This is a genomic window from Cupriavidus consociatus (assembly GCF_017814975.1).
In the GTDB taxonomy this organism is placed as follows: domain Bacteria; phylum Pseudomonadota; class Gammaproteobacteria; order Burkholderiales; family Burkholderiaceae; genus Cupriavidus; species Cupriavidus consociatus.
In genome coordinates, this window is the sequence record NZ_JAGIQA010000020.1 from 1 (window position 1) to 57,671 (window position 57,671).

The following is a 57,671-nucleotide window of genomic DNA, read 5'->3' on the forward strand; positions in this document are numbered from 1 at the left end:
TATTCCAGCTTCCTGCGCCACAGCGAAGCGGCCGCGGCGCGCTATGGCCTCAAGACCGTCGACGTGCTGGTCGAACTGGGACGCCGCCGGATGGTGGGCGGGCAGGAGGATATGATTGTCGACGTGGCGCTGGACCTCGTGCGCACGGGCGGCGCAGCGGGTGCGCAGCAAGACAGCGAGGCCGCCCATGCGCAGGCCTAACTTCGTCTTCATTTTCGCCGACGGCTAAGCGGACCTGGGCTGCACTGGCGCACGCGCGCCTTTGCCCACCCCAATCTGGACCGCATGGCGGCCGAGGGCAAACAATTCCGGTATGGCTACACATGATTGCCAGCCTGTAGTCGACAAGCTGGCCGCTGCCATCCAGAAGGTGCTGCGGGACCCTGCATTTGCATTGCGCATGTCTTTGGCTGACCAGGGTCGCAGTGCCATTGCCTGCCGCGCCGTAGCTGATGGCGCCTATCTTCTTCTGCACGTGGTCGATGAACTCCGGCAGAGTCTTGGCCGGAACGCTGTTATTCACTACGAGCACGTTCGGAATCAAGACCACTTGGGAAATGGGGGTGAGGTCCTTGCGCAGATCGAACCCCGTGTTCCTATACAGCGTAACATTGGTAACCCCCCAATCAGTTGTTTCCCCGAGATTGCTTTTGACATTCATTTCGCTACCTCAGCCACCATCACGCACGATGCAGAAAGGTCTCGTTGCCAGGCAAATGGGTGGAGTTCACATGTTTTGCTTCGAGTACGGAAAAATAGATAATGGGTATGCGCAGCTTGCCTTCGCAGACGCCCGCAAAAAGCGAACATCTGAAAAGCATCACCGACGGCATCCAACGCAGCGGGCTACGGTTGTCGGAGGCCGCCACCCCTGCTGGACACCTCGCAGTCGGCTCTGCTCATGGCGCTGTGCGGGAAGTCCCAGTCCTTCCGTGGAGCCGAACCGCGCAACTGGCGGGACAGGCTAAGCTTTCGTTTGCGCTGATCTCGGTCGCAGACTCTTCCATACATCAACCGTCACATTCGCAAACGGCTGACCTTTACCGTGGACTCCATGAGGCTGTGCCTAATGCGGGGCTCCTCTTTTGCGATATGAAAGGATAGTTTGCGATCGCGTAGCTCTGCATCACTGTTGGTGATGCGATCCAATCGTCGCAGGTGGTCGTTCCAAGATGGATCGACAATGATCTCCACAAAACGCCCGGGTTCGTGCAGGTCATGCAGCAATTCCCACGAGATTGCACCATGACGAAAGCGGCTCGAGCGACCTTCGTTCAGCATTAGCGCGCGAAATTCGGAAGCGCGTGAGGCATCAATGCTGTATTCGATTGTCACCATCACATGACCCGCTACTGGCGGATTTTCGACCTCCGGCATCGGCGATATACGCTTTGGCGTGAAGTCCTCAACGGTGCCGGCATCGGGCCGTACCCGGCTAACCAATGCAATGGCAATCAAGGCGAGGGCGGCGGCGCTCGCCAAGCTCAGCCGCACGCTGGTCCACGCAGCAATCTGTCCCCATACCGCTGCGCCCATGGCACTTGCACCCATGACGGTCATCTGGCTGATTGAAATGCCCCGTGCTCGGACCCAGTTAGGTAAGCTTTGGTGCGAAGCCAGCGTTAAGGTGTTGCCGACGGTAATCCAGGCCGCTCCAGCGATGAACATTGCTGGCATGGCCAGCCACAACCGGTCCGCCACGGTCATCGCGATCATCGCTGCAGCCTGGACGGCAGTGCCTCGCAATACCAGCGAGTCGCGCGAATAGCGTTCTCGCAGTCGCGGGAGCCAGTGGGCTGAGCCAATGGCTCCCGCGCCCATGGAGGCAATCAACAGAGTGTAGGCACCCGCGCCTCCACCTTTGAGTTGGCGCACGAGCAGCGGCAACATACACATCAATGCGGTCGAGCAATGGAAGAAAATTCCAAGCCGCCACAGTACTCCCTTGAGTTGCGAGGACTGTGCAACGTACTGCAGCCCAGCTCGCATGGCGTTGAACATTCGCTCGCGCCCGTGACGATTCCTTGCGCTCTCGCTCTTCCAGCGACTCACCATCCATGCCGCGATGATGGAAAGAATCGCATTGAGCAGGAACACAGCCGCGGTTCCAGCGCTGCTGATCAGAAGTCCCGCCAGGATAGGACCGAGGATTCTCGAGGCATTTACCGATACCGCGCTAAGCGCGGTGGCCGCCGGTAGCTGAGCGCGGGGTACCACTTCTGGCAACGCAGCTCCCAACACAGGCATGCGCATTGCGAGCCCGATGCCGTTGGCGAACACCAAGGCCAACAGCACCGGTGGCGTCATCCAACCCAGGTAAGAAGCAGCGCTCAGAAGGGACGCCGTTCCTGCAACCCAGATTTGTGTAACCAGAAGATAAGTCTTGCGATCCAAGCTATCCGCCAAGGCTCCGCTGGGGAGCCCGATTAGCAAGACCGGGAAGGTCGATGCCGTCTGGACCAGCGAAACCCACAGGGCGCGGTGGTGAGCGAACTCATCATCCACGCAGCGGAAACATCACTCATCCACGTGCAGACATTGGCAACAAGGCTAGCCGTCCACAACAAGCGGAATGCTACGCTGCGAAAAGGCTGCAGCGCGTGGGGCTGATCGTCACGATGAGTCATGGCGAGGATGCATTAGCTGTAGCGATAATAACTGTGCAGTGGAAAGCAACCAGGCTTACCGGATCGACGCGTTCTCGCGCCTCTCCTCCAACTGTCAGCGATCATGTCAGGATCGTAGGCGCGCGCAGCCATCTGGTCGCGTTCGCCCATACAGAAACGGGGCTCTGCCTTTCGATGGGTGGCGTTGCGACAATCAGGCATGCGCGTCTCATTTCTCGCTAGAATTTATGCCGCATGCCGATGCCGGCACCGAACTGGTTCTTCTCATTCGGCGCCAGCTGATAGGCAGCTGCTGCGCCATTGAGGTTCTCGAAATTCAGTGCAGCATTCTTGGTGAATGCAGTCGCCAGGTAGACGTCAGTACGTTTGGACAGCGCATAGTCGGCAATGAATGTCACCTGCCACGGGTTAGTGGGGTTGAATTTGCCAGCCGCCGCGTATTGCGACTTGACGTTGTCGTAGTAGAACGCAGCTGTCAGCGTCACCGGCTGAATTGGCGAGTAGTTGACGCCGATGATCCAGAGGTCATCACGGGCCGCAGTGTTGACGGTGGGCGTGTCGTTCTTGTTGTAGCGATACACTGCCTGAGCCAGTAACTGGGGAGTAATCTGGTAGCGCAGACCAACAGCCGCCTTCTGCGTACGCGTGTAGCTGCCTGATGCATTGCGCGCGGAATTGATGTTGTCATAAGACGTAGAAATGCCGAACTTGCCGCTCTGATAGTCCAGGCCTGCGCCATATCCCGCTGCAACGGTCATCGTACCGGGCTGCTCGCCGAAACTCCAATGCACTTCTGTTGTGAGCCCCCCGAATACACCGCGATACTTGATCATGTTATCGCCGCGTGACGACAGACCCGTAATGGCCAGCACAGGCTCGTATAGCGTTGCGTAGGCGGCGGGAACGTAGTTGGCGAGTGCGAGGAACAGGGAGGTATACTGCCTGCCCAATGTAATTTGCTGATTCTCAGCGGCGAGACCGACCCAAGCCTGCCGCCCGAACAGTCTCCCACCCTGCAGCGATACGCCGTTGTCCAAGCCGAAGCCACTCTCGAGTGCGAAGATGGCTCGTTTCCCGCTGCCGAGATCTTCGGCACCCCGAAGGCCCCAACGGCTCGGCGACATCCCGCCGGAGTTCAATGCCACCTTGGAATGGCCGTCTGGGCCTGTTCCGAGATTGTGGTTTGTGTATTCAATATAGGCATCAGCGACTCCATACAGCGTGACAGACGACTGGGCCAATGCGCTACCGCTTGCCATGGCGCATGCCAAGGCGATCAGGCTTCTTCTCAACACATTCTCCTCCTGGGTCTTTTTAGGAAATTGCTACGCTTTCACCTTGCCGTTTGCGAGGTGAATTGCGATCCAGCTTTTGGGACTGGTTTTTGGCCTTTCTAACGCTATATTCGACGGTAGAAGGCGAAACTGTTGGCGGCGTTATGGGTAATGAGTACCGTCGCTATCTCGATGGAGGCTGGCGGTGGCCTTTAGAAGCACGCCCGCAGATGGTAAGACTTCATTTGATGTTTATCGGGTTGGCGCAGTACTCTCGCATCGGCCGGCGCGCTCTTGGCTCGCTCCAGCAACTGGTGATTGCATTTCCACCAGTAACGGGCCGCGAGGACATCGCGGGCCACGCCGTCAGACGAGCACTGGGGATTGCCAAGCGACTGCCCATCGTAGAGCTTGTGCAGAAACTCGACTCGCACATGCAGACCCAAGGAATCTCCATGGTCAGCGATCAGGCCGTCCCAAACATGCACCCGCAACATAGGCTGCGGGCGTCCGTCAGCAGCCTGCTGCATCCCAATGCATCCGATGCCTGCGTGCATCGTGCTGCTCGCCCCTTTGACCCGCACGACGAATGTGCCGCGTGCCGCTGGCGCGCTTGGACCGATACGCAGGTTGATAGACGGAAAGCCAAGATTGCTTCCATGTCCGCTTCCACGCACGATCCGGCCACAGATCCCATAGGGTCGTCCAAGCAGCGTGCATGTGTTCGCCAGATTTCCGCGCTCCAGTTCGTGACGGATGCAAGTGCTGGACACTCGCAGCCCCGACACTTCGTGGCTCGCCATACTGGCAACGTCAAATCCCCGCAATTTTCCCGCCAGCTGCAGCATTGTGGCGTCGCCTTCGCGGCCTGCACCGAAGCGGAAATCATCGCCCAGCAGCATGTAGCGCGCCTTCATGGCGTTGCACAGCACGTCGTCGATAAAGGACTGCGCGGGAAGCCGGGCAAACGATTCGTCGAAACGCATAACCACGAGACGGTCCACACCCCAACGCCGTAACTCTGTTGCCTTGTCGCGAAGCGTGCCGATCCGGGTAGGTGCCTGTTCAGGATGTCCCCGGCGCAGCGCGAGCCAGGTGCGGGGGTGGGGATCGAACGTCATCACGGTCGACGGCAGGCCACGGCGGTGCGCCTCGCACACCAACCGTGCGAGCAACGCCTGGTGCCCTCGGTGTACGCCGTCGAAGTTGCCGATGCTCAGCGCGCAGTCGAAGCGCTTTGAGCTGGACGGTAGCCCGCAGATAATTTCCATGTCAACTCCCCCACGGCACACTTAACGGTCTTGCAAGGCCAACAGCACGCGCTTGGCTGCTGCAACGTCGGATTCGGGCAGACCTTGAAGCTTCTCCGCAGCGAATGCCACCGAGCGAGCAGCAATGGCCGCATTCGTGTCACGCCCCGAGTGAGTCAGCTCAAATCGGCCCGTCGCATCCTTGGCGATATAACCGTGTGCATCGAGATCGGCGAGCGTATCCTCAACCGCTTCGTGCCCGAGATACGTTAACCGTTCCAACTCCTCCGCCGGACACGGGCCGGCGCCCAGCTTATTCAGGATGCGTGTCGACGATGTGTTAAGGCCGAGGGCCTCACGATGCTGCTGGAACTGTGCCGACATGCGCTGATTGGCGATACTGAGCAGGCGCAGCAAGGGAGCATCGGCCACATCGCAGGCGGGAGCGGTAGCCGCAGCTTCCCGGCTGGCCAATACATAGGGATGACTCTGCGTAACCGCGTACTGTCCTTGCGCGAACAAGAGCGGCTCACCTTGGTAGCTGGCATGGCGCTCCACACGCATCAACAGAATGAAATGGTCGCCTCCATCAAGCACAGCGTGCCGGCGGCACTCCAGATGGGCAATAGCCCCGTCCAGTAGTGGCGCGCCATGTGCGTCCGGCTCCCACGCTGCCATCTGGAAGCGATCGGGATGGGCAGAGCCAAACCACTGTGAGACCTGAACCTGATTGGCTGACAGTACGTTGATAGCGAGGTGCTTCGCTTCGCAGAAATCCGCCGCACTAGCGGACTCTCGACGAATAGACCACAACACCAGTGGCGGGTCGAGGGACACGGCGGCAAAGGAGTTCACCGCCATACCCAATAGCCTGCCGTTGTGGCGTGCCGTGATCACCGCCACGCCCGTCGGGTACTGGCCCAGGCAGCGCCTGAATGCGCGACTGTCGGTGTCCGGGCACCCCTGCTCGATGAGGCGTGTGTCGTTGGAGGTAAGGGCTGTAACGCTCATGGGAGTATCTCTGCGACGAACGGTGACGCTTACTTGTAGTAGGAAACCATCGCCATGTCGATCTTGGACTGCGACGGCCCAGGTTGATCAAACATGGATCCGATGTATTGGCAGGCCGCAGCCTCACGCCCGGCCGAGCCGTGGTTCCGCATCGCCATCAGGTCGCGGAACGCGTTCTGCATGGGATTCCCTTCCTTGATCGCTGCCGCTCCTGCGTGGGGCCAGATGTCTGCGAATGCTTCAAAGCAAGTTCCTGCGGCATCGGAAGCCTCGTAGCGGACCCTGAGCTTCTCCATCTGCGTTGGCTCCTCGCCACGGCATGCCAGGTCGAACAGCATCCGCCAGTTCTCCAGGTGCCGCGTGCGCACGCCTTTGACCTTCGTGAGTGCCTGCGCCAGACGCACCTGCATGAACGGGTTAGCCGACGAGGCCGTGCCGGTACCTTGACGTCCCAGTCGCACACGCGTCTGCTCAATGAACTCCTGCAGGCCGCCCATGGTCATGCCGATAGCCGCATTGGACATCGTCGAGTTGAACATGGCCGAGAAGGACAAGCGGAACAATGGTCGGTTATTGATCATCAACCCTGCATCCACCTCGTTGAGGGTGTCAGCCAGCTTGTGCACTCGGTACTCAGGAACGAAGACCTCGCGTAACGTGATGGCTTTGCTGCCCGTACCTCGCAAGCCCGATACATCCCAGCTTTCGTGATCAATAGTGACATTGCTCAAAGGGACCACGTAGTTGCGATCACCGCCTCCAAGCACGACCCACTCAGCGTGGTCCACGCCACTGGAAAAGGTCCAGGTACCGTCGAGGATATAGCCGCCCTCCACTACACGGGCCTTGCCGATAGGCGCGTAAGAACTCGACGCCACCGTGTCTGGGCCATTTGCCCAGAATTCCTTCTGCATGCGCTCGTCCATCAGCGCGACCTCGAACGAGTGCACGGTGAGTTGGCCGCCGATCCATGCCGCCGAGGGGTCCGCAGCGCCAATTCTCATAATGCCGTCAAAGAAGGCCGCCGGCGGCAGTTCAAGCCCGCCGAACTGCCGCGGCGTGAGGGCTCGGAAAACACCGACCTCCTTCATAGCGGCAACGGAGGCATCAGCAACCCGGCCGATGCGCTCGGACTCTGCGCGGTGCGCGGCAATGAGCGGAACGACTTTCTCGACGTTGGCGACGAACTCTGCGCCGGCCGCGAGCGCGCTCTCACGGTACGCGGCCCCATCCACGGCAAGAGGATGAGGGTTCGTGGACTTACGGCTGGCGATGGTTGCGGTCGCGAAGATGTCAAACGTTCCCATGGAAAGGTCCTGCGTGGTCGAGTGAAAGAATGAGGAAAGTCTATGAGTTGGCCTTGCTCAACCAAAACGATCTCTTCTCCGCTACAATGAGTTGTACTCATGCAAAAAACACCGCCAGGCCATGCACCTGCCGCGGCGCCCCCGAGACAATGAACCGGCTTCCCTCCCTCACTGCCGTGCGCTACTTTGCCGTGGCCGCGCACTGGCTTAGTTTTACCGTGGCTGCTCGTGAACTTCATGTCACTCAGGGCGCCGTCAGCAGGATGGTCCAGTCACTGGAGAGCGATCTTGGCGTGCAGCTCTTTAGCCGCAACGGCAGGTGGATCTCACTGACGCCTGCCGGCAAGGTCTATTACGAAAAAGTCAGCCAGGGACTGCGGCAGATCGAGGCCGCGGGAACGTTGGTGCGCAAATCCACTGAAGAAGATGCTCTGTCCATCGTCGTGAATGAGGGCTTTGCGACGCTGTGGCTGGTGCCCAAGCTGCCTGAATTCCGCAGCCAGCATCCCGACATCCTTGTCAATCTGTTGGGCAGTGATCCGAATTCGGCTGGCGAAGCCGCCGCGCTGGCCATCCGTTACGGCACGCCGCCCTGGCCGGGTTGCGTCGCGACGCGACTGCCGGTCAGCACGACGCTAGGCGTGGTTTGCTCGCCGCAGCTCCAGCAACTCACCCGCCTGCGCCGGCCCGACGATCTCGTCGGACGTCCCTTGCTTGCCTACACCGGCGGCAAGCGCGACTACTGGAAGGAATACTTTGAGAAGCTCGATCTGCCCGTGCCCGACATGTCGCAATCACCACGCTTCCCGCAATTGCTGACGCTCAGGGAAGCGGCCCTTTCTGGCATAGGTTTCGCGTTGGTGCCACTGTTCCTTGTGGAGTCAGAACTGGAGGCGGGGCGCCTCGTCCGCGCCCTACCTCAGACAGTGGAGCCCGACCACGCCTACTACGTAACGCATCCGAAGGGCGCAGACCTTGACGAACGCGTCCACGCATTCAAGAAATGGCTGATTGCCAGGACCAAGGCGGCCCCGAAGCACAGGGAGAATGGATAGGCGCCACCCCAGCCGTTGCATCGCAAGGTGGGCGCGAAGGCGCGCCCTACACTTACTCGTAGGGCGGCAAAGCCGGTGGGGAGATGCAATCAGCGGTCAATCCCGCCCATGCACAAGTACTTGATTTCCAGGTAGTCGTCCATGCCGTGGTGCGATCCTTCGCGCCCATGCCCTGACTGCTTAACGCCGCCAAAAGGAGCCACCGCAGTTGAGATCAGGCCGGTATTGATGCCCACCATGCCGGCTTCCAGCGCTGAGGATACGCGCCACACGCGGCCCACGTCCCGGGAATAGAAGTACGCGGCAAGACCGAAGTGGGTGTTGTTGGCCATCGCCACCGCCTCGGCCTCGGTGTGAAAGCGCAACAATGGGGCCACGGGGCCAAACACCTCTTCAACGGCCACCCGCATGTCCGGCGTGACGTCAGCGAGAACAGTGGGCTCGTAGAAGGTGCCACCCAGTGCATGCCGCCGCCCCCCGGCGAGGAGCTTGGCGCCCCGCTGCACAGCATCCCCGACCAGATCCTCTACCTTGCAGAGAGCGCGTTCATCGATCAACGGCCCTTGAGCCACACCGGCATCCATGCCGTTGCCAACCTTGAGCTGTAAGACCGCCTCGGACAGGCGCCGCGCGAACTCATCGTACGCGCCGTCCTGAACCAGCAGTCTGTTAGCGCACACACAGGTCTGGCCGGTGTTGCGGTATTTGGCAGTGACGGCCCCCTCGACTGCGGCGTCCAGGTCTGCATCATCGAAAACAATAAAGGGAGCATTGCCACCCAGTTCTAGCGACATCTTCTTGATCGTCGGAGCACACTGGGCAGCGAGTAAACGGCCGACTTCCGTGGACCCAGTGAAGCTAAGCTTGCGTACCACGGGACTGTCTGTCAGTGCTTTGCCGATCTCATGCGCCCTGCCTGTCATGACGTTGAACACACCCGGCGGCACGCCGGCGCGGAGCGCAAGCTCCGCTATCGCCAGTGCACTCAACGGCGTTTGAGCCGCCGGCTTTACAATAATGGTGCACCCGGCAGCCAATGCTGGCGCTACCTTGCGGGCGATCATTGCGACTGGGAAGTTCCAGGGGGTGATCGCGGCGCACACGCCCACCGGCTCACGCGTTACGACTATCCTCTTGTCGGCCCAGGGAGAGGGAATGGTCTCGCCGTAGGCGCGGCGCGCTTCCTCTGCAAACCATTCGGCATACGAGGCAGCAGATGCGATTTCGGCACGGGCTTCGGCAAGTGGCTTGCCCTGTTCCGCCGTCATGAGTTGCGCGAGATCTTCCTGGTGGGCGATCATCATCTCGTACCAGCGTCGCAAGATGCGGGTGCGGTCATCGGCGGTACGCAAGCGCCAGCGCGCGAACGCAAGTTCCGCCGCAGCAATGGCTCGCTCGGTTTCCAATGTTCCGGCTACCGGGACATGGCCCACGACGTCGCCGTTGGCCGGATTATGTACGGCCTCCGTCTCACCGCTGTCGGCGGCCTGCCACTCTCCGTTGATAAGGCATTGGTATTTGAGCAGGCCAGGATCCTGCAGTGTCAGTGTGGGCATGGTTGAGTGTCGTGCTTTGTGGGAAACGAGAGATTTGGGGGCGCACGCCGGCAGCCGCGAAGCTGCGCCTGGACGCGACCTGCGCGAAGGGATAGCAACAGAAAATGGGGGGCCGGCGCTGAAGGTCAGGAGCCGCGCTTGAAGGTGCGTGCGAGTTCGACCGCTGCGCGCACCAGGAGCACCGTGTCCACACCTACTGCCACAAACAGCGCTCCTGCGTCGAGATAGGAATGTGCCAGTGTGGGGTCTGTCGCAAGAATGCCGGCCGCCTTGCCGGCGGCGCGCACTGTCGCAATGCCTTCTTTGATGGCACGTTGTACTTCCGGATGGCCGGGCTGGCCACGCAAGCCCATCGCAGCAGACAGGTCCGCCGGGCCGAAGAACACGCCATCGACGCCGTCGGTTTCCGCGATGGCCGCGAGATTCAGCAGCGCCTTCGGGGTCTCTGCCTGGACGAGCAGGCACATCTGGTCGTTGGCTTGGTCAAGGTAGCCCTCCACGTTGCCCCAGCGCGCCGCGCGCGCCAATGAGGCCCCCACCCCCCGGATGCCTTGCGGCGGATAACGCATTGCGCGCGCCATCAGAGACGCCTGTTCCGGCGTGTCAATCATGGGCACGAGCAGCGTCTGTGCGCCCACGTCAAGGTACTGCTTGACCAAAGCTGTATCGCCCTCGACGGGCCGCACCACCGGATGGACCGGATAGGGGGCAACCGCCCTGAGTTGCTGAAGCACGCTACGCGGGTCGTTAGGCGCATGCTCGGCATCGAACAGGAGCCAGTCGTAGCCTGTGGCGGCGACGGCCTCGGCCGCATTGGCGTCGGCCAGACCTACCCAGAGACCAATCTGAGGACGCCCCTCGTGAAGCGCTTGTTTGAAGTGGTTAATTGGCAACTTCATTGCACACCTCAGGCGAATCGGAAAGACACTGTGCCCAACTGGCCATAGTCAACGTGAAAGCTGTCGCCGGCAGCCGCTGGCGTGGGCCGCGTAAATGACCCTGCGAGAATGACCTGGCCGGCTTCCAATCCTTCACCGTGCGCCGCGATCTTGTTGGCGAGCCAGGCCACGCCTGTAGCTGGATGGTTGAGGACGCCAGCGCCCAGCCCCGTCTCTTCGACAACGCCGTTCTTGAACAGCATCGCGCCAACCCAGCGCAGATCCACGGCATCTGGTCGCACCGGCCGGCCGCCCAGCACAATACCGGCGTTGGCTGCAAAGTCGCTGATCGTGTCAAACACCTTTCGCGGCGCCTTAGTTTCGCGGTCGAACTGCTCGATGCGGGAATCGATGATCTCGACCGCCGGCGTAACGTAATCGGTGGCCGACAGCACGTCAAACAGCGTGACGCCCGGACCTTTCAAGGGCCGACCCAAGATGAAGGCCAGCTCCACCTCTACGCGTGGTGCAATAAACCGCTCGGTTGGCAGTTCGCTTCCCTGCTCGAAGAACATATCGTCCATCAGCGGGGCAGAATCCGGCTCGCTGATCTGGCTGGACAGCTGCATGGCACGCGAGGTCAGTCCGATCTTGCGACCTTTGACGCAACGGCCATCAGCGACTTCAAGGCTCACCCATTCCCTTTGAATGGCATACCCGTCGTCGATAGTCATCTGCGGGTACTGAGAGGAAAACTGCCGCAATTGAGCGCGCATCTTGCGCGCGTCGTAGAGCTGGCGCGCCAGCGCCACAATGACGTCTTGAGAAAGCATGGTTTGGCTTAGGAATAGTGAAATCTGGTAATGTGCCGGTCACTGGGCGACGATGCCCACCTCTCGGGCCAGTGCGGACCATTCCGAAATCTCTGTGTCGACGCGCTTGCGAAGCTCTTTCGCGCTTGATCCGACAGGTTCGAAGTAGATCGCTTGTATGCGCCTGGACCCCTCTGGAGATTTGATAATCGACGTCAGGTCCGCATTGATCTTGCTGATCACCAATGTGGGCGTGCCCGGGGGCGCGAAGATCCCCATCCAGTTGTTGCGGATGCCAGGTAGGCCCAACTCCTTGAAGGTCGGCACGTCAGGATAGACAGCCGATCGCTTGTCACCGGTGACAGCCAATACCTTGAGCTTGCCCTCCTTGACCAGCGGCAACATGCTGTACTCCGGCGTGAAGGCCAGTTGCGCATCGTTGTTCATTAGCGCAGACGCGTATTCTGCCGAGCCCTTGTACTGTATGGGCTCGATACGGATGCCCTTCTGCTTGAGCATCAGGTGAAAGTAAAGCAGCGAGTCGCCACCTCCTGTGGTGGCAAAGTTCAGCCGCCCCGGGTTCGCCTTCGCGTAATTCACCATCTCGTTGAAGTTCTTTGCGGGCAACGCGCCCGAAGCAGTCAGTGCAAAGCGCCCCTCGGCCACGAGCGTCACTGGCTCCAGCCCCTCTGGCACCGGCACAATGGGCTTCTTCATAAAGATCTTGGCCGCTGGCCACGCTGGCGTGTGCATCAGCAGCGTCGATCCGTCCGGCGCGGCATTGGCCACCGTCTTGGCACCAATCATGCCGCTGGCGCCGGGCTTGTTCTCCACGATGACGGTCTGCTTGACCGCGTCGTGCAAATCTTTGGCGAGGAGTCGGGCGAGCGCGTCCGGCGGCGATCCCGCCGGATAAGGCACGACGATCGTGATCGGCTTGTTTGGATAGCTCTGCGCCATTGACTGAGTCGGGAACGGCAAGCTCAGCATGGCAAAGGATAAGAGTAGGCCGCTGCGGCGGCGCATGGTGTCGATCACGGCGTAGTCCTGCTAAATCAGGTCAAGATCAACTGGAGGTTTGGCAAGGAGCAATTGGCGGCGCTGGTAACCAGTGTGCCACCAGCGCCAGGACCGTAATCCGCTTATTGCACCAAGCTGGCGGCCAGCGCCGAAACGTCTTCGACGTTCTCCAGGTTATCCAGCATCACGAGCGCCTTCGCGGCACGCTCCGGGCAGACCGTTTTCGAGAACTCCATGTTTCTCCAGTACTTCTGGCGTACAAGATCGGCCTCAACGGGATTGTCAGCCCAGCCCAGAGGCATCTTCAGACGGCTTGCCGAAAGCCGTCTGCCGTCGCGGAGCGTGACCACGAGGCGGCTGTGCTGGTTGCCCGACAGTTCATCACAAGGCACGAGTCGCACCCGTTGGGTGAGTTCTAGGAGTTCCGGCACATGCAGGTTCTCTTCGGTGTAGTGCTCGATGCGTACTTCGCGTCGCAACAGCACGTTCGCAATGGCATATGGAATGCTGAAGAGCAGCCGCGGCTGCGCGTCCCCCTGTTGAACTGGCTGATTGAGGAATAGGTTAACGCGGTGCGGTGGCACTTCGAGGATGACTTCCTCTATATCCTGCACATCAAAGGCATTCGCTTGAACGATCTCAAGAGCGCTCTCGATGGGATTGTGGTTGCCGTAGCAGGATGGATGCAGCTTGTGCATGCCCTTGACGTAATAGAGGCGTCCCAGGTCTGCAACGGCGTTCTCGGGACACGGCTTGTTGCCGTAGAGCGCGAAATACCCTTGGGGGCTCATCAGGGGATCCTTGACGCCCTTGAACCCGCGCATCGCCATCTGCACCGCGAGCACCGAATTGCTGGCCGCCATGGCGCCGGGCAACTTGAAGCTGTCGACACCATCCCACAGGGACTGGAACGATCCCGCCATCAGGTGCAGCAGGATGCCGAAGGCGTTGACGAGCTGGTCATGATCAGCGCCCATCAGCCTGCCGGCGAGCGCCGTGGCGCCGAAGGCGTTGGCCGTGCCGCAAACTTCAAAACACTTGTTGAAGTCGAACTGATCCGCGACTGCCATACGCGCGCCAATGTCGCCGCCCAGGATCACCGCCGCGAGCAGTTCTTTGCCGGAAGCCCGGGTAAATTCCGCGACGGACAGCGCCGTTGGCTCAGTGGTGCTACACACGTGGCCCACCATCTTGCCGGCGTTGATCCCTTCGGCCTCTGGCCCGGTCACCTCGAAGTCGAACGAGCGGCACATGACCGAGTTCATCATGGCCGCGTGCTGCAGCGGCACACGGTCGCCGTGCGAAATAATGGTCGCCTGGGACGCGCCGCCCCAACTCCGCACCAGATCCAGCAGCGCCTGGTTGCCCGGGGCCTCTACCCCGCCAACGGTGCATCCGATCGCATCGATAAGCCGCAACCGGGCGGCCTCGACAGTCTCCGCATCAAACGATTCGAACTTCGTGTTGAGGGCGTGGTCAACGATCTGATCAATAAGTCGCATCATCTTCTCTGTGTGTAGCTGCAAGGTGTCACTGGGGCTCATACCTGGACTCGCGGATTTGCTTGGACCAGAACGTCGTTGCCTCACCAGCCAGCCCGCGCAGCTCCTTAGCTGGAATGTAGCGAGGCACGAAGCCGGCTGCAGTGATAAGGTCTCGCACGGCCGGTTCGGCCAGGGCGTCACGGATGGCGTTCTGCATCGTTTCGATCTGAGCGGCCGGCACCTTGGCAGAGGCGAATACGGCTTGCCAGTTCGAGGGACCAACGTCGATGCCGCTGTCTGCCATCGTCGGTACTTCGGGGGCCCAACCGACCTTTTGCACGGCCGCGAGTAAACGGACCTTGCCGGCCCTGTATTGCTCCATCATTTCGCGGCACGGACCCACAGCAGCCGGTACAAAGCCCCCGGCAAGATCGATCACCATGGGTGCGCCGCCCTTGTATGGTACGGCGCGCAAATCCAGTCCGCCGTGCTTGCCGATCACGTAGCCGTAGAAGTGAGGCAGCGAACCCATCGCCGGCACGCCGTAAGTTGTAAGGCTCGCGTCTTTTGCGGCCGCCGCCAGATAGTCCTTGAGCGTTCGGGCGGCAACCAGTTTGGTATTGACCGCAAAGCACATGTCAAAAGAGCTGAGGCCGGCGACGGGCTGGAAATCGCGCATTGCGTCATAACCAGCCGCCTTCAAAGTCATCGGCGTGATCAGGAACTGGTCAGAGGTCAGCATAAAGGTGGTGCCGTCGGCCGGCGCCAACTTCAACGCCTGCGCTGCCAACGCACCGGCCGCGCCCGGTTTGTTTAGCACGATTACGGTCTTTTTGAGCTTCGCCTGCAAGCTAAAAGCCAGAGCGCGAGCGACCGTATCGGCGCCGCCTCCAGCCTGGTAGCCGACCAGCAGCTTGATCGTCTCGGGCTGTTGCGCCATGGATGTCGACAAAGCCGATGCGGCCAGTGTAGCCACTGCGACAAGGGCGCCCAGCTTTGCCCAGGCAGAGCGGACCAAATGCAGGAATATCAGGGGGCGGCTAGCTTTCATAATTGGTCACGAATGATGTTGTGGCTTATTGCAGTTCCAGGAAGCTGACAACGTTGCGGTTGAACTCTTCGGCTTTCTCGAACGGCACCCAAAGACCACATTTCCCATGGATGTGGACACGCGAGTTGGGAATGCGGTTGAGCATGAACAGGGCGTGATCGTAGTTGAGGGTCTGGTTTTCGCGCCCCCAGATCACTAACGTTTCGGCCTGAATTTTATGCAGGTCCTGCCAAAGTGGTTCAATGGTGCTGCCGGAGGCGCCGCCCCTGCCCTCAGGCGCGTGAACCATGAAGGCAGGATCAATGCTGGCCTCGTAGCGCTCGCGTACGACATCCTCAGTGATCAAAGCCTTGTCGTAGACGGTGCGCTCAAGATTGGCGCGGATGCGCTCCATGCTAGGCCCTTCACCAGTGTAGTAGTCATGAGAAGCGGGCCGCGGCGTGCCGATCTGGAACAGGGACAGGCCACCTGGCGAATTCACGACGACAAGCTTCCCCAGGCGCTCCGGATAGTCGAGTGCCATCTTTAGCGCTACCGAGCCGCCAGTGGCCATACCGAGCAGATGCGCACGCCGGATGTTCAGGGCATCGAGCATGTCACGAAAGGTGCGCGCATAGAACGAGGTTCGCGGACCTTCCACCTGAGGCTTATCGGACATGCCATAGCCAGGCAGATCGACAATGAGCGTCCGGAAGTGCCGGGATAGGGTCGGCAGGTTCCTGCCGAAGTTCCCCCAGCCGAAAGCGCCCGGAGCGCCGCCATGAATGCACAGCAGCACCGGCCCATCACCTGCTTCATGGTAGTGGATCCTGATGTCCCCGGCTTCCACGAACCGGCTGGTTGTTTCTCGTGTCAAATTCATCGGTTTTCCCCTTCACGGGCGCCGCAGAAAGCTGATACTGGATTCGTTGAACGCTTCAGGCTGCTCGTACTGTGCCCAGTGATCACAGCCATGCAGCTCAACGAGTTCCGTGCGCGGCGCGGTGCGGGCAATCGCGTAGGCATTAGAGAGAAACATGTTTGGAGCATCGATCGCCGCGAAGACCTGGATCGGAAGAGACAGCGAGCGCCACTGCAGCTCGCTCAGCGCCTGGCCTCCCAGTGAGAAAGCCAGCAAGTGGGGCATCGCAGCCTTCATGCGGGGATCGCGATAGATTGCCAGTCGAATCGCAACCAAATCGTCTGAAAGCGCAGCAGGGTTAATGACGAGGCCCTTCATGGCAGCGTGAACCGTCTCCCAGGTCGGATCGGCGGAGGCCGCCAGCCTGCGATTGCGCACTCCCTCGGCGACACGTGCCTCTTCTTCGGCATCAGTGATGATGCCTGCCGGCGCGACCATGACGAGCTTGTCCACGAGCGCTGGATGCGCCAGAGCCAGCGCTGCGCCGACCCACGATCCCAATGACACGCCGACTACCGCCGCGTGATCGATTTCCAATGCATCCATCGTCGCGCGGACGTGCTCGGCATAGTCGCTGATCATGTAGGCATGATCAGGCTTGTCCGTCAGGCCGCAGCCGAGCATGTCGATGGCCACGACCCGAAAGTACCTTGCGTAGGCGGCGATATTGGCGCAGAAGTTCTCCAGGCTGCCGGCCGTGCCATGTAGCATGACGACCACGGGCGCGTCAGCCGGCCCTGCTTCAAGATAGCGTGTCTGTATGCCAGCCGCGTTCACCCAGCCCAATCGGTGCGTGGTACTGAACAGCCGCTGCCAGATGCCCGGAATCCTATTCGTTGTAACATCCATGGGTTTTTCCATTGGCCACACAGGCATGACGGTGCGTCGGCAAGCCGTAGGGTCGTAACAAGGATCTCCGCTGCCTTCAGGATCCTGGCAGCAGCTGTCGCGCGAGGCGTGATGCTTCCTCTCCTGTCTCCGTGGGCGCGAGATCCAGGTGGATCTCAGGCGGAGCGCTGCGCCTCGATGCGTGCCTGGATGTGTGCCATCCACTCCTCACGCGTCATGTAGCCCGGCTGGGCCTGTACAGAAGCTTGCGTGCGTGCACGGATTGCTTCCTCAGATTCGGTAACAAGGTCGAGTTCCCACCAGGTAGGCTGGCTCACGTACCATTCTGTCGGCGTGTAGACCTCAATGCGATTGCCTTCCGGATCGGCGACGTAGAGGCTCCACGTGTTACCGTGGTCTTTTTGTTGGAGGATGGAGACGCCTGCCTCGTGGAACGCAATGGCAAGCCGCTTCAGGTCCGACAGACTCTCGACCGTGAAGGACAGTTGGTTGGCTCCCGGCCACTCCGGCTTACGGCCGCTTGCAAAGACGATCTGGTGATGCTCCTCGGGGTCACCGGTCATGAAGATCACATGGTGTCCGGCCTTGGCGGTGCCGAGATCCGACACAACCAAGCCGAACCAGCGCGAGTAGAAGCGTGCGAGCAAGTCGGGATCGAAAGCGAAGATCCCCGTGTGACGAAAATGCGTCTTTGGCAAGGCAGCCATCATTATTCCTCTGGTGTTGAAGCTGGATAGGAGAAGCGGCACGAGTGCGTCACAAACCGCCCATGGAGTTGAAGCCTGCAGCAGCGATTCGCTATATGAACCGCCGCCAGAGATGGGACTACTCTATTGGACAAGGCTTCTTATCGAAAACCATCTTTTCTCCGCCAGCATGACGTCACGTCATGGAAGATCCGGATTTTCGCTGGAGTCTGCAGGGGGTCTCCGGGGCAAGATGGACGGCTGTCGTCTCCCTGAACGTCCACTTTGCCTGACCTGAGCCACGAGTTGCAGGACGCCGTCGCTGCGATACCAGAGACGACTGACACCGCCACCGCGCGCGAGTGCCTGCATGCGGCAGGCTGCCGCTGGCTATTGAGCGTGCTCTATCTGGGGGGCTTGCGCGCGGCCGAGGTCACCGGCACGGCCATGGGGGCGTTCTTCTGCCGGCGCGATGCCCAGGGCGTCGAGCGCTGGTGGCTCGAGGTCACCGGCAAGGGCAACAAGACCCGGCTGGTGCCCGCCACCACAAACAGGCAAGTCGCGAGGATGCGCTCAGAAAGGAGCGGCTGGGGCAACGGCGCTCCGAAGCAAGGTGACAGCGAACCGGAAACGCGGTTTGCGGGCCATTGCTTCGGGGCGCTTTTTTTGATTGCCGGTCAATGCGGATCCGCACTGTTTCGACACCACCTGCAAGGTAATGGATGAATACCTCCTCCACTCAGTCACCCCAGGCCGAAGTGTCCGCTGAGACCATCGGTGCGTTGATCAATCTTTCCGGACGGCAGCGCATGTTGTCGCAACGGATCGTGCTACAGCTGCTGCTCGCCTCGCGAGGGGATCGAACTGCCCGCGAAAGCGCTCGCAAGTGCCTGTCGACGTTCGAATCCGCGCATGCGGATCTTGTGATCGGCAATGAGCGTTTGCCGGGCGCATTCTCAGTGGCCTTGCAACAACTGTACTTCGGCAATGCGCGTGCCGATGCACGGATTCGTGAATTCATCGCCCAGGCCCGGACCGCAATCGACGCGCCACCGGCTGACATCGCCGGGCGAACGTCCTCCCTCAATGCGCTCGTGATGCAGGCCACGCCATTACTGGACCTGCTGCAGGCCATCACGCAGGCCTATCAGGAGGAAATGCATGGTTGCGAGCTTGCCGTGCGCAAACGCCAAGCCGACCTCGTCGAGCGCCTCAGCAGTATTTCGATGCAGGCCAACATCGTCGCAATGAACGCGCGCGTCTCCGCGGCACGGGCGGGAGAGTATGGCAGGGAGTTCTCCGTCATCACGCAGGTGCTGGCGGACATCATTAAGGAGATGGATCGACTGGTCCGCGATCTCGTCGGCTCAAGCAACGCGTCCAAGGGCTCACCTCGACATTGATCTGGAGACGACTTTGAAACGTTACCTCTGTTCCTGCCTGATTCTCTGCTGCCTTGCGGGACTTGCTTTAACCGGGACCGCCTTCGCCGAAGCGCTGACCATCCACTCGGCGATCAACAAGGCGGGCCGCCAGCGCATGCTGTCTCAGCGCATGGCCAAGGCATATTGCCAGGCCGGGCTTGGCGTCGAAGTGGAGCGTTCGAGGAGGATCCTTGACGAGTCGGTGGCGCTCTTCGACAGGCAACTCGCGGATCTGAAGGCGTTTGGGCCCACGCCTGAAATCAAGGACACCTATGACAGGCTCGGGCAGACGTGGATCGTCTATAAGCAGTTGCTAACCGGCAGCGAGCCGAATTTCGAAATCGCGAAGAAAATCGCAATCTCCAGCGAGGAGGTATTGAAGCTTGCGCAGCAAGGAACCGTACAACTCGAAAGGCATTCTGGTACCGCAGCAGGCAAACTGATCAACGTCGCCGGCCGACAGCGCATGCTTTCGCAGAGAATCGCCAAGGCCAGCATGTTCCGCGCCTGGGGTATCACCTCCCCGCAGATGGCCAAGGAACTGGACAGTTCCGCCCGAGAGTTCGCGGCCGCGCAGGTGTTTCTCACCGAAGCACCGCAGAACACGCCGGCAATTCGCAGTGAACTGCACCTTGCCGGTTCTCAGTGGCTCTTCTTTGAAGAAGCGCTCAAACAGACCGGAGGCAGTCGCGCCGAGCAGTTGAGAAACATCGCCACGACCAGCGAGCGGATTCTTCAGGTCATGGATGCCGTCACGGACATGTACGAGGGAATGGCCAGATAACGGAATCCGTCGGCCTCGCAGAACGCAATCTGGAGCAGACGCCGGACCTTCACCACATTTCATTGCCGCGATGTTTGCTTGTTCCAGGTTTTGTGGGGTTGGCTTCTCGGCGATTAATTGCGTTTTAATGGAGTTCTCAAGACATTCGTTTACCACTCAAGCACCATTGCCGATCACCAAAAGGTCGTGGCCCCGTGCGGGCAACGAGCTTGCACACATAGTTGCCGGGAAGCCGGTTACTGTAACGACGGTAAGCCGAGGCAAGGGGCCGCAGGGAGCGTACTGCAGGCTTCGATAGTGTCGGTCCCCCTCGCGCGTCGCAGGAGAAAAGCGCTTACCCACACGGCAAGAATACGCTCAGTCATTCGAACCCACCATCGTCAGCACCCGGCCAGCGAGGCGGAGGCCGGCCATTTGCGTTCATTGGGCGAAATATTGCGGCCGATCGAGGTCCACGATGAGGCCCGGCTGTTTGGGCTCCCAGTTCAGCACCTGCCGCGTATGCTGGCTCGACGCCCGATTGTCGACCGCTGCGAAGCCAGCAAACCATCCGAAGTGCTCAGTTGCCTGCTCCGGCGTGATGCTGACTGTGGGCAGCCCCAAACGACGACCAATCACGGTGGCAATATCGCGGAGCGGTACGCCCTCTTCGGCGGTCGCGTGATAGCGAGCTGGGATGCCTCTCTCGGCAGCCAGCCGGAAGACTTGGGCGGCATCCCGCCGGTGTACCGCCGGCCAATGGTTCAAGCCCTCGCCAACATAGGCCGACACGCCTTTCTCACGTGCTATGGCGATCAGCATCGGCACAAAGCCGTGGTCCCCATCTCCGTGCACCGAGGGCGGCAGGCGGACCACTGACACGTTCGTTCCGCCCCCCATCAGACCCGTCGCCGCCACTTCCGTCGCTACGCGCGGGAACGGCACCGTACTCATGTCCGGCAGCTGATCCTCCGTCGCCACACCCCCAGGCGCCAATAGGCCCGTGCCGGAGGTGATAATCAGCGGCTTGCCGGATGCTCCCACGGCCTCGCCCATCGCCTCGATCACGTGGCGGTCGTTTGCACTATGCTCGGCAAACTTTGAAAAGTCGTGGTTAAACGCCGTGTGGATGATCGCGTCGGCCTGCTTCACGCCGCGCAAGATGCTGTCGATATCGTCCAGATTGGCAAAGTGCGCCGTCGCCCCAACATCACGCAGATGCCACGCACCAGCCTCCGACCTTGTCATCCCGATCACCGAATGACCCGCGGCCAGCAGTTCATCGACCACGGCTGCCCCTATGAAACCCGTTGCGCCGGTTACGAAAATACGCATGGAAATCACCTCCTCGCTGAAAGATGAGGTGCATTCTTGCTCTATGATTTATAGGGGTAAAGTAGTGTCTTTATACTGGTAAACGGGCTAACAGGATAATCACGATGGCCATCGGCGAGAACCTGCTCGGCGCCTACCTGCGCGACCGCCGCGCCAAGCTGGACCCGGGCGCCTTTGGCATCTCACCGACCCGTCGTCGCACACCAGGGCTGCGCCGCGAAGAGGTTGCCCAGCGCGCGAACGTCAGCGTTACTTGGTACACCTGGCTCGAGCAAGGCCGAGGCGGTGCGCCGTCCGCCGAGGTGCTCAACCGCATTGCCCGCGCCCTGCTGCTCACCGACGTCGAACGCGAACACCTGTTTCTGCTCGCTCAGGGGCGACCTCCCGAAGCCCGCTACCAAGCGAGCGAGGGTATCACCCCAACCCTGCAACGCGTATTGGATTCGCTCGCCTTCAGTCCCGCTCTGGTCGTACGCGCCTTCACGCGCGACATCCTCGCCTGGAACCATGCCGCCACCGCCGTCTTGGTGGACTACGCCGCCCTGCCTGCCAAACAGCGCAACGTCTTGCGCTTACTCTTCTGCAACGCGACCGTTCGTGCCCGCCAACCGGATTGGGAAAGCGTCGCCCGCTTCGCCGTCGCCACTTTTCGCGCCGATGCAGCCCGCGCCGGCGCAGCCCTTGCCATCGAGATCAGAACTTTAGTCGAAGAACTCTGCGCGGAAAGTCACGAATTCGCTGCTCTATGGAGCGAACACGATGTCTGCAGCCATGGGGAAGGAATCAAGACCATCAATCACCCCACGGTCGGCTTACTATCGCTCGAATATTCGGCATTCTCCGTAGATGGGCGACCGGACTTGAATTTGGTGATCTATACGCCGGAGACTGAAGCAGACGCAGCAAGTGTAAGAGAGTTGGTTACCGCGTATTCTTGATGCATTGGCTCGAACGATTACTGATGCCGAGCGGCAAACCGACGGGCCGCCTCACGGACAGGCGCCACGAGCGGCTCCAAGCGCGTGACAGCGGCCGCGAGAACCTCCGGGGCAGCCTTTTCCGGAACCCCTACGTCGAAGGGCGGCTTCGGGTCATATTCGAAGATGAGCTGAATCATCTTGGCCACGTCACACCCTCGCAGGATCGCCGCGAGGTGCAGCCCGAAATCGACGCCAGCGGTCACGCCCCCACCTGTCACGCGATTTCGGTCAACCACGAACCGCGCCTGGCTCGGAATGGCGCCGTAGTCGGCCAGGATTTCGCGATAGGCCCAATGCGAAGTGGCGCGATAGCCCTTGAGCAACTCCGCGGCCGCGAGGATCACAGATCCCGTACAGACGCTCGTGACATAGGCTGCCTTATCGCCAATCCTCGCCAAGAATTTCAGCGTCTCGGTGTCTTCGACCATCAAGTGCGTGCTGACCCCGCCCGGAACCAGGAGGATGTCGTAATCGGCTTCGCACGCGGAGAAGGACTTCGCCGGAATGATCGAGATCTGCCGGTCGCTCACGACGGGCTCGGTGGTCTTGGCTACGACGTCGACATGCACGCCGGGGAGACTGGCAAGAACCTGATGCGGCCCGATCAGATCCAATGCCGTGAACTTCGGGTAAGCGAGCATCGCAATGCGCGTTGAATCAGCAACTGTCGTGGACATGTATTCACCGTTGATTTGGAATCGATCGACAGCTTAGCAAGCTGTCGACCGCAGGAACTCGATGCATCAGGCGCTATGGCGATTCGGCGGAGCGATTGCATTGCTGCGTGCGCTACAGTTCAATCCGGCATCGCCTGGCACGAGGCGCGTCCGGTGCTGTACCGGTTAGATAGCCAATCTCGACCCGGGAGTTGGCAAGACCAAACCTGCCCACACCCAAGCGTGCAATGACAAGACGCCTACATTGGAAACGTGCCAACTGAGGATTAGTGGCGCGGACAGTCGCGGGCGATTACGCTCGCAATCATCGAGGCGGTCGCGCCCGACAATGTCCAACCGAGATGCCCGTGGCCGGTGTTGTAAAACACGCGTGCATGCCGGCCACGGCCGACGCGCGGCATCATGTCAGGCATCATCGGGCGCAAGCCTGCCCAAGGCACCACACGCGAGGTTCCGATAGCGAAGTTACGGCGTGTCCAGGCGATCAAGGGTTCGATGCGGTCGGCGCGAATGTCGCGGTTGAAGCCGTTGAATTCCGCCGTGCCGGCCACACGGAATCGTCCCGCTCCCAGGCGGCTTGTCACGATCTTCGCGCTCTCGTCCAGCAGACTGACCCACGGCGCGCCTTGCACGCTGGCTTCGTCGTCGAGATGCACGGTGATCGAATAACCCTTGACCGGGTACACGTTGATGCGATCCCCCACCATCCGCGCGATATGGCGGCTCCCGACACCGGCGCAGACCACCAGCGCATCAGCGACGAGTTCTTGCCCGGCGTCAGCGTGCGTGGTCGAAAGCTTATCGTCCAGCGTAGCCTGCAACAGGAGGCGAACGCCTTGTTCGGTCATCTCCACGGCCTGCACATCCATGCCGTGCAGGAAGCGCACATCGTATTTATGACAGGCCTGCGCGAGGCCGCGCGTGAACTTGTGAATATCGCCGGTGGCGTCTGACGCGGTGAAGTAGCCGCCGTAGTACTGGCCTTGCAGCGTTGGTTCGATCGTCTTGATTTCCTCCGGACTCACCGCATGACGCTCGAGTCCTCCAGCGACGAGGAGCGAATTGGTCCTGCCTGCGGCCGCAAAGCTTGCTTTGTCGTGGTAGATGTGCAGTATCCCGCGGCGCTGCAGGTCGAAGTCGATCTGCTCACGCTCTGCCATCTCGAACAGGTATTTGCGTGCCTCGATGGCCAACCGGGTGGTCTCGATCGTGTTGCGGCGGTAGCGCGGGATGCTTGCGACGAATTCTCCGAGCCATGAGTATTTGTGCCACGACGGCTTGGGATTGAGCAACAGCGGGGCATCCTTCTGTAGCATCCATTTGATCCCCTTGAGCAACGTGCCAGAGCTGTTCCAGACTTCGGCATTGCTCGCGGAAAGCTGGCCGCCATTGGCGAACGATGTTTCCATCGCCGGATATAAATGGCGGTCGACGACCGTGACCTGGTACCCAAGTCTCGAGAGCGTATAAGCGGTAGTGACGCCAGAAATACCGGCGCCGACGATGACAATATGCGTCATGGCAGTCCCTGTGAAGTAAATTCTTGACCGGACCATCCGGCCATTCACCCCATCTGTCTCGGGACCTGAGAGCTTAGGCACCGACGTGCTGGTGCCATCCCCTTCGGTGGGCATGCCTGGGCATGCCACTCTCCAGATTTGCAGTAGACGTCACAGTCCTTTTGCCTGAGAGTTTCCGGGGTGGTTGCTCCGTCGGCGCTGGGCACGTGTGCTGCCCAGTCTCTCCTGCGACGTATCGAGGCCATCAAACTAATGGCCGCTTTTGCGTGCTGCTTGTTCAGCATAACCGATTTGTGTCGATCATGGCCTCCTGGTTTTTGGCAAGGTTTCACACTTCGCGTATCGGTCGACGCCACGTTGAAAGCTGTATCTGTCCATACTTCAGACCAACAAGCCGACCGATCAGTCTAACGCCGTGAATCATCGATCGGCCTTAGCCAGCTGTCGATCAAGCGCTTCAATCCTTCAATACTGACTGCACGGCTAGTGCGATATGGCTGCAGCAGCGTTGGCGCCGGTTTCTCGCTGGGCCACCATTCTTGTCCAGATCGATTGAGCACGCGGATCCGGGAAAAGTAGCGAAAAGAGGAACACCAACATGAAACCAAATGGAACGGTTACAAGCGCCGGATTACGCAGGGGGAATAGTGGTGCCTCGAGCCCAACCAGGCTTGTCCGACGGTCTCGGAGCGCATCAATGCTCGCTTGTGCGCTCGCAATGGCGGCGCGCGCCTTTGAGAGTTCAGCAGCAAGCTCATCACGGCCGGTTCCGGTCGATACTGCCATCTTCAACTTCAGGTTCTCGATCGTCCTGGCGGCGGTGAGCTGCGTTCGTTCCGCCTGCGCTCTCTCGAGCAAGGGATACTGCATATTGGGTGACACCAGCACAAGCAGGACTGCCGCAAGTGTCCCCCCGACGACGCCGACACAAACGCCAACGGTGCTGCACCGACGCCAGTATAGAGTCAGCAACAATGCCGGGAGATTGGCTGAAGCTGCAACGGCATACGCCAGACTCGAAAGATGCGCAACGTTCTGGCCCTTTGCCTGAATGCTCAAAACAATTGCCACGACACCAACGATTGCGGCGGCGGCCTTGGCTGCGATCACCTGCTCTCGCTCGGATACCTCACCACGACGGATTGCCCCGACGTAGATGTCATGGGCAAGGGCGGAGGCTGCGGCAAGCGTAAGCCCTGCCACCACAGCGACAATGGTTGCAAAGGCGACAGCGGCCACCCAACCAAGGAGAAGATTGCCTGCGAACGAGTTAGCTCCGCCGCCAAGATACTGAGCTAGCAGAGGTGCTGCGAGCGTGCCCCCCTTATCTGCGGCAAGGATTGTACTGGGTCCGACATAGTAGGCAGCAGAAAAGCCAATCACGATAATCATGAGGTGGCAGACGCCAATCCACAACATCGCCCACAATACCGAAGAGCGCGCGGTCCTGGCATCCTTCACGGTGAAGAATCGCATCAGGATGTGGGGCAAAGCGGCCGTCCCAAGCGTAAGCGCCAAACCAAGCGATACCTGCTCAACAGGGTTCTTCAAGTAGAGACCCGGCTCAAAGAACTTCCGCGCCAGCGAGGTTCCGTCTACTGCCTCATTCTGACTCTGGAAAGCCGTAGTGAAATAGTGGGTAACTTTCGGACTCAAAAGCACTTCATTGAAAAGAGAATTGACGTCGAACCCGAATGGGGAGAGCGAGAGAACCACGATCAACGCGCAAGAAAACAGAAGCAGAATCGCCTTGATGATCTGTACATACGTCGTCGCCCTCATCCCGCCAAACAAGACGTAGATCAGCATCAGCAGCCCAACCATCACGACGGAGGCCTCATACTGGAAGCCGACCAGCGCCTTGATCAGGGTTGCGCCGCCTACTATCTGCGGAATCAGGTAGAAGATCGCAACCACGATACTTGATAGTGCCGCGACAATCTTGGAAGCGCGGTAATTGTTGCGATAGGCAAGGACATCACCCAGTGTATAGCGGCCGAGATTCCGACATGGCTCCGCAATCAACAGCAGTACGGGAATGAACGCAACGAAGAAACCGATCAAATACAGGATGCCATCGTAGCCATACAGGGAAATCAACCCGGAGACACCCAGGAAGGCGGCGGCCGAGAGATAGTCTCCCGCAATGGCCAGGCCATTGGCCCGGCCGGAGATTCCCCCACCTGTATAGAAATCGCGGGCGCTGGCATTCCGACGTGCCGCATACCAGGTTGCGATAAGCGTTAAGCTGATGACCAACGCAAATGTGGCGAAGGTTAGGCCGCGAAATCTTGGCTCAATCAGTTCCGACGCAGCGCGGACTGAATTTGGCAAGATCGTAAACATCGCCATCACGATCCCCAATTTGAAAGCGGGCGATTTCAGAAAATTTCTCATTTCTTGCTCCCTGCGCCGGTATCCTGACCGGATCCTTCGATCATCTTGTCGAATTTACGCATTCTCCAAACGTAGGTGGCAGCAATGAGGCCAGCCACCGGATACTGGGAAATGGCCAATATCATGCCGACGTTAACCGCCCCTACGATTGGTATCGAAAGCACGTCGCTCCAATAGGCCGCTCCTAGCAAAAGTGCAAAATAGTAAATCGCGAAGGCAAGCAGCAATACAATAATCGTAAAACTGCGTCCACGCGATACCACAGCGAACTCTTTAGATTCCGTCAACCATTTGCAATCGACCGATCCATCTGCTACATGTTGGTATGACATTTCATTGTTCCCTTTTGCTTTCCCAAGCTTCGATGATCCGCGCATAGATATTTACCGCAGTGATAATCGAACTCACATTGCAATACTCGTCGGTCTTGTGCGCCATGGATGGTTCGCCGGGACCGAGAATCACCGTCGGGACGGCCCCAAAAATTTCCCTGAGTACGGGACCATCCGTAAAGAAAGAGACCGCACGCCCGCCGTTTTGAGACCCGGTGATCTGGCTGACCATTCTGCTGACGTGCGCAATCCAGGGACTGCTCATCTCCTGTCGCAACGCGGGCACGTCGAGCTTCGCTCTAAGCGCTACCCGGTCGCCAAGATATGCGCCAAGTTCGTCGAGCAGCTTGTCATGGGCCATCCCGCAAACCGTCCGTACATCGACCTCAAACAAGGCGTGGTCAGGCACAGAATTGACATTGAGTCCGCCGGCGATCGTCCCTACGTTGAGCGTCGGGTGGCCAAGGAGCTCATCTTCCGGAGCATGGAAGTTGAAGAGTCGAAGCCTGTGTATGGCATCTACAACGTGGTAAATCGCGTTGTCCCCGCGTTCCGGCATAGCGCCGTGGGCCGTCACCCCATGCGCCTGGGCCCGAATCCACAAAGCCCCCTTGTGGCCGATCACGACCTCGTTGGCAGTTGGCTCGCCTACCACCATGGCACCGACATTGAAAGCCGGCTGCGTAAGGGTCCGTAGAGCCTTGGCACCTTCACACCCCGTTTCCTCGCCGGCGGTCAAGACCAGGATAACCGCGGCGTGCTGTCCGTTCGTTGCGCGATGCCAGAGTAAGGCGGCAATAAACGCCGCGATACCTGCCTTCATGTCTGAGGACCCGCGACCATACAGCCTGTCGCCCTGAATCTCACCGGAAAGTGGCGACAGGCTCCATGGTGCGGATCCAAACGGCACCGTGTCGAGATGCCCCGTAAAGCACAGCTTTGGCCCCTCATTGGGCGAGCCAGTCCACGCCACCAGACTTTCTCTTCCGTCAGCTAGGGTATGGAACGTTGTCTGCAACCCTGCTTCCACCAATAGCGCGCCGATCAGTCGAGCAAGCGCACTTTCATTGCCAGGCGGATTCACAGTGTCGACCTTGACGAACTGTTGCGTAAGCGAAGTGGCAAGCGATTCGGCTGACGCTATATCAATAAGTGGTGTGGACGGCATCATGCTCTAAGAATGGTTAGGCTCGATCCAAGGCGCGCTCAGCATATTGGCGTGCGCTCGCCAGGCGTTGCTCGGTGATTTGAGCGGCTCGCGCACGGACGGTGCTCAGAATGTCGCTGGGCGCGGTCGCCGGAGATCCCGCGTCAAAGGGGGGTTGCGGGTCGTAGGCCATATAAAGTTGGAGTTCTTTGGCTAGCCGCTCTCCACGCAGAAGTGAAGCCAAGACAAGGGAACCATCGATGCCCGATGTAACGCCACCGGCGCTGACATAGTTGCCGTCGATGACGACTCGTTCATCGCTTGGCATGGCGCCATAGAGTGGCAGCACGTCCATCGCTGTCCAGTGTGTGGTCGCCCTGCGCCCATGCAACAAGCCAGCCGCGCCACAGAGCAGCGCGCCAGTACACACCGAGTAAACATATAGGGCGTGTTCAGCTTGCTGGCGGATAAAGGCGAGAACAGCCTCATCCGCCGCCGCTTCCTCCTGGCCATAGCCTCCCGGCACGAGCAGGACGTCAAGTTGCGGAGCCTCATCGAAGGAGGTATCCGCAACGAGCTGCATGCCTCGCATATCGCGAACGATTTCCTTGTTCTTCCACAGCGTATGGAACGTGGAATTCGGAATGCGCGACAAGGCCTCGAATGGGCCGGTGAAGTCACATTGATCCATGTTGGGGAATATCAAACCGCCGATCTTCAGGTGCCGATCCGCTGGAATCATCTGCATCTCAATTTTCCTCTCGTTTGTTTGTACCAGTACAACAGTATATTTGTACCGAGACAACTATAGGCGCTTTTCGGGGTCCAACGCATCAGGGTTAACGCTTCCTCGCTCGGCCCTTGCTGTGGCTTGGCCGGATGCCAAGGCGGCGTATAATGAATTCCTGAACTTTGGACCAGTACAAAACCATGTTTGACCCAAGCCGGTTTGCAGTCGGAGGAAGGAAGGCCGAAGACCTGTTTCGGACCATTGAGCGGGCCGTCTACGACAACAAACTTGCCGCCGGCGAGCAGTTGCCGACGGTGCGTGCCTTAGCCGAGTCGCTCGGTATCAACAAGAACACGGTGGCCACGGCCTACCGGATGCTGATTGAAAGCGGTGTCATCGTGACTGCTGGCAGACGCGGCACCGTGGTCGCGAAGCGGCATCTCAATGCATCAGTGCCAATTGCGCCGCCCTCCATCACGGTCAGCGGCGTTGTTGCGGCGCATGATGGCAATCCCGATCCCACCTTCTTGCCCACGCGCGACGAGATTCTCGATGCCTTTGCAACCACCCCTTCTTCGCCACGGCTTTACGGAGAGCGGCGTAACGTTGCGGAACTGGTCGATTGGGCGACCTCGTTTTTTGAGTCGGACTTTTCGACTGTCCATGGAATCTTTGTCTCGAGCGGCGCCTTGGACGCCATGGAGCGAGCGCTTCGCACCCACGTCAAACCCGGTGACAAGATTGCCGTGGAGACGCCGACTTATATGACGACCCTCGCCTTGGTGCGATCGCTCGGTTTAAGGGCGGTGCAGATGGAGATGGATGACGAGGGGATCCGACCAGAAGCGTTGAGGAATGCGCTTTCCTCTGATTGTCGCGCGGTGATATTTTCCTCGCGGGCGCAGAATCCGACCGGCGCGGCAACGGGTTCCCGACGTGCGCGCGAGTTGCGGACCATTGCGCGTGGGCGCGACGAGGTGCTTTTCATTGACGACGACCATTCCAGTCTGCTGGACCTGGCGCCGTACGAACCGTGGCACGTGGAGAGCGCTCGATGGCTCACGGTGCGGTCTCTCTCCAAATTTCTGGGACCGGATTTGCGCGTTTCAGTCACTTGCGGAGACCCTGTAACGCTCGCCAAGCTGGAGTATTCCCAAGCTACCAGCATGGGCTGGGTCAGTTCGCTGCTCCAACAGACTGCACTCGCGCTGCTAAACGATCGGCGTGTGCAAGACCGAATCAGGCTCGCCGGGCAGACCTATCGCGAGCGCTTCATCACACTGAAGGAAGGCCTTCTGTCGATCGGAGTCGACGTACCAGGCAAGGTCGGTCTCAACGTGTGGATACCTGTGAAAGACGAGCCCATGGTGGTTCAATGGCTGCTGGCGAAAGGCTGGATGGTACGCTCGGGCAGTGATTTCGTCGTCGAAGGACAATCGGGTATCCGTGTCACCAGCGCTCGCCTGACCACAAAGGAGATCGAGGCGTTCCTTTCGGATTTTCGCGAGCTGGCAATCGCGTCAAGCACAACCTTCTCGGCCTAGCCAGCCGGCTGTCGCCTGCAGTTTTCCGCGGGTCAGACGTGGCCCGAAATGGCGAGCATAAGAACGCCAAGCTTGGTCGCAGGGCATCATGGCACTGGGCTTGCGACGAAAGATATCGGGGTATCTAATTGGCTGCAGCAAGTTCGGGAGGAGGCTCCCATGGTGCGCTGCGCAAATTGCCGGTTTGAGAATGCCGATGGAGCGAAATTCTGCGAGCAATGCGGCGTAAGGCTGGCGCGAATTTGCGCGCGTTGCGGCAAAGAACTAACTGCGACCGCACGCTTTTGCAATGCATGCGGCACGCCCGTTGGTGAGTTGCCCCAGGAATCATCCGCCGGCCCCATTCGTTACACGCCATCGCACCTAGCCGAGCGTATCCGGGCCGAGCAAGCAGCCCTCGAAGCCCGCGGCGATGCCAGCGGCGAACGCAAGACCATCACCGTCCTGTTTGCCGATATGGCCGGCTCGACTGCCCTGATCCACGACCGCGACCCGGAAGACGCTCACCGCCTGATCACACCGGTCATCGAACTGATGATGGAAGCCGTCCACTACTACGAGGGCTACGTGGCAAAGTCGTTGGGCGACGGCATTCTGGCACTGTTCGGCGCGCCCATCGCCCATGAGGATCACCCCAAGCGCGCCTTGTACGCCGCGCTGCGGATGCAGGAGACGATGCAGCGGCACAGTGACAAGCTTCGGCTGGAGCAAGGCGTTTCGCTGCAGATTCGGGTAGGCATTCACACGGGCGAGGTGGTCGTGCGCTCGATCCGCAAGGACGATTTGCACACCGACTATGACCCGGTGGGGCACACGATCCACATTGCCTCGCGGATGGAGACCATGGCGGCGCTCTCTTCCATCCTCGTGAGCGAATCCACCCACAAGCTCGCGCAGGGGTACTTCGAGTTCAAGGCGCTCGGCACTGCCCAAGTCAAAGGCATCCCCAAGCCGCTCGCGGTCTATCAGTTGCTCGGCCTCGGTGCGCTGCGCACGCGCTTGCAAGTGGCAGCGCATCGCGGGCTGGCTCGCTTCGTGGGCCGCGAAGCCGAGCTGGAGGCGCTGCACCGAGCGCTTGAGGTTTCCTCGTCCGGACACGGCCAGATCGTCGCGGTGAGGGGAGAAGCTGGAGTCGGCAAGTCGCGGCTGTTCCACGAGTTCAAGGCGCGCTCGCCGGGCCGTTGCCTGGTGCTGGAAACCTTCTCGATATCGCATGGCAAGGCCTTTGCCTATTTGCCGCTCATCGAACTCCTGCGGAACTATTTTCAGCTCACCGCCCAGGACGATGAGCGACGTTGCCGCGAAAAGATCGCGGGCAAGGTGATCACGCTGGATCGCAGTCTGGAAGACCGACTGCCCTACCTGCTCCATCTGCTGGGCATCGGCGACACCGACGCGACACTGCTGGACATGGGAGCCAACGTTCGGCGCGAACGCACTTTCGATGCTGTCACGTGTCTGCTGGTGCACGAGAGCGGTAATCAGCCCGTGCAGGTCCTATTCGAGGACTTGCAATGGCTGGATAGCGAGACGGAAGCGTTTCTCGCCTTCCTCATCGAGCGCGTAGCGGCCGCACGGATCCTCGTCCTCCTGAACTACCGGCCGGAGTATCGGCCCGCATGGAGAGGCAACAGCATCGAATTACGCCTCAATCCCCTCGGCCCAAGCGAGGCGCAAGGTCTGCTCAGCGCATTGTTGGGCGATGCCACCGGACTCCAGCCGCTTAAGCATCTCATCCTGCAGAAGACCGAGGGCAATCCCTTCTTTATGGAAGAGGTTGTCCAGACGCTCGTCGGGGAAAATGCACTGCTCGGTGAGCCTGGTCATTACCGGATCGAGACGACCCCAGCCGCGCTACATATGCCGACCACGGTACAAGGCGTGCTGGCAGCACGCATAGACCGGCTGCCATTGGCGCAAAAGGATTTGCTGCAGACCCTCGCCATCATTGGCAAGGAGTTCTCTTTGAGCCTGGTCCGGCAAGTCTCCGGGCAGTCTGATGAGCACCTCTACCCCTTGCTGGATGGCCTGCAGACTGGAGATTTCATATACAGCCAGCCTGCCTTTCCAGAAGTGGAGTACGCATTCAAGCACGCCCTGACACAGGAAGTGGCCGGAAGCTCCTTGCTCTCGGAACAGCGCGGCGCGCTGCATGAGCGCACAGGCCGGGCCATCGAGGCCCTCTTCCATCACCAGTTGAAAGACCACTACAGCGAGCTGGCACACCACTACAGTCACAGCGGCAACATCCCCAAGGCGGTAGAGTATCTGTATTGTGCCGGGCGCCAGGCCGTCGACCGTTCGGCCAATCTTGATGCCATCAGTCACCTCAGCAAGGCTTTGGCACTGATTACCGCCCTGCCTGACACATCGGAGCGCGCCCACCTGGAACTGACACTTCGCATCACCCTTGGGCAGGCTCTGATTGCCGCGCGAGGCTACGCCGCTGCCGAAGTGGAGGCCAACTATACGCGGGCGCTGGCTTTGTGTGAAAAAGGTGGAGATAAGTCGCAGCTCTTCCAGGTGAAGCTGGGATTGCGGATGTTTTTTTTCATCCGCGCGCAGCACGAGACAGCCTATCAACTGGGCGAGGCGCTGCTCGGCCTCGCCGAGAACACGCAGGATCCGGTGTGGCTCGGACAGGCACATATTGCACTGGGCGGATCCTCACTTTTCATGGGAGATTTCCGTGCCGCTCAGCAGCATCTGGAGCGCGGTATCGCCTACTACAAGCCTGAACAGCACCCGATCCATGCCGCGCTCTATGGGCAGGACCCTAGGGTCCGCGGCCTCAGCTTCCTGGCATGGGCCGAGTGGTATTTGGGCTTCCCGGCTCAGGCTAGCAAACATTGCCAGGAGGCCCTGGCATTGGCCCGAGAGGTCTCTCACCCTTTCAGCATGGCGCTCGCCCTGGTCTACGCAGCGCAGTTGTATCAATTCCGACATGAGGCGGCACTGACCCGCGAGTACGCCGAAGCGGCCATTGCGCTTTCGGTCGAACAAGGTTTTCCGTTCTGGCTGGCATGGGGGACCGTCCTGCGGGGTTGGGCACTCGCCGAGCAGGGAAGCCGCGAGGAAGGCATAGCTCAGGTACTGCAGGGCGTCGCTGCTTATCAGTCCACCGGCGCCGAGATGGGCCGGCCCACTCAACTGGCCCTGCTAGCCCAAACCTATGCGAACGCGGGCCAAGGCCAGGCGGGTCTGGACGTCTTGGCCGACACTTTTATCCTCGGAAGCATCACGAGGGAGCACCACTATGAAGCGGAGTTGCATCGGCTTAAGGGGGAACTGCTGCTCGAGCGTACCACCGTGCAGCCAGACCTATCCCCCGACCGCGAATTAGCGGAAGCGTGTTTTCATCGGGCCATCATGCTTGCCCGCAAGCAAAGTGCAAAGTCGCTTGAATTGCGCGCCGCGGTGAGCTTGGCGCGCCTATGGCAGCTTCAGGGAAAGACGCAAGACGCGCGGCAGACGTTGGCGGGGGTCCAGGAGGACGTTGTCGAAGGGTTCGACACCGTTGACTGGAAGCAGGCAAAAAATCTACTGGATACCCTAGGCGGAAGTCTGACTCGTTGACCGTGAAGGGGAGCGGGTAATAGCGTCCGGTGCTGGTGTTGAAGAACGTCATTCACACGAGCCAAGCTCATCAGACATGCACCGCATTGGCTGGACCCCAAAGACCTCGGGCCGATCCACTTCCCACAGCCTCTCGACAAATCCGCTGGAAACCTGCATTTATACGTTCCGGCGGCTCCGCTGATTGGTGAAGTCCTTGGCGTACGGCGCCTTCGATGCGATCAGCTCTGCTGACTGGCGTACGCGCTGTCACTGTTGCAGATCGGGTTAGCGATTTTCTGTAGCCTCCGTATCAAGATTACTTCCCAATTTTCGAGAAGTAATCTTGCTACTCTCCGGACGTGTGAAGTGATCGTGCTCGACACCAATGTCTTGTCAGCGATGATGCGGGCCGAGGCGGAGCCGGCCGTCATCGACTGGCTCGATCGACAAGCACCCGATACCCTGACCATTACTGCCGTGACCGTGGCGGAACTGCTGGACGGGCTCGACGAGGAATTCGCTGACCGGGTGCTGCCATTCGCCGAGAACGCCGCCGTGCACTACGCCGCCCTCGTGTCCGAGCGCGAACGCGCGGGTCGTCCGATCAGCATGGCCGATGCGCAAATTGCCGCCATCGGTCGGCACCACGCCGCCACCTTAGCCACGCGCAACCGCAAGGACTTCGAAGGGATCGGCGTGATGCTGGCCGATCCTTGGGGGGATTAATACGGGCGGCTGAAGTCATCGGCACGAGCGACCAGCCCCGCCGCTTGATCGCTACCGGCGAACGGATCGCCAACCTGGCCCACTGCCGCGCGCGCCCGGGCTGCGGCCGCCGCAGCGAGGGAGACCGACCGGTGGTCCTGCGCCGATCATCGGCTAAGAAAAGGCCTTGTCCCGCGGGCACGGCATGGGTTCATCCAGGAAACATGGCGGTGCCGCTGCTGTTCGCGCTGTTCACCAAGCATCTCATCTGCGACTACCTGTGGCAGCCGAGCTGGATGCTAACCGGCAAGGGCGATTTCCGGAGCCCTAGTGGTTATGCCCACGCGGGCTTGCATGGCCTGTGTACCGCGGTGCTGCTCCTCGGCTTCGGTATGGCCTACTGGCTCTGGCTAGGGATCTTCGACGCGGTCGTTCACTACCTGATCGATCGCTGGAAGGTGCGCCTCGGCCGACGCGCGAAGTTAACACCGAATCTGCCGCAGTTCTCGTGGGTATTTGGCTGGCTGCGGCATACAGAGGGTTCGCACCTGAGCGATCGCGAGGTAGACCTGCGCCATGTGCGCGACAACTTTGGCCACGCGCCGATCGACACCACCAGCATCTACCTCCATACCGAGGGCCGATCCACTTCCCACCGCCTGTCGAAAAGTCCGCCGAAAGCCTGCATTGATAGTTTCGCGATCGTGAAACTTCATCCACGTCCCCGCTCACATCAACTCAGCAAGGCAATCACCGATCGCGCCTCTCGCCTGCCGCTACATAGGTTGTAGATTTTTAGTCCAGGCGGTTAGTTGCATTTATATCTCCATGACGTTCGCGGCATCGCCTGTTGAAGTAGTCGTTGAAGAAGCCTCGCGCCGATCAGGATTTCGAGCCGCTGCACGGACGCACTTGCCTGCCCTGGCGGATCGGTAAAGTCGTAGTCGCTAATCCCTGAACCATTCTGAAGGACCCTACCCATGACATCTCCTGTCGTCACCACCGCAACAATCAGCCTGGAAGCCGCGCAAACCTTGCTGGGGGAGACGCGTCGCGCCTGTGCAGCGCGCGGGTTCGCCGCGACCATCGCCATTACCGATGCAGGAGGTCACCTGCGCGCCTTCGAGCGCGCGGACACCGCCCCGTTTCTGAATGCAAGCGTGGCGATCGACAAGGCCTGGACCGCCGCCTCGTTCGGCATGGCCACACATCAATGGAACCAGTACATGGCCGAGCCCGCCGTGGCCCCGCTGGCGCACCATCCGCGCATGATGCCGGTGGGCGGTGGTGTACCCATCATTCATCAAGGGCGTTTGGTGGGTGGCATCGGTATCTCCAGGGGGCACCTCTGCCCAGGACCATGAGGCCGCCGAGGAGGCATTGCGTAACGCAGGCTTTTTGTAGTGAGGTGAAGCCCGCCAACTTTGCACGGATCAAACGTGAGCGCCAGACACTACCCGTGCCGCTTTGTGGCGCGTTCGCGCAATCTGAGTTCCGGGAGCGGGCCGCCCGTTGAATGCTCAAACCGGCCGCTCAGTTTTCTGCTAACGACAGACTGCTCAGGCTCGTTTTGAATTCCCACCCCCCTCGTAGGACGGGGATCTCTGCACGGATGGGGGCTAATCGGGCGCGCTCTGACCCTATATTGCTTTGACCTTAACAGTCGATGCCCACACGTTTCGGGACACGTGGAACCGCCCGGGGACACTGATCCTCCCCACGACGAGGACCGTACAGCGGGGAGTCGGTGAGTAACTAATGTATTTATTGCCACCGTCACAGATCGCGTTGTCAACAAGACTATCGAAGTCTCAGCGCAGGTAACGGCGAAAGACAAACGGATTTAGAGAGTGGTCCGGAGGCGCTAGCCGTTAAGATGAACAAGCTGCGTGAAGTGTTCGCCAGGAAGGCATAAACGCCGAAAGTGTCATGGACCTGACATTCAGGTATCGGCTTCGTTCAGTTTCCGGCCGTTCGCAGGCCGACGATGCCCGTCGCATCGGCCAAAGCGAAAGACCCGACCAATTGTTGGAATGTCAGCTACCAGCCATAGCGGATAATCCAGGCTGCGGCGGCGGCTATCTACCCCTGCGCCGTGGGGCGGACGATAATCTCGCCCACGTCAACATCGGCCGGTTGCTCGATTGCAAACGCAATGGCCCGGGCAATGGCATCCGGCGGCATGGCGAATTTATCCATCGAGGCGGAGATTTCCGCCTTGGCTTCCGGGTTGGTCACCGATTCTGCAAAGTTCGTCCGCGTGAAGCCGGGTGAAATGACCGTTACACGCAGCTTGTCTCCCGCCTCCTGCCTTAACCCCTCCGAGATTGCGCGCACGGCACTCTTGGTTGCGGCGTAGACCGCCATGTTCGGCACGATGCGAAGAGCGGCGGTGGACGCGGTATTGATGAAGTGACCGAAGCCCTGCGTACGAAAGAGCGGTAACGCCGCTGCAATACCGTTCAGCACGCCTTTGATGTTCACGTCGATCATGTCTTCCCAATCGTCCACGCGCAGCTCGTCGAGAGGAGAAATCGGCCCGACGCCAGCGTTGTTGATCAGCACGTCGAGTTGACCGAATCGCTCGCATGCCAGTTTTACGAGTTGCGACATGTCCTCTCGGCGCCTAACGTCCGTGCATGCCCATGCACATTGTCCCCGCGCCTTGGCAATTCGATCAGCGAGGTCGCGAAGCCGCTGCTCCCCACGTGCGCCCAGCACCACCTTCGCCCCGCGCTCCGCCAGTAGCAGCGCCGCTGCCTCGCCGATTCCGCTGCTCGCACCGGTGATGACAACGACCTTGTCCTTGATTGTCGACATGATATTTTCCTCATCGCTTGTCCAAGAGGGCGAGAATCATGAAATGGCCCCCGAACGCTCCGCACGTCCCATGTTCGTCTAGCAGCGTCGCCTAATCTATAATCGATTCAACGTATTTATTTATCGATCGTACGGATTCGGATGGACCCGCTCTCGGATGTCTTTCACCTGCTCAAAGTCGAGAGCGTGCTGTCGGCACGGCTGGAAGTGCATGGCGCCTGGTCGCTGCGCTTTTCTGCTTATGAACACATCAAGTTCGGTAGTGTCCTGGAAGGTGCATTCTGGCTCTGGTTCGAAGATGGCGCCCCGCCCGTCGAGCTGAGGGCGGGCGATTTCTATCTGTTGACTCAAGGGCAGGCGTATTGCACCGGAAGCGACCCTTCCCTTCCTCCTGTCGACGGCCGTGAAGTGCTTGCCGAGAGCCGCTGCGCAGACGGGATCGTGCGTTATGGCCGCAGCGGGGAGAAGGTCAGTGCAGCCGGAGGCCGCTTCGTCTTCGACGCCGATACCGGCGAACTGTTGCTGAAGTCGTTGCCGCGGCTTATCCATATTCCGGCTGCTTCTGAAACGGCTCCGGCGCTGCGGGCCGTGCTGGATCTGCTGCGACTTGAAACGGGGACGCCTCGCCCGGGCGCGTCGGTTGCCGCAGCGAGCCTCGCGAACATGGTACTTGTGCAAGTCCTGCGCGAATATTTGGCGTCGGGAGTGCATACGCCGGGTTGGCTGGGCGCGCTGGCCGATCCAAAGATCGGGACCGCCCTTGCCCTCATCCATGAGGACGTAGCACGGCGTTGGAAAGTCGATGAACTCGCGGCGGCGGTGGCCATGTCGCGCACGACGTTTGCCGAGCGCTTCAGGACGCTAGTCGGCATGACGCCCATCGATTATCTGACCGATTGGCGTATCGCAAAAGCTGGCGCCGCACTGCGAGAAGGGAAAAGCATAGCTTCGGTCGCCGAAAGCATCGGCTATGGTTCAGAGGCGGCCTTCAATTCCGCGTTCAAACGGATCGTTGGACAAACTCCTGGGCGCTACCGGCAATCGCAATCCGCAGCATGAAATAATAAGCGGCATTCTGATTGCCGGCTCAACACTCCCAAAGAGGGCCGGCCGGGGTTCGTAAGAGTCGGGGCCGCACGAGTATCGAGGTTCTGCGGCTGCGGGTATTGAAACCAACCTGAAGATCTGCCTGTCCTACTGGACCCGCTCTAGGATCAATTGCTATCGCAGGCACGTGAACGCGATCAGCTTCAAGAGTTCCATTTCCGGGCTTTGAGCCAAGATGGGGCTCGACTCGATGACATCAAGATCGCTGCAGTGAATGCACTCGGCGATCCGAAGCGGCCTTAAAATGAACGTGCTCTCATGACGTGCCTGCGATGAAACAAGACAATCCAATCTTCGACCTTCCTTCCATTGCGAAAGCGGGAATGCGTCAGTTGCATCCGGACGATGGTGCACTACTGCTCATGCATTTCGCGTTCCGTGGACTTGTCGTGAAAGCGGATGAGCTTCTCGCGACTTATGGACTGACTCGGGTTCATCACCGAATTCTCTACGCGATCGCCCGCTCGGAGAGGCTTTCAGTTGGCGGACTCGTCGAACTTCTCGGTGTTTCAAAGCAGGCCCTACACCGCCCCTTGAAGTACCTTCAGGAAGCGGGGTATGTCATAGCAAGACGGGACGAGATCGAGCATCGTGTGAAGATCCTGTCCCTGACGTCACAAGGTGCGGAGATTGAGCTGCTTGCCTCAAGACAAGAAGCTGCTGCCATGCAAGCCGCGCTAGCAAACGTTTCGGCCGCTGAACAGAAAGCGTGGCGCAAGATTATGATCACTCTCGCCCGAATGGTTTGATTTAGCTCGGCACTGCGCGTGATTCACCTAACGGTGGATGGGCCGCCAATGGGCGAGAAGTTCTGCTCAATTCGCCTTAATCATCAACGTAGCCGATCCCAACGCATACAACTTGTCGTTGACATCGCGGATTTCCGCGCTGCAAAGCCCCAAGCTCTTAGTGCGTTCCTTCAAACGGCCAGTGACAACGTATTGGATGTTTTGCGCAAGCGGTCTTACATACGTGATGTTGAGGTCGACGGTAGAGTATGGAGTCGTCGCGTCGAGCGATGAGAACAGGGCCAGTGCTGCAGCACTGTCAATACAAGTCGCTGCGAAACCGCCGTGCACCATACCGGATGGGTTCATATGCCGTGTGTCGGGCATGGCCATTATCGCTACTTCGCCGCTGCCGACGTGTGTCAGCTGCATTGGCATCGTCTGCGAGATGCTCGATCCTGGCATGCGGCCATCCCGGATGGCCTCCAACACTTGCAATCCGGTTGTGAGCGACGGTGAAGGAAACGCCTCGGGCGGCATTGCGCCTTCTGTGACGTCGCGCGAGGAGGAATTGATGATGTCTACGTTTCTCATGTCAACAGTATTGATCTTAAAGCCGAGCGGCTCGATCGGTAGAAACCCGTACGCAGAAATTAGCATGCAGGCTACTGGGCATCCCAAGTCCACGCGTACGGGTCGCATGCGTTGAAGAAGCGGTTCTGACCGAGTATCCGCGCCGCAATGGTATTGCGGCCCATAGCCACAGGCGGCTTGTTCGGCAAGCTTCTGGCAACCCACCGCCAATACGCACGTGCAATACCGCCATCACTCAGCGAGGCCAAGCAGCCTGACCGCATTACCCTTCAAAATTCCTGGCATGACTTCGCGCCGGAAGCCCGCCTGCTCGAAATCCTGCATCCACCGTTCAGGGGTAATCAGCGGATAGTCGCTTCCGAACAGGACCCGATCCCTCAGCAGCGTGTTGGCGTATTGCACGAGCTGCTTCGGGAAGTACTTCGGACTCCAGCCACTGAGGTCGATCCAAACGTTTGGCTTGTGCGTGGCCACGCTCAGGGATCAGGCGCTCCGCCTTCCTGGCGCCCATCTTTCCCTTTTGTGGATCGACGCTGGAAAAGGCGACCATCATGTCGCTGTTCTCGCGAGCCGCCTGTGCGATTTCCTCGTTCGGAATGCGGCGACGCCCCAGTTGCGCCTCGCAATCCACCGTGAACATCACCAATCCGATGTTACGTTCGCGATAGTAGGCGACCGTCTCGGCGATGGTCGGCCGCCGGTCGCTGCCGAAGTACTTATCAGCGGCGCGGTCATACTCCTCGCCATAGTTGTCGAACGGATTCCGGCAACTGACCTCGGCGTGGGTGTGGAAGTCGATCGCCACCAGGCTGTCGTGGTTCATTGGTTTTCCTCTTCAGGGATGGCCTGCAGCATGCGTTGTCGGCCTCAGTTCAGGCGGGATTCACATGAGGCAGGACGTTGGCGCGGCCGCGTTCGACCAGGCTGCGCCGGAAGTCGAAATCGCCCAGCCGATACGCCAAGAAATACCGGGCGGTCTCGCACTTGCGCGCATAATAGGGGGAGTCCGCAAGAGGCTGCGCGATACGGAGTGCTCTGGCCCAGGCGAAAGCGTGGAGCAGGACGCCGACCATTGCGAGAAAATCGCTCGCCACGCGATAGGGCAATTCCGGATCAGGCTGGCTTTCCGCAATCAGGGACTCGGCTTGCGCACGACATCAAGCAGGCTGTTCAGTCCTTTGCCGCTGTCCGCGATCGTCTTGCGCACGACAAAATCCACCGCCTGGATCTCGTTAGTCCCTTCGTAGATCATCGAGACCCGGCTGTCGCGCAAGGTCTGCTCGACGCCGAACTCGTGCATATAGCCATAACCGCCGAGGACCTGCATCGCCTTCGAAGCGGATTGGAAACCCGCCTCGGTGAAGCTGGCCTTGGCGACGGGCGTCAGCAGAGAGGCGAGCAATGCGGCCTCTTCGCGCCTTCCCGATTCCGGCGCAGCCGCAGCCAGGTCCAGGCAATGCGCAAGCCAGTACCCGACCATCCGGGACCCTTCTGCTACGCAACGCAAATCCAGCAGCGCGCGACGTATGGCCGGCAACCGGATGATCGTGTCCGCGCTGCCAGGCTGGCCGGCATGCGCCGCAGAACCGGCGGCTCGCGACTGTCGGCGTTCGGCCGCGTAAGCGATCGCGCATTGCATGGCAGACTCGGCATGCCCAAGCCCTTGCATGGCCACTTGCAGGCGAGCGGCGTTCATCATGACGAACATGGCTTGCAGACCGAGGTGGGGTTGTCCCACCATCCAGCCGAGGGCGCCGTCAAACTGCATGGTGCAGGTCGGGCTCGCCTTCAGTCCCATCTTCTTCTCGATGCCCTGGCAGGTCACGGCGTTCGTCTCGGGCTGCCCTGCGGATTCCAGGCGTTTGGGTACCAGGAACAGGGACAGGCCCCGCGATCCGGCGGGCGCGTCGGGCAGGCGTGCGAGCACGAGATGAACGATATTGGGCGTGAGATCGTGGTCACCGCCGGTAATGAAGATCTTGGTACCGGTGATTCGGTACGCGGGCTCGGCCTCTTGCCTGGTGTCCGCCGGCACCGCCTTGGCCGCGATCAGGCTCAGGTCGCTGCCGGCCTGCGCTTCCGTCAGGCACATGGAACTCAGGCACTCGCCGCTGACGAGCTTGTCCAGGAACTGCGCTTTGAGCCAGGGCGATCCGTGTGCGCGCAGGCATTCGGCAGCGCCATGCGAAAGGCCTGGCGACATCAGCCACGCATGATTGGCTGCCGCCAGCATCTCGATCCATGCCACATTGAGGAGTTGCGGCAGCCCCTGCCCGCCCTCCTCCGGCTCAGCCGTCAACCCGGGCCAGCCGCCCGCGGCATAGTCCCGATACGCCGCGGCGAAGCCTTCGGGCATACGTACCGCGCCGTCGCTGAAACGCGCCCCCTCCAGATCGCCGCTCGCGTTCAGCGGTGCGAGCCGTCCCGTGGCAAAGCGCGCGGCTTCCTCCAGCACTTGCGCCGCGGTCCCGGCATCCAGTTCGGAGAATTTCGGCGTGGATGCCCAGTCGGATGGCGCGCCCAGCCATTCGTCGATGACAAACGACATATCGCGCAGTGGGACAGTGTAAGTACGCATGAGCTGAGGACGGTCTTCAGGAAAGGCGGACGGCGCAAGCCGCATCGCCGCGCAGGATTGGGCGGTCCGCGACGGGGTCACTGCAATATCGGGGAAAGACGCGCCGCCCGCCGTGGTGACTGTCCCGGGCGGCGCAAACGGCGCCGTGGCTAAGGCCGGATGACGCCGGCGGGCGCCTCGCGTTGGTATAAGGCCTCCACGAGCGCTTCTCGGTTGGAGAGCACGGCCCGCTGGTTCAGCGTGCCCTTGTCGGTGATCTCGCCGCGATCGATCGAGGGTGGCTCCGCGACAGGCAGCAGGCTTGCTACCCGGGTCGCGCTGCCGGTGGCCGACTGGTTCAGCGTGTGCAGCAGCGCCGCAAACGCGGCACGCACTGGCGGCGAGGCCAGGATCTCGCGTGGCGTCGCACCGGCTGGCAGGCCGGCCAGCCGGCGGCAGTCATCCATGCGCGGAAATACCAGCAGGCCAATGGCATCGCGATTGGATCCTGCCACGACCACGTCCTGCACGTAGGGCGCTCCGGCAGCGATCACGCGCGCCCGCAATGGCCCGACACTGACGAAGGTGCCCGAGCTGAGTTTGAAGTCCTCCGCGATCCGTCCATCAAACATAAGGCCGAGTTCCGGCCGCTCGGAATCGTAGAAGCGCAGCGCGTCGCCGCTGCAGTAATAGCCTTCCTCGTCGAACGCGGCCTGCACGCCGGCGTCCTGGTGATGCCAGTAGCCCGCCATGACGTGCGGCCCGCGAAAACGCGCCTCCAGCTTGCCGTCCACCGGCACCAGCTTGAGTTCGCAGCCCGGCGCCGGCGTACCCACGTAGCCGGCCTGCGTGATGGGCGCCGTGGTGAACAGGCAGCATGGCGAGGTCTCGGTCATGCCCAGGCCCGCCATGATGCGGATGCGCTCGCCGCAATGCGTTTCGGTGACGCGCTCCAGCCGGTCCCAGGCTTCCTGCGACAAGCCGGCGCCGCCGAAGAAGTAGATATTGACGCGCGAGAAGAATTTCTCGCGCAAGGCCGCATCGCGCTCCAGCGCGAGACCCAGTTCTTCCCAGCCTTTGGGAACGGTCAGGTAGGCGGTCGGCGCGATCTCCCGCAAGTTGCGCAGCGTTTCCTCGAACCGCCCGGCCACGGGCTTGCCGTGGTCGATATACATCGTGCCGCCGTTGTACAGCACGATGCCGAAATTGTGGCTGCTGCCGAACGTATGGTTCCAGGGCAGCCAGTCAACCAGCACCGGCGGTGTGCTGCCGAATTCCGGGATGGTCTGGCGCAGCATCTGCTGGTTGCTGCACAGCATCCGCTGCGTCGTCGGCACCGCCTTCGGCTGGCGGGTGGAACCGGACGTGAACATGAATTTCGCGATCGTGTCCGGCCCGGTCGCGGCGTGGGCTACATCAACGCTGGCCGGCGTCGTGCGCAGCAACGCATCGAACGCGGTGGCCGGGCGGCCCGGAAGCCGACCATCGCGGGTGACGACCTCGACATCTGCCGGCACAACCGCCGCAATGGCGCGCGCAAACGCGTCCCCGTCCGCGGCATACACGAGCCCAGGCGTCAGCACCGAAAACACATGGCGCAGCTTGCCGAAATCCGTTGAGACCAGCGAGTAAGGAGCGGACACCGACGAAAAGGGAACGCCCGCCCACATGGCGCCGAGCGAGAGCTGCAGATGCTCGAGGTCATTGTCCGAAAGAATGGCAAGTGGCCGCTCTGTGGAAAGCCCGCGGTCCAGCAGCGCCTGACCAATCGCCCGTGCGCGCTCCAGCATCTGCCCATAGGTGATCGTCATCCAGCCACCATCCAGCCCCCGCTCGGCCACCAGCACGTGGTCGGGGTGACGCTCCGCGCCCCGCACGAGGCAGTCCGTCATGCGCGCCGGATACGCTTGCAGCGACTCGCTGGACCGGATACGCCAGACATCGCCGTCCCGGCTGACCAGCGCAGCGGAGTCGGCCACATGGACCGCACGATATCGCGGAACGGGCGAGGCGGCGGCATCGATTGTGATGCCGGCGGAAGGGGCTGCTTTTGTCTTGACGTCGCTCACGTCATGTCTCCTGCCATGCTTGTGTCCCCGGCCGTGTGCGGCCGGGTGTAACCGCCGGTCGCTCTGCCGGCTATTCAGATCGGATAATGCCGCGGTCCACTTTGGATCGTAATCCAGCGCAGTTCCGTGAATGCATCGACCGACGCCTTGCTGCCGAAGCGGCCGTAACCGCTGCCTTTCACCCCGCCGAACGGCATCTGCGCTTCGTCGTGGACCGTCGCGCCGTTGATGTGGCAGATACCGGATTCGATCCGCTTCGCCACGGCAAGAGCGCGCGACACGTCGCGGCTGAAAACGGCGGCCGATAATCCGAACTCGCTGTCGTTGGCCATCCGGATCGCCTCCTCATCGCTGTCAATGCGGGCTACGGTCACTACCGGCCCGAACGATTCCTCGCGATAGAGCACCATCTCCGGCGTGACGCCGTCGACAATCGCCGGTTGCAGAATGGCGCCGTCGCCGTGTAGGCCGACCGGCAGCTTGGCGCCCTTTGCGCGCGCATCATCCACCAGGGCACGGATGCGTTGCGCGGCTTGCGGGCTGACCAGTGCTCCCAGCACAGAAGACGGGTCGGACGGATCACCGGCCCGAAGGGTGCGCGCCTTGGCCGAGAGCTTCTCGACGAAGAGGTCTGCCACGGCACGGTGGATGATCACGCGCTCGGTGGACATGCAAATCTGCCCCTGGTTGAAGAACGCCCCGAATGCAACGGCCTCGACTGCGGCGTCGAGGTCGGCATCGTCCAGGACGATGACGGGCGCCTTGCCGCCGAGTTCCAGCAACGCCGGCTTCAGGTGCCTTGCCGCATGCTGTGCAATGATGCGTCCGACATGGGTCGAGCCGGTGAAATTCACTCGCCGTACGGCCGGATGCGCGATCAGCGTCTCGACAATGGCCGCCGCGTCCTCCGGCGCGTTGGTCACCACGTTCACCACGCCGCTGCCGAGTCCGGCTTCCTCCAGCACGGTACCGATCATCCGGTGCAGTGCCGGGCAGGCCTCCGATGCCTTGAGCACGACCGTGTTGCCGCAGGCAAGCGGCATCGCGAGGGCACGTGTGGCGAGAATCACTGGCGCGTTCCACGGCGCGATGCCGAGCACAACGCCGCACGGCTGGCGCACCGCGAGCGCCAGGCTGCCCGGGACGTCCGACGGAATGATGCTGCCGTCGATCTGCGTGGTCATGGCGGCGGCCTCGCGCAGCATATTGGCCGCCAGCATCACGTTGAAGCCGATCCAGTTTGGCATCGCACCGGTTTCCGCTGCTCCGGTGGCAATGAATTCGTCGGTGCGGCTGTCCATCATGTCGGCCGCCCTGAGCAGGCGTTTGCGGCGCTCACCCGGTCCAAGGGCCGCCCATGCCGGAAAGGCGGCTGCCGCCGCTTCGACCGCGGCGATGGCGTCCTCCGGTGTCGCGGCGGGTGCGCGGGACGCCACCACGTCCGTGACGGGGTTGCGGCGCTCGAAAGTGGCACCATTGGCGGCGGACCGGTCCTGGCCGCCAATCAGCATGGTCAACGCGTTCATGAAGTGATGTCTCCAGGCGGGCCCGCACGCGGCGAAGCCCGCTCCCTGTCGGGATGCTTGTCGGGGGGCGCTCTACGGCGCTCGCGGCCTCAGGCGCGCTTGTAGGCTTGCAGGCCCGGTTTGATCGACTTGTCGTCGAGGAACTGCTTGAGGCCCTGCTCGCGCCCGTGCTCGGGGTCGCGCAGTTGCGCTTGGTCGAGCTTGGCGTACAGGTAGTCCTCGTTCTGCTCCCAGGTCAGTTCGCGGCTGCGCTTGAAGCCGTGCTTCGCGGCGCGCAGCACGACGGGGTTCTTCTCGAGCAGCTTGCCGGCCAGTTCCAGCACGTGCTCGCGCAGTTGCGCACGCGGCACGCTCTTGTTGACCAGACCCATCGCGACAGCCTGCTGGCCCGTGAAGGTGTCGCCGGTCATGATGTAGTGCAGCGCCTGGCGATGTCCGACCGTATCGGCCATCGCCTTGCTGACCAGGTTGCCCGGCGGGATGCCCCAGTTGATTTCCGACAAGCCGAACACAGCCTCGTCAGCAGCAATCGCGAGGTCGCACGCCACCAGCGGCGAGAAGCCACCACCAAAGCACCAGCCGTTGACCATCGCGATGGTCGGCTTCGCGTACATGCGCAGCAGCTTCCACTGCCACTGGCAGGCGTCGCGACGGATCTTCTCCTGCAGGATCTCGGGGCCGGCGTCGACTTCGCGGAAATACTCCTTGAGATCCATGCCGGCGGTCCACGCGTCGCCGGCGCCGGTCAGCACCAGCACTCTGGCGTCGGCGTCGAGCTCGAGCGCTTCGAGTACCTGGATCATCTCGCTGTTCAGGGTCGGGCTCATCGCGTTGCGCTTTTCGGGGCGGTTGAACGTCACCCATGCGATGCCCTCTTCCACGCTGACCTTCACGGTCTTCCAGCGTCCTTCGTAATTGGCCATGTTCGTCTCCTTGATGACTGGTCGGCAGTTCGTCGTGGAATCAATTTAATATCAGGCTACCTGACACTGCAAGCGAAATCCGGCCGACCGCGTGAAAACCCTTAGTGTTGATACTCGATCAACATGCCGGCGCGACTAGAAGACGTGCTTCACGCCCACCATGACGCCAAATTGCGACCCGCCCGGCGTCGGATTGCCGCCCGATGCGCCGCTGCTCACGGACAGCGCGAGTTGGCCGTCGTTGTTGATGTAGCCGGCCGTGCCGTAGACCGAGGTCCGCTTCGAGAGTGCGTACGTCCCGCGCAAGGCATAGAGCAGCGCCTTGTTGTCGCTGTGATGGTACTTCAGGTAGTTGACCTGGCCCGCGATCGTGAAGGCAGGCGTCACGTCATACGCTGCGCCGGCGTAATACAGTTCGCTGCGCGCGGTCGGACTTCCTTCATTGTTACGACTGAGCACGCCGACACCGATCTTCGTGCGATCGAACAAGGCGTAGCCGCTGACGGAGAGGCGGTCATCCTTCAGTCCGCTGCTGGTCAGTCCCGCGAACGCGCCCGGCCCGCCGCGCAGCGAGTCGTATGCCGCCGACACGCCCCACGATGCGGTCGCGTACTGGATCAGCGCAGACCATTCGCGGCAGGCGGACTTGTCGGCCGGATTCTCGCCCGCGCAGTTCGTGCCGACCGGGCTCGGGCCCGCGTTCACGGTGTCGCGTCCGAAGCTGTAGGTCGCGCCAAGTGTTAGGCCGCCGAAGGTGCCCTTGTACGAGATTGCGTTGTCGGCCCGCGCGTTGGGGATGTAGCTGTCCAGTGAGCCGGTGCCGTACACCTGGGGCCCGAGGATGTCCGCGTCAAGCATCGCCCAGAACAGCATCGTGTACTGGCGTCCCAGCGCGACCTGCCCCCAGCCGCCGGATAAGCCAACGAGTGCCTGGCGGCCGAACAGCCGGCCGCCCTGGCCCGACGTGCCGGAGTCCGGAGCAAACCCCGATTCCAGCACGAACAGACTTTTCAGGCCACCACCGAGGTCCTCCGTACCACGCAGCCCCCAGCGCGACGGCACGGTACCCGTGACGTTCGGCACGCGTACTACGCTGTCCTTGTTGGCGCCGATCGAACTCACGTACTCGACGCCGGTGTCCACGACGCCATACAGCGTCACGGATTGTGCGGTCGCGACCGCAGGCAACGCCGCCAGCGACGCCAGCGCCAGCAACCCCCGCCCGGCACGGTGAATGTTCTTGCGTTTCATTGTCTCGTTTTCCCTTTCCTTCTCTTGTGATCTCTTGTTGCCTTGGTCAGTCTTTTGCCGCGGGTCGCTGCAACAACAGCAATGCGGCAATGGCGGAGATGATGGTGATCGGAATACTCGCACCGATGATCGTGCTCGCGTTCTTGCCCATGGCCAGCAGTTGCCCCGCCAGCATCGGTCCGGCAATGGAGCCGAGCCGCCCCACCGCGACGGCGGTGCCCACACCGGTGCCGCGCACCGACATCGGGTAATACGCGGCTGCCAGCGCATAGAGCACCGACTGCGCACCGATGACGAACAGGCCCGCCAGGAAGGCGCCGAATGCCATCCACGTCATGCCCGAAGCGGCCGCCAGCGTGGCGAGCGCAACGATGATCCCGGCATACATGCCCGACACCACCGCGCGCGGGCGGCCCCTGTCCATCAGCATGCCGATGCCCAGCGCGCCAGCACCGCCACCGATGTTGAACACGATCTGCACCACGCCCGCCTGCGCCCGGCTCAGTCCGTTCGCCACCATCAGCGAGGGCAGCCAGTTCAGCAGGAAATACAGCACGATCAGCGTGAAGAAGTAGCTGATCCAGATGCATGCGGTGGCCACCGCGCGACGCTCCCCAAAGAGTGCCCAGGCCACCGGTGGCGGCTTCACCGACTCACCGTGCGGCTGGTCGAAACGACGCGAGTCCTGGAGCATCAGCAGCAACGGCACGACGAGCAGCGGCCCAAACCCGCCCACATAGAAGATGTGGCGCCAGCCGGTGTCTCCTGCGGAGAGAATGCCAATCACCGCCGCCACAGCACCGCCGAACGGGATGCCGCAGTACATGATGCTGACGGCGGTATTGCGCAGCCTGGCCGGCACCGATTCCGAGCAGATCGCAATCAGGTTCGGCATGGCGCCGCCCAAACCCATGCCGGTAGCGACACGAATGGCCAGCAGGCTCCAGAAGTCGACGGTGTGCGCCGTCGCGATGGAAAAGATGCCGAACAGCGCGGTGGCCACGATCAGCACACGCTTGCGGCCGATGCGGTCGGCCAGCCGTCCGCCCAGCATGGCGCCTGGCAGCAGGCCGAACGTTCCGGCGCTGAACGCCAGTCCCATCTCGCTGACCGACAGACCGAACTCTCGCGCCATGCGGGGCGCGGCGACACCGATCGACTGCAAGTCGAGCCCTTCCAGCAGCGCGACGACAAAGCAGAGGCCGAGCGTGAGCGCCGCGCCCGAGGTCTCCTCGGCGCGTACTACGGTAGAAGTTTGCATGGTGGTTCCTTGCTGGATGCAGAGATCAGAGGCAGCGGAAGTTCGCCGCATCGTTGATGTCGCCGGAGCCGGCATAGCGGGCCGTCTTCGGATACGCGCACAGCGGCCGCGTGCGGTTGGTGCTTCCCGTGTACCAAGCGGCCGGCACTTCGGAATTTGGCACTGCGTTGCCCGCGCCGCGCGCCGTGGCAACGACACTGTCGGGCGCCTTGCCCTGCTCCACCCATGCCACGAGCGGGGTGATCATGTCGAACTGGTCTGCAGTCGGCCCGCCCGAGCAGTGGTTCATTCCGGCGATCGGGAAGAACCGCGCGAAGTTGCTGGCATCGCCCCCGTTTGCTGCCGCGAGGCGCTCGTACCAGTCAGTGGTGTCGTTGGAGGAAAACACCGGATCGCTGGTGCCGTGATACACGATCAGCTTCGCGCCACGGTTTTTCAGCACCGACAGGTTGGTCTCGTCGGGCGGCGTCATGAACGACCAGGGTGATTCGGCATAGATGCCATGGGTCGCAAAGATCTTTGGCGCATCGACGTCCATGCTGAAGTTGAACGCATAGGCCTTCAAGGCACTATTGGTGGATGTCGGTGCGGGGGGCGCGGTGAAGACGAAGGCCAGCGCCGCCGGATCGCGCGTGACCGACATCGAGTGCTTCCATTGCGCCCAGTTGGCCCCGCTGATCCCCGCGTCGAACGGGAAGCTGGCATAGAGCGATTGCCCGGCACTGTTGCGTGCCCCGGCGAAAATATTGCCCAAGGCGGTCTTCTGCGCCTCGGTGAGGCAAGTGCCATCCCGCGCGCCGGAGCAGCTGCGCACATCGTTGGCCAGGCTGAACTGCGCCTGGCACGCCTTCAGGTCGTGGACCATGCCGTCCGTGGCGCCATCGAGCGCGTCGCACTTTGCGACCACGCGAGTTGCGATCAATGATGCCTCCGCCGGCGTCAGCGCCGTCGAAATATCCGGCAGGCCATCGGTGCCCAGGCTGGAAACCGTGGCGAGCTGCTGTGCGCCATACACTTGCGCGACGGCCGCCTTGGGCAAGTGGAAACCCGGATCGCCCGCGAGGATGCCGTCGTACTGCGACGCCAGCCGCGCAGCCGCCACCATGGCGTGGCGTCCGCCGTTGGAGCAGCCGCCGAAGTAGCTGCGATCGGGACCCTTGCCGTAGGCCTGCCCGATCAGCGCCTTGGCCATCGGCGTCAGCGTCGCAGCGGCGTTGTAGCCGTAGTCGATGCGCGCCTGCGGATCCAGACCGAACAGCGGATTCTGGCTGCCGCTGTGGCCGGCGTCCGAGCTGATGACAGCAAAGCCCATGGCAAGCGCCCCGGTCACCGGACCGCCGCCAAACGTGCCAAGCGCAGTGGCGACGCTTCCGTCCAGTCCTCCGTTGGCCTGGTAGAAGAGTCGACCATTCCAGGATTTCGGCATGCGGATCTCGAAGCCGATGGCATAGGTGTTGCCGTCCACTGAACTCACGCGCGTGTTCATGTTGCCCGTGATGAGGCAATGATCGGCGACATCCCTGCCGCCGATCTTGACCGTGCCGGCCGCTACCGTGCTGACCGCCGCGACCGATGTGTTCTGAAACGCGAGGTGGCCAGCGAGGCTTTCGCAGGTGGCGGTCATCGTACTGCCGGTCGCTGGCGAGAGTGAAGGCAACGCGGCTGAAGACACGGAAGAAGACGCCCCGGCTGTGCTGTTGCCGGAATCGTCCCCACTACCGCATCCCGTCAACGAGACGAGTGCCATCGCGGCGGCCGCCAAGGCGCCGCCGGCAAGAATTTGCTGCATGGTTGTCTCCCTTATTGTCAGATCGTGGCCGGTGCGGCGGCAGGGATCACTGCCCCCCGGGTGTTGCGGAGGTCAGGTGCTGTTTCGCGTGATCCCGCGGGCGCTTCGTTGGCATGCCAACGCGGCATCAATATAATGTCAGGCTCCCTGATACATCAAGTAGATTATCATCGTTGCGAGTAAACCCCTAACGACTCTCAAGACGCGACACAGGAAGCGCCGCATATCACCATGGCAACGTCAAGAACGAAAAGGACAACGAAGGACGTGGATCAGGTCACGAAGCAGGAAGCGATCAATCCGGCGCCGATCCGCATCCCCTACCTCATTGGCCGCACCGATCGCATCGTCAAGCGCCGGCTGACCGAGGCACTCGCGCCGCATGGCATTACGCTGCCGTTCTTCACGGCCATGTCCGTATTGCAGGCGAGAGGCAGCCTGTCGAACGCGCAGCTGGCCGAACGGTCGTTCATGTCACCGCAATCGGCCAATGAAATTGTCAAGATGATGGAGACCAAAGGCTGGATCGTGCGTGAGGCAGATCCGACGCACGGACGCATTGTCAAGCTGAGCCTGACGGAGAATGCACGGGCGCTGCTGGCGCGGTGCGACGAGACCGTGAAGAAACTCGAAGCGGAGATGCTTGAGGGCATCGATCAGCAACACGTGGATTTGCTTCGTCAATGGCTGACGCAGTGCGCACGGAATCTGCGCTGAGGATTTTGAGAGGTTGCTGCCGGCCATCGATTGGGAAAGGGCCTTGTCGCGCGGCATGGCGGCCGGACGCATGCGGGCGCGCGGGCCGGAATGGGTCCCGCTGGCCGAGGTGCTGGCCAGCCGTCGGCAAACTGGCTGCGGCATACGGCGGGCTCGCACATGAGCGACCGCCAGGTGGACCTGCGCCATATGCGCGACAACTTTGACCATGCGTCGATCGCCACGACCAGCATTTACCTCCGCACCGAAGACGATGGGCGGCGTGAGGGATTTCGGGTGTACCCACAAGGCATGGGCCGCCACCCACGACTCCTTGATGACAGAAAGCAGCCGGAAGTCGAATGTATACTTTCACGAAAGTGAAATTCTTACCAAGTGTTCGTGCTCGGCGAGTCGCACCTGTTCTTCCAGGTCTGGTTCAGGGGTTCCGTCCTCACGGCTTGTTAAGAATTGATCGACTCCTGCCCACGGGCGCCACCGCATCTCACCGTCCGGCAGACCAGGGCGGGCATCAAACAATCCTTAATAGAGGCGGACATCTTCCCAGTTGAGTGAGGTTGTCCGCTTTGGCCGATTATCTGTCATGGCTCGCACCTGGGGGCTGCAGGTCGGCCTTCTGTGGAGCTCCACAGAAGGCTGAACTTCTGCCGGTTGAAATCATTTCGTCAAGGCGTTGTTGCAGAAGTCAGCTGGCCCTGCATGGTTCAGCGAATTTCGTTGGGCTTGCCGCATGAGTAAGCTACTCCAATGAGCACGCTCACGCAAAACGCGGGATCGTACTATTCAATCTTAAAACCAAACCGCTTGACGAATTTTTCCCAGACCGAGTATTGCTTGGTTACCTCGTCCCAGTAGATCTGGGGTGAGGCCGGCGGTGCAGCTTCAAATCCCAATCCAGAAAGACGGTTAACGAAATTGCGGTCCTTCAACACCAAGCTCAGCGATGCATTCAACCGATCAATAGCGGCTTGCGGTGTTCCCGTTCTAGCCACTAATCCAATTGTTGAGGATAGGTCAAAGTCCGGAAATCCGCTCTCGGCCAGCGTGGGAATCGCAGGAGCAAGCGATGAGCGACGTGCCGATGCCACGGCAAGTGCCTTCAAACGCCCGTTCTTAATATATTCCATGTCAGACCCTAATACGCCGAAACTGTACTGAATATCGCCCTTCATTTTCGCCAACTGGATCGCACTTCCACCAGCATATGGAACATGCACCACGTCAATACCAGCTTCCGCCTTCAACATTTCTGCAGCGAGATGCGAAATACTCCCCTTCCCCAAGGAAGCATAATTCAACTTCCCTGGATTCTTTTTGGCATAGCTTACGAGCCCAGAAACATCGTCCACAGGTAAGCTTGGCGATATCGATAGCACAATCGCAACATTTCCGATCTTACCGATCGGAACCATGTCCTTAAACGTATCATAGGAAATCTTTTTATAGACGAGTCCATTCAAACTGGTCAGCGCCTCGCTTACCATCAAGATGGTATATCCATCCGCCGAAGATGATTTCAACGAATTCACGGCAATAATTCCGTCTGCGCCCGGCTTATTCTCTATGATGATCGTCTGCTTGAGAGACGCACCCATCTCCTGCGCCAAACGTCGCGCAACATTGTCTGCGATGCCACCGGCCGGATAGGGGACGATCATCCGAATAGGACGCTCTGGGTATGCCGCAGCGGCGAAGCTGAAACACGTAGCCAGAAGAATTCCGATAAATACCTGAATACGATAGACCTTATTCATCTTAATTCCAATAAATGCTTTCGATATCTACACATCATTCTTGATTTACACGTAGCCACGGAAGTTTGTCGACAGGCACATATAAGTTTCCGTCCGCAATACGCCGCGCGGTACGTATCAAGCTTGCCTCTTCTACAGTTGGTTGCCCCGCGACTTTTGGTCCGATTTTGGCTCTGACCGTGAGAACACCACATGGATGGCCTATCCTAAGCGGGTCACCCGCCGACCGATTCCGGGATGCGATCTCATGTGGAATGGATCCTGCAATTTCCGCAGCAACGGCCAGGCACGCGCTACCTGTCCCCGGATATGCTTTGTGCATATTCCTGCGACTGAATAGTCGCGCAGAGATGTCGCACTCGCTGGCAAGGTGCGTTTCGCCGCTTGCAAAATCAGGCCAATTCGCAGGCGCTCCAACGACGGATACCCAGGGTGTAGCAAGTCCCTGTCTAGCAGCCGAGTCCATGTCTGGCGCCATGCCAAGCGCAACAATGGAAGCCAGCCGTATGCCCTCGATTCGGTCCATCAACTCGGTGTCGCCAATCAAATCGGCAACATTCTCACTAGCGGCAAGACCGACATCTTCGGCTTTCACGTAGCAAACCAGATTAGCCAAGTCGACGATACTCACATCCATCTGGCCGATTCCGGGAACATCAATTCGGTCAAGTGCAGACCCGGTTGGCAACAATTTTCCGGTCTTCCCGCCAACGGTTTCCCTAAAATCCAGAGAAATTGGAGCGCCATACCCTGGTACACCGTCGATATGTTGTGTGCCAATAACTTGAGCACGTCCGTCCCGAACCGGGACGGACGCGTGAATAATATTTCCGAAATTTGTGGCGTGTATCCGTACATGCGTTACGGGCTCTACTGCTGGCACTAGCCCAGCATCAACCGAAAAGGGCCCGATGGAAGCGGAAATGTTCCCGCAGTTCAGGTCGGTGAGAACTTTTGAACTGTCGATGCCAACCTGAAAGAATGTGTAATCCACATCTGCATCTGGACGGCTAGAAGGTCCAACTACCGCAAATTTGCTTGTAAGGATGTCGGCGCCGCCAATGCCGTCAATTTGACGTCGATCTGGCGAACCGTATGCGGCCAGTATCCATGCTTTTAACTCAGCATCGTTGGTCGTCGGAAGATCCTTCCGAAGCACGATCGCAGCTTTGCTTGTCCCGCCCCGATAGTACGAGTATGGAGTAGATATCTGGTCCACCTTGTCTCCTATAGTAGTCGGCTACCGAGTGCAGAAATCGGCGCCATGCCAGACACTATGCGAACTTCATTGATCGCTAGGACGGCTAGCCAATACAACACCGATGGTACGCTCCCCTCTTCCTCACCTCGACCATTTGGCTTTAGCACCCGCGGATGAGCCTGGATTGGGAAGTTGCGCATTGGCCACATGACGATTCACCCAGGCCAGAGGTATCTGGCACCATGCTCATACTCGGCTCGCGAACAGAGCAATCCAACCACTTTCCCTTTTGCGTAGCGCGACGTGCAACGACGCTCCATTGTTTAGTTTCCCTAAAAATTTTGCCTGGGAAGACGGAGAACAACCAGTGCCTTCCCATTTCTAGGAAGCTACAGCCATGTGCCACGTCGGACAATGCAGAATTTGTACGCTATTGATTTAGCTATACTAAACTGTTCGTGGGCCTGAGAAGCTATCGGGATTGGTGATCGCTGCGATGGGACGCCGACAGCCGCCTAGGGAGATAGTCATCACAAGATACTCATTGGTCACTTTTAAGGCAAGCAACAAGCCATTGGGTAGGCCTTCGAGTTACCGGGTTGGGAGGCGAACTTCCCGAAGGCGGGCGCCAATTCCACCGCTGCTGATCAACTATGCGAGTTCTACAACTCAATGAATCGTTCTCAACTACCGTTACTTGGCTTGCGCGCATTCGAGGCGACTGCAAGACACCTTAGCGTTTCGAAGGCCGCCGACGAACTGTGCGTGACCCCCGGCGCAATTAGCCAGCAGGTAAAGAACCTTGAAGACCAAATCGGGGTTGAGTTGATTCGACGCGTTGGTCGCTCGATTGGATTGACTGATGCGGGGGAAGTTTTGATACCCCACCTAACCCAGGCCTTTGATCGTATTAGCGTGACACTAGATGCCCTTGCGCGCAAGCCACGCACTGCGTCGTTAAAGATTCGCCTCCTACCGTCGTTAGCCGAGCGATGGCTAATGCCTCGTCTAGCCCGATTTAACGGCGCACATCCAGAAATAGACATCCTCATCCTCACAAGCTTTCGCGAGCTCGACTTCGGGCAAGAGGACTATGATATGGGCTCGTATGTTGGCAATGAACTACCACAGGGGACTTCCGGTATCCGCCTTTTTGACGACGAGCCTCTGCCAGTCTGCAGCCCAAAGCTCCTTGACGCGGCGGGAGGCCATATTACTCCTCATGACCTCTGGAGATTTACCCTGCTGCATTCTGTTCGGCGCGTTGACGATTGGCATACATGGCTAATGCAAGCCGGCTTACGAGATTTCAACGCACCGCACAATCTAAAGTTCGGTAACGTGTCGTTGGCCATCCAAGCGGCAATCGACCACGCCGGAATTGCAATCGCACAGCACGCGTATGTGCGTCAAAACCTTGCAGATGGATCCTTGGTCGCGCCATTTGATTTGGTCGCACGTAGCGAAATCGGATACTACCTTATATGGCCGACATCCAGACCCGAAAGCAAAGCTTTTCAACTTTTTAGAGATTGGGTGACTGAAGAGGCAAGGTCTTCGAATCAGCGCCTTGACCCGTGCATGCGACGAACGGCTGTCCAGTAGAGTATCCTGACGGCGTCAGATCCGGTATGCATTGCCGCCTCTATGCACCGTTCCGCCTGGTGGCGTAAGGACAGCCCGAACGCCGCTCCCGCTGCAAAACAAATAACGCGCCCTTGTGCATCAGAACGTTCAAATAGCTCGTCGAGCAGAGCGGTAACATGCGCTACGTAAGTCGCCTCGTCACCGCTAGCCCTCTCAAAGGCGTGATGATGCACTAACTTGGTAATCTCCTGGAGTTCCTTTCGGAGGCTCGCCAAGGTGAGAGACGTCTCCCGGAATGTCTTACTTTGACTTTGCATGATAGCCATTCAGCATTCTGCAAAAATGGCGCCGACAACGTGATTACAAAAAGGAGATTCGATATTCTTGTTGCTGAACCTCAATGCGGCGTCAATGCGCCCTCGCGCTCTACATTCACCTGATAATCCTTCGCCTTGGCCACTTGCATCTCCAGTGGCACTATCACACCATTTTTTACGGCAAGAATCTCGGCCATCACGCTCGTGGCAATCTCCGATGGAGTCTTACTGCCAATGTACAGGCCAATGGGGCCTCGGAGGTGGGCAAGTGATTCTTCGGTTTCGTCAAAGTACTCAATCATGCGTTGGCGCCGCGCGGCGCAATTGCGTCTCGAACCAATTCCTCCGACATAGAACGCATCGCTGTGAAGCGCCTCGAGCAACGCCAGATCATCAAGCTTCGGATCATGTGTCAGGGCAACGACGCAGCAGCGTCGATCGAGCCGAAACTGCGCAACGACATCGTCTGGCATACCGGCAAGTACTGCTACCGCTCGCATAGACCACGTCGCCCGATGCTCCGCGCGTGGGTCACAAACTGTAACCGTGAAGCCATTGGCAATGGCCATGTTGGCCAGGTACTCGGTCAGTTGACCT

The 57,671-nt window shown here is 60.4% G+C and carries 45 protein-coding genes, 8 pseudogenes and 1 riboswitch (1 of these 54 running past the window's edge); of the genes and pseudogenes, 17 read left to right on the forward strand and 36 right to left on the reverse strand.

Features of this window, described 5'->3' with window-relative positions:
• Positions 1 to 201 (forward strand): annotated as a pseudogene (locus tag J8I82_RS24560) (4-hydroxy-2-oxovalerate aldolase); the annotation flags it as partial.
• Between the two features lie 229 nt (positions 202 to 430).
• Here J8I82_RS24560 and J8I82_RS24565 read toward each other — a convergent pair.
• From J8I82_RS24565 to J8I82_RS24590, 6 genes and pseudogenes are all read right to left on the reverse strand, one after another.
• Positions 431 to 661: pseudogene (locus J8I82_RS24565) on the reverse strand (tripartite tricarboxylate transporter substrate-binding protein); the annotation flags it as partial.
• A gap of 356 nt (positions 662 to 1,017) precedes the next feature.
• A pseudogene (locus tag J8I82_RS24570) lies at positions 1,018 to 2,627 on the reverse strand (MFS transporter).
• Between the two features lie 218 nt (positions 2,628 to 2,845).
• Positions 2,846 to 3,922, reverse strand: coding sequence for a porin (locus J8I82_RS24575; protein WP_284183142.1), 1,077 nt, complete (start codon positions 3,920 to 3,922; stop codon positions 2,846 to 2,848).
• A 191-nt stretch (positions 3,923 to 4,113) separates the two neighbouring features.
• On the reverse strand, positions 4,114 to 5,172 hold the full coding sequence (locus tag J8I82_RS24580; RefSeq protein ID WP_209761460.1) for a bifunctional riboflavin kinase/FAD synthetase: 1,059 nt from the start codon (positions 5,170 to 5,172) through the stop codon (positions 4,114 to 4,116).
• A gap of 21 nt (positions 5,173 to 5,193) precedes the next feature.
• Positions 5,194 to 6,162, reverse strand: a complete 969-nt coding sequence (locus J8I82_RS24585) for a flavin reductase family protein (RefSeq protein WP_209761461.1) — start codon at positions 6,160 to 6,162, stop codon at positions 5,194 to 5,196.
• A 29-nt stretch (positions 6,163 to 6,191) separates the two neighbouring features.
• Positions 6,192 to 7,469 carry an acyl-CoA dehydrogenase family protein gene (locus J8I82_RS24590; protein WP_209761462.1) on the reverse strand — a complete coding sequence of 426 codons (1,278 nt, stop codon included), beginning with the start codon at positions 7,467 to 7,469 and terminating at the stop codon, positions 6,192 to 6,194.
• A gap of 29 nt (positions 7,470 to 7,498) precedes the next feature.
• Here J8I82_RS24590 and J8I82_RS24595 point away from each other — a divergent pair, with 29 nt between their 5' ends.
• On the forward strand, positions 7,499 to 8,524 hold the full coding sequence (locus J8I82_RS24595) for a LysR substrate-binding domain-containing protein (protein WP_209761463.1): 1,026 nt from the start codon (positions 7,499 to 7,501) through the stop codon (positions 8,522 to 8,524).
• 89 nt (positions 8,525 to 8,613) lie between these two features.
• Here the strand turns inward: J8I82_RS24595 and J8I82_RS24600 are convergent, their stop codons facing one another.
• The 9 genes from J8I82_RS24600 to J8I82_RS24640 all read right to left on the reverse strand — a co-directional run bounded on the left by J8I82_RS24600 (position 8,614) and on the right by J8I82_RS24640 (position 17,785).
• Positions 8,614 to 10,080 carry an NAD-dependent succinate-semialdehyde dehydrogenase gene (locus tag J8I82_RS24600; protein WP_209761464.1) on the reverse strand — a complete coding sequence of 489 codons (1,467 nt, stop codon included), beginning with the start codon at positions 10,078 to 10,080 and terminating at the stop codon, positions 8,614 to 8,616.
• A 125-nt stretch (positions 10,081 to 10,205) separates the two neighbouring features.
• Positions 10,206 to 10,979 (reverse strand): 4-hydroxy-2-oxoheptanedioate aldolase, encoded by a 774-nt coding sequence (gene hpaI, locus J8I82_RS24605; RefSeq protein WP_209761465.1) that lies wholly within the window; start codon positions 10,977 to 10,979, stop codon positions 10,206 to 10,208.
• Between the two features lie 8 nt (positions 10,980 to 10,987).
• Positions 10,988 to 11,791, reverse strand: coding sequence for a 2-oxo-hept-4-ene-1,7-dioate hydratase (gene hpaH / locus J8I82_RS24610; protein WP_209761466.1), 804 nt, complete (start codon positions 11,789 to 11,791; stop codon positions 10,988 to 10,990).
• Positions 11,792 to 11,830: 39 nt separating this feature from the next.
• Complete coding sequence (locus tag J8I82_RS24615) at positions 11,831 to 12,808, reverse strand: Bug family tripartite tricarboxylate transporter substrate binding protein (protein WP_209761467.1); 978 nt, start codon at positions 12,806 to 12,808, stop codon at positions 11,831 to 11,833.
• Positions 12,809 to 12,912: 104 nt separating this feature from the next.
• The gene (locus J8I82_RS24620) at positions 12,913 to 14,295 is read right to left on the reverse strand and encodes an MmgE/PrpD family protein (RefSeq protein ID WP_209761468.1); all 1,383 of its coding nucleotides are present in this window, start codon (positions 14,293 to 14,295) and stop codon (positions 12,913 to 12,915) included.
• Between the two features lie 25 nt (positions 14,296 to 14,320).
• Complete coding sequence (locus J8I82_RS24625; RefSeq protein WP_209761469.1) at positions 14,321 to 15,214, reverse strand: tripartite tricarboxylate transporter substrate-binding protein; 894 nt, start codon at positions 15,212 to 15,214, stop codon at positions 14,321 to 14,323.
• 136 nt (positions 15,215 to 15,350) lie between these two features.
• On the reverse strand, positions 15,351 to 16,187 hold the full coding sequence (locus J8I82_RS24630) for an alpha/beta fold hydrolase (RefSeq protein WP_209761470.1): 837 nt from the start codon (positions 16,185 to 16,187) through the stop codon (positions 15,351 to 15,353).
• Between the two features lie 12 nt (positions 16,188 to 16,199).
• A complete protein-coding gene (locus tag J8I82_RS24635; RefSeq protein ID WP_209761471.1) occupies positions 16,200 to 17,075 on the reverse strand; it encodes an alpha/beta fold hydrolase in 876 nt (291 codons plus the stop codon).
• Between the two features lie 155 nt (positions 17,076 to 17,230).
• Positions 17,231 to 17,785: a VOC family protein gene (locus tag J8I82_RS24640; RefSeq protein WP_209761472.1), complete on the reverse strand. Its 555-nt coding sequence runs from the start codon at positions 17,783 to 17,785 to the stop codon at positions 17,231 to 17,233.
• 270 nt (positions 17,786 to 18,055) lie between these two features.
• Here J8I82_RS24640 and J8I82_RS24645 point away from each other — a divergent pair.
• From J8I82_RS24645 to J8I82_RS24655, 3 genes and pseudogenes are all read left to right on the forward strand, one after another.
• A pseudogene (locus J8I82_RS24645) lies at positions 18,056 to 18,311 on the forward strand (site-specific integrase); the annotation flags it as partial.
• 172 nt (positions 18,312 to 18,483) lie between these two features.
• A complete protein-coding gene (locus J8I82_RS24650; RefSeq protein ID WP_209761473.1) occupies positions 18,484 to 19,164 on the forward strand; it encodes a methyl-accepting chemotaxis protein in 681 nt (226 codons plus the stop codon).
• Between the two features lie 13 nt (positions 19,165 to 19,177).
• Positions 19,178 to 19,969 (forward strand): type IV pili methyl-accepting chemotaxis transducer N-terminal domain-containing protein, encoded by a 792-nt coding sequence (locus J8I82_RS24655; RefSeq protein ID WP_209761474.1) that lies wholly within the window; start codon positions 19,178 to 19,180, stop codon positions 19,967 to 19,969.
• A 420-nt stretch (positions 19,970 to 20,389) separates the two neighbouring features.
• Here the strand turns inward: J8I82_RS24655 and J8I82_RS24660 are convergent, their stop codons facing one another.
• A complete protein-coding gene (locus J8I82_RS24660) occupies positions 20,390 to 21,283 on the reverse strand; it encodes an SDR family oxidoreductase (protein ID WP_209761475.1) in 894 nt (297 codons plus the stop codon).
• Between the two features lie 104 nt (positions 21,284 to 21,387).
• Here J8I82_RS24660 and J8I82_RS24665 point away from each other — a divergent pair, with 104 nt between their 5' ends.
• On the forward strand, positions 21,388 to 22,221 hold the full coding sequence (locus J8I82_RS24665; RefSeq protein ID WP_209761476.1) for a helix-turn-helix transcriptional regulator: 834 nt from the start codon (positions 21,388 to 21,390) through the stop codon (positions 22,219 to 22,221).
• A gap of 17 nt (positions 22,222 to 22,238) precedes the next feature.
• Here the strand turns inward: J8I82_RS24665 and J8I82_RS24670 are convergent, their stop codons facing one another.
• From J8I82_RS24670 to J8I82_RS24695, 6 genes are all read right to left on the reverse strand, one after another.
• Entirely contained in the window at positions 22,239 to 22,940 is a 702-nt protein-coding gene (locus J8I82_RS24670; protein ID WP_209761477.1) for a DJ-1/PfpI family protein, read from the reverse strand.
• A 266-nt stretch (positions 22,941 to 23,206) separates the two neighbouring features.
• Positions 23,207 to 24,496 (reverse strand): D-amino acid dehydrogenase, encoded by a 1,290-nt coding sequence (locus J8I82_RS24675; protein ID WP_245180083.1) that lies wholly within the window; start codon positions 24,494 to 24,496, stop codon positions 23,207 to 23,209.
• Between the two features lie 107 nt (positions 24,497 to 24,603).
• A riboswitch (glycine riboswitch) is annotated at positions 24,604 to 24,698 on the reverse strand.
• 245 nt (positions 24,699 to 24,943) lie between these two features.
• Positions 24,944 to 26,857, reverse strand: a complete 1,914-nt coding sequence (locus J8I82_RS24680) for a solute symporter family protein (protein ID WP_209761479.1) — start codon at positions 26,855 to 26,857, stop codon at positions 24,944 to 24,946.
• Positions 26,854 to 27,189, reverse strand: coding sequence for a DUF485 domain-containing protein (locus tag J8I82_RS24685; protein WP_209761480.1), 336 nt, complete (start codon positions 27,187 to 27,189; stop codon positions 26,854 to 26,856). Before J8I82_RS24685 ends, J8I82_RS24680 begins: the two co-directional genes overlap by 4 nt.
• Before the next feature lies 1 nt (position 27,190).
• Positions 27,191 to 28,360, reverse strand: a complete 1,170-nt coding sequence (locus tag J8I82_RS24690) for a M20 family metallopeptidase (RefSeq protein WP_209761481.1) — start codon at positions 28,358 to 28,360, stop codon at positions 27,191 to 27,193.
• 13 nt (positions 28,361 to 28,373) lie between these two features.
• Positions 28,374 to 29,084 (reverse strand): DJ-1/PfpI family protein, encoded by a 711-nt coding sequence (locus J8I82_RS24695; protein WP_209761482.1) that lies wholly within the window; start codon positions 29,082 to 29,084, stop codon positions 28,374 to 28,376.
• A 182-nt stretch (positions 29,085 to 29,266) separates the two neighbouring features.
• Between J8I82_RS24695 and J8I82_RS24700 the strand changes: the two genes are divergently transcribed.
• The 6 genes and pseudogenes from J8I82_RS24700 (at position 29,267) to J8I82_RS24725 (ending at position 36,237) form a co-directional block, all read left to right on the forward strand.
• A complete protein-coding gene (locus J8I82_RS24700; RefSeq protein ID WP_209761483.1) occupies positions 29,267 to 30,610 on the forward strand; it encodes an aminotransferase class I/II-fold pyridoxal phosphate-dependent enzyme in 1,344 nt (447 codons plus the stop codon).
• Positions 30,611 to 30,769: 159 nt separating this feature from the next.
• Positions 30,770 to 34,186, forward strand: coding sequence for an adenylate/guanylate cyclase domain-containing protein (locus tag J8I82_RS24705; RefSeq protein ID WP_209761484.1), 3,417 nt, complete (start codon positions 30,770 to 30,772; stop codon positions 34,184 to 34,186).
• A 348-nt stretch (positions 34,187 to 34,534) separates the two neighbouring features.
• Positions 34,535 to 34,894 carry a type II toxin-antitoxin system VapC family toxin gene (locus tag J8I82_RS24710; protein WP_209761485.1) on the forward strand — a complete coding sequence of 120 codons (360 nt, stop codon included), beginning with the start codon at positions 34,535 to 34,537 and terminating at the stop codon, positions 34,892 to 34,894.
• A 203-nt stretch (positions 34,895 to 35,097) separates the two neighbouring features.
• Positions 35,098 to 35,328: pseudogene (locus J8I82_RS39110) on the forward strand (DUF3307 domain-containing protein); the annotation flags it as partial.
• Between the two features lie 66 nt (positions 35,329 to 35,394).
• Positions 35,395 to 35,664 (forward strand): annotated as a pseudogene (locus tag J8I82_RS38480) (tyrosine-type recombinase/integrase); the annotation flags it as partial.
• Between the two features lie 189 nt (positions 35,665 to 35,853).
• A complete protein-coding gene (locus tag J8I82_RS24725; RefSeq protein WP_245180067.1) occupies positions 35,854 to 36,237 on the forward strand; it encodes a GlcG/HbpS family heme-binding protein in 384 nt (127 codons plus the stop codon).
• A 718-nt stretch (positions 36,238 to 36,955) separates the two neighbouring features.
• Here J8I82_RS24725 and J8I82_RS24730 read toward each other — a convergent pair.
• Positions 36,956 to 37,693, reverse strand: a complete 738-nt coding sequence (locus J8I82_RS24730; RefSeq protein WP_209761486.1) for an SDR family oxidoreductase — start codon at positions 37,691 to 37,693, stop codon at positions 36,956 to 36,958.
• 141 nt (positions 37,694 to 37,834) lie between these two features.
• Between J8I82_RS24730 and J8I82_RS24735 the strand changes: the two genes are divergently transcribed.
• Positions 37,835 to 38,752 carry an AraC family transcriptional regulator gene (locus tag J8I82_RS24735; RefSeq protein ID WP_209761487.1) on the forward strand — a complete coding sequence of 306 codons (918 nt, stop codon included), beginning with the start codon at positions 37,835 to 37,837 and terminating at the stop codon, positions 38,750 to 38,752.
• Positions 38,753 to 39,072: 320 nt separating this feature from the next.
• Positions 39,073 to 39,549 carry a MarR family winged helix-turn-helix transcriptional regulator gene (locus tag J8I82_RS24740; RefSeq protein ID WP_209761488.1) on the forward strand — a complete coding sequence of 159 codons (477 nt, stop codon included), beginning with the start codon at positions 39,073 to 39,075 and terminating at the stop codon, positions 39,547 to 39,549.
• A 66-nt stretch (positions 39,550 to 39,615) separates the two neighbouring features.
• Here J8I82_RS24740 and J8I82_RS24745 read toward each other — a convergent pair whose 3' ends face one another.
• The 10 genes and pseudogenes from J8I82_RS24745 to J8I82_RS24785 all read right to left on the reverse strand — a co-directional run bounded on the left by J8I82_RS24745 (position 39,616) and on the right by J8I82_RS24785 (position 51,498).
• On the reverse strand, positions 39,616 to 40,188 hold the full coding sequence (locus J8I82_RS24745) for a PaaI family thioesterase (RefSeq protein WP_245180068.1): 573 nt from the start codon (positions 40,186 to 40,188) through the stop codon (positions 39,616 to 39,618).
• A 165-nt stretch (positions 40,189 to 40,353) separates the two neighbouring features.
• Positions 40,354 to 40,945: pseudogene (locus J8I82_RS24750) on the reverse strand (amidohydrolase family protein).
• Between the two features lie 49 nt (positions 40,946 to 40,994).
• Positions 40,995 to 41,228 carry an acyl-CoA dehydrogenase C-terminal domain-containing protein gene (locus J8I82_RS38485; protein WP_245180071.1) on the reverse strand — a complete coding sequence of 78 codons (234 nt, stop codon included), beginning with the start codon at positions 41,226 to 41,228 and terminating at the stop codon, positions 40,995 to 40,997.
• 26 nt (positions 41,229 to 41,254) lie between these two features.
• The gene (locus J8I82_RS24755; RefSeq protein WP_245180073.1) at positions 41,255 to 42,670 is read right to left on the reverse strand and encodes an acyl-CoA dehydrogenase family protein; all 1,416 of its coding nucleotides are present in this window, start codon (positions 42,668 to 42,670) and stop codon (positions 41,255 to 41,257) included.
• 179 nt (positions 42,671 to 42,849) lie between these two features.
• Entirely contained in the window at positions 42,850 to 44,748 is a 1,899-nt protein-coding gene (locus tag J8I82_RS24760) for a feruloyl-CoA synthase (RefSeq protein ID WP_431831578.1), read from the reverse strand.
• Between the two features lie 74 nt (positions 44,749 to 44,822).
• The gene (locus tag J8I82_RS24765) at positions 44,823 to 46,274 is read right to left on the reverse strand and encodes an aldehyde dehydrogenase (RefSeq protein ID WP_209761489.1); all 1,452 of its coding nucleotides are present in this window, start codon (positions 46,272 to 46,274) and stop codon (positions 44,823 to 44,825) included.
• Between the two features lie 89 nt (positions 46,275 to 46,363).
• A complete protein-coding gene (locus J8I82_RS24770; protein WP_209761490.1) occupies positions 46,364 to 47,197 on the reverse strand; it encodes a p-hydroxycinnamoyl CoA hydratase/lyase in 834 nt (277 codons plus the stop codon).
• 135 nt (positions 47,198 to 47,332) lie between these two features.
• Complete coding sequence (locus J8I82_RS24775) at positions 47,333 to 48,448, reverse strand: porin (protein ID WP_209761491.1); 1,116 nt, start codon at positions 48,446 to 48,448, stop codon at positions 47,333 to 47,335.
• A 46-nt stretch (positions 48,449 to 48,494) separates the two neighbouring features.
• On the reverse strand, positions 48,495 to 49,709 hold the full coding sequence (mhpT, locus tag J8I82_RS24780) for a 3-(3-hydroxy-phenyl)propionate transporter MhpT (RefSeq protein ID WP_209761492.1): 1,215 nt from the start codon (positions 49,707 to 49,709) through the stop codon (positions 48,495 to 48,497).
• Positions 49,710 to 49,734: 25 nt separating this feature from the next.
• On the reverse strand, positions 49,735 to 51,498 hold the full coding sequence (locus J8I82_RS24785; protein WP_209761493.1) for a tannase/feruloyl esterase family alpha/beta hydrolase: 1,764 nt from the start codon (positions 51,496 to 51,498) through the stop codon (positions 49,735 to 49,737).
• Between the two features lie 267 nt (positions 51,499 to 51,765).
• Here J8I82_RS24785 and J8I82_RS24790 point away from each other — a divergent pair, with 267 nt between their 5' ends.
• Both J8I82_RS24790 and J8I82_RS24795 read left to right on the forward strand, forming a co-directional pair.
• Positions 51,766 to 52,215, forward strand: a complete 450-nt coding sequence (locus tag J8I82_RS24790; RefSeq protein ID WP_284183145.1) for a MarR family winged helix-turn-helix transcriptional regulator — start codon at positions 51,766 to 51,768, stop codon at positions 52,213 to 52,215.
• Positions 52,190 to 52,578 (forward strand): annotated as a pseudogene (locus J8I82_RS24795) (tyrosine-type recombinase/integrase); the annotation flags it as partial. The gene J8I82_RS24790 and the pseudogene J8I82_RS24795, both read left to right, overlap by 26 nt.
• A 416-nt stretch (positions 52,579 to 52,994) precedes the next feature.
• Here the strand turns inward: J8I82_RS24795 and J8I82_RS24800 are convergent.
• Together J8I82_RS24800 and J8I82_RS24805 are read right to left on the reverse strand one after the other, a co-directional pair.
• Entirely contained in the window at positions 52,995 to 53,969 is a 975-nt protein-coding gene (locus J8I82_RS24800) for a Bug family tripartite tricarboxylate transporter substrate binding protein (RefSeq protein WP_209761495.1), read from the reverse strand.
• Positions 53,970 to 54,003: 34 nt separating this feature from the next.
• Positions 54,004 to 55,188 (reverse strand): PrpF domain-containing protein, encoded by a 1,185-nt coding sequence (locus J8I82_RS24805; protein WP_209761496.1) that lies wholly within the window; start codon positions 55,186 to 55,188, stop codon positions 54,004 to 54,006.
• 654 nt (positions 55,189 to 55,842) lie between these two features.
• Here J8I82_RS24805 and J8I82_RS24810 point away from each other — a divergent pair.
• The gene (locus J8I82_RS24810; protein ID WP_209761497.1) at positions 55,843 to 56,775 is read left to right on the forward strand and encodes a LysR substrate-binding domain-containing protein; all 933 of its coding nucleotides are present in this window, start codon (positions 55,843 to 55,845) and stop codon (positions 56,773 to 56,775) included.
• 379 nt (positions 56,776 to 57,154) lie between these two features.
• Here J8I82_RS24810 and J8I82_RS24815 read toward each other — a convergent pair whose 3' ends face one another.
• Positions 57,155 to 57,671, reverse strand: partial view of an XdhC family protein gene (locus tag J8I82_RS24815; protein ID WP_209761498.1) — the end only. 524 nt of this gene lie beyond the right edge of the window; 517 of the gene's 1,041 nt are visible here — the last part of the coding sequence; its start codon lies off the right edge, out of view; its stop codon occupies positions 57,155 to 57,157.

Coding starts and splice junctions, on each gene's coding strand:
- J8I82_RS24580 (WP_209761460.1), bottom strand. CDS start 5,172: ATGGAAATTATCTGCGGGCTACCGTCCAGCTCAAAGCGCTTCGACTGC.
- J8I82_RS24585 (WP_209761461.1), bottom strand. CDS start 6,162: ATGAGCGTTACAGCCCTTACCTCCAACGACACACGCCTCATCGAGCAG.
- J8I82_RS24590 (WP_209761462.1), bottom strand. CDS start 7,469: ATGGGAACGTTTGACATCTTCGCGACCGCAACCATCGCCAGCCGTAAG.
- J8I82_RS24595 (WP_209761463.1), top strand. CDS start 7,499: ATGAGGAAAGTCTATGAGTTGGCCTTGCTCAACCAAAACGATCTCTTC.
- J8I82_RS24600 (WP_209761464.1), bottom strand. CDS start 10,080: ATGCCCACACTGACACTGCAGGATCCTGGCCTGCTCAAATACCAATGC.
- hpaI (WP_209761465.1), bottom strand. CDS start 10,979: ATGAAGTTGCCAATTAACCACTTCAAACAAGCGCTTCACGAGGGGCGT.
- hpaH (WP_209761466.1), bottom strand. CDS start 11,791: ATGCTTTCTCAAGACGTCATTGTGGCGCTGGCGCGCCAGCTCTACGAC.
- J8I82_RS24620 (WP_209761468.1), bottom strand. CDS start 14,295: ATGATGCGACTTATTGATCAGATCGTTGACCACGCCCTCAACACGAAG.
- J8I82_RS24625 (WP_209761469.1), bottom strand. CDS start 15,214: ATGGCGCAACAGCCCGAGACGATCAAGCTGCTGGTCGGCTACCAGGCT.
- J8I82_RS24630 (WP_209761470.1), bottom strand. CDS start 16,187: ATGAATTTGACACGAGAAACAACCAGCCGGTTCGTGGAAGCCGGGGAC.
- J8I82_RS24635 (WP_209761471.1), bottom strand. CDS start 17,075: ATGGATGTTACAACGAATAGGATTCCGGGCATCTGGCAGCGGCTGTTC.
- J8I82_RS24640 (WP_209761472.1), bottom strand. CDS start 17,785: ATGATGGCTGCCTTGCCAAAGACGCATTTTCGTCACACGGGGATCTTC.
- J8I82_RS24650 (WP_209761473.1), top strand. CDS start 18,484: ATGAATACCTCCTCCACTCAGTCACCCCAGGCCGAAGTGTCCGCTGAG.
- J8I82_RS24660 (WP_209761475.1), bottom strand. CDS start 21,283: ATGCGTATTTTCGTAACCGGCGCAACGGGTTTCATAGGGGCAGCCGTG.
- J8I82_RS24665 (WP_209761476.1), top strand. CDS start 21,388: ATGGCCATCGGCGAGAACCTGCTCGGCGCCTACCTGCGCGACCGCCGC.
- J8I82_RS24670 (WP_209761477.1), bottom strand. CDS start 22,940: ATGTCCACGACAGTTGCTGATTCAACGCGCATTGCGATGCTCGCTTAC.
- J8I82_RS24675 (WP_245180083.1), bottom strand. CDS start 24,496: ATGGTCCGGTCAAGAATTTACTTCACAGGGACTGCCATGACGCATATT.
- J8I82_RS24680 (WP_209761479.1), bottom strand. CDS start 26,857: ATGAGAAATTTTCTGAAATCGCCCGCTTTCAAATTGGGGATCGTGATG.
- J8I82_RS24685 (WP_209761480.1), bottom strand. CDS start 27,189: ATGTCATACCAACATGTAGCAGATGGATCGGTCGATTGCAAATGGTTG.
- J8I82_RS24690 (WP_209761481.1), bottom strand. CDS start 28,360: ATGATGCCGTCCACACCACTTATTGATATAGCGTCAGCCGAATCGCTT.
- J8I82_RS24695 (WP_209761482.1), bottom strand. CDS start 29,084: ATGCAGATGATTCCAGCGGATCGGCACCTGAAGATCGGCGGTTTGATA.
- J8I82_RS24700 (WP_209761483.1), top strand. CDS start 29,267: ATGTTTGACCCAAGCCGGTTTGCAGTCGGAGGAAGGAAGGCCGAAGAC.
- J8I82_RS24705 (WP_209761484.1), top strand. CDS start 30,770: ATGGTGCGCTGCGCAAATTGCCGGTTTGAGAATGCCGATGGAGCGAAA.
- J8I82_RS24725 (WP_245180067.1), top strand. CDS start 35,854: ATGACATCTCCTGTCGTCACCACCGCAACAATCAGCCTGGAAGCCGCG.
- J8I82_RS24730 (WP_209761486.1), bottom strand. CDS start 37,693: ATGTCGACAATCAAGGACAAGGTCGTTGTCATCACCGGTGCGAGCAGC.
- J8I82_RS24735 (WP_209761487.1), top strand. CDS start 37,835: ATGGACCCGCTCTCGGATGTCTTTCACCTGCTCAAAGTCGAGAGCGTG.
- J8I82_RS24740 (WP_209761488.1), top strand. CDS start 39,073: ATGAAACAAGACAATCCAATCTTCGACCTTCCTTCCATTGCGAAAGCG.
- J8I82_RS24745 (WP_245180068.1), bottom strand. CDS start 40,188: ATGCTAATTTCTGCGTACGGGTTTCTACCGATCGAGCCGCTCGGCTTT.
- J8I82_RS24755 (WP_245180073.1), bottom strand. CDS start 42,670: ATGTCGTTTGTCATCGACGAATGGCTGGGCGCGCCATCCGACTGGGCA.
- J8I82_RS24765 (WP_209761489.1), bottom strand. CDS start 46,274: ATGAACGCGTTGACCATGCTGATTGGCGGCCAGGACCGGTCCGCCGCC.
- J8I82_RS24770 (WP_209761490.1), bottom strand. CDS start 47,197: ATGGCCAATTACGAAGGACGCTGGAAGACCGTGAAGGTCAGCGTGGAA.
- J8I82_RS24775 (WP_209761491.1), bottom strand. CDS start 48,448: ATGAAACGCAAGAACATTCACCGTGCCGGGCGGGGGTTGCTGGCGCTG.
- mhpT (WP_209761492.1), bottom strand. CDS start 49,709: ATGCAAACTTCTACCGTAGTACGCGCCGAGGAGACCTCGGGCGCGGCG.
- J8I82_RS24785 (WP_209761493.1), bottom strand. CDS start 51,498: ATGCAGCAAATTCTTGCCGGCGGCGCCTTGGCGGCCGCCGCGATGGCA.
- J8I82_RS24800 (WP_209761495.1), bottom strand. CDS start 53,969: ATGAATAAGGTCTATCGTATTCAGGTATTTATCGGAATTCTTCTGGCT.
- J8I82_RS24810 (WP_209761497.1), top strand. CDS start 55,843: ATGAATCGTTCTCAACTACCGTTACTTGGCTTGCGCGCATTCGAGGCG.